The following is a 57331-nucleotide window of genomic DNA, read 5'->3' as shown; positions in this document are numbered from 1 at the left end:
GCCCATGGTTCTGGTCCAGCTTGCGCCATCAACTATCTGGTTTGGCCTTGCCAGCGGGTCAGCCGCCAGGTTGTTCACTTCCAGCAGGTTATCGCCGCCCAGCACCGTTTTTACGATGCGGTAATGCTGCGTCACAATAACCGCCTGATCCTGCGTCGCCCATTTCTGCTGGCCGTTTTCCGCGAAGGCCAGAACCACGAACAGCTGCGGGCCGCCGTTGAGCTGCACGTACTGGCTGGCGTAAGGCATATTCGCAATATCGTCATCGGTTAAGTGAACGCCGGGCGTGCCAAACATACTTTCCCACAGCGAGTGGCCCAGCCCTTTGGTGGTGGCTGAGCAGGCCTGAATCAGCAGGCAAATCAGAATAATTGCAGGTCGCTTCACGACTCTTCTCCAGAGGGGACGAAATAACCACACCGAAGTGTGGTTATGATTAAAGTACTCGTGGTTATTGAGTACTGGTGGTCGTGGTGGTGGTGGTTCCGGTATTGGAACCGTCGCCGCCGCCGGTTGCCGCCAGGGCAACACCCACCGCAGAGCTTACGGTGCTGACGCTGGTCGCTGAGGAGCTACCCGCAGAGACCGCCGTCGCCGCCGAGCCTGCCGCTTCACCGACCTGAACCGGTGCCGCTAAGGCAGACGTCGCCGCAAGCGCGGTGATGGCAAAAATGCCATACAGTGCTTTTTTCATATCAATTTCCCTTCAATGAATGAATGGAGATTTGCCTGAAATACACAGGCGAAGACGAGTATACACAACTAAAGCAGGCTATTTAGACAATGGGAAACGCAGCGGCGAGTTTTAAGAAAATTGGAAAAACGGCTAATATACGAAAGAGTTATTTAATTTAAAACACTGTTATTTCAATAGGTTGTTATTTGAGACATAACAGCGAAGTATACGTAACATCTGAAAATAACACTGATGAATTACCGGGGTTTACGTCTTTTTCGGAATTACCTCAGAGCGGTGAATTAATCATATGCCAGGGCAACGGGAATTATCTGATAAAAAAAGCCGATATTATTATCGGCTTTTTTATCTGTGGCTATTAACGCATTAACGCCAGGCTTTATAACGATTGATCAGCCCATTGGTTGAGCTGTCGTGAGAGGAAATTTCGCTCTCATCGTTCAGCTCCGGCAGGATGCGGTTAGCCAGCTGTTTGCCCAGCTCAACGCCCCACTGGTCGAAGGTGAAGATGTTGAGGATTACGCCCTGGGTAAAGATTTTGTGCTCATACAGCGCAATCAGCGCGCCCAGGCTGAACGGAGTGATTTCGCGCAGCAGAATAGAGTTGGTCGGGCGGTTGCCTTCGAACACTTTAAACGGCACTACATGCTCAAGCTGAGCCGGATCTTTACCCTGGGAGCGATACTCCTGCTCCACGACCTCGCGGGATTTACCGAACGCCAGCGCTTCGGTCTGGGCGAAGAAGTTAGAGAGCAGCTTCTGATGATGGTCAGAGAGCGCGTTATGGGTAATGGCCGGGGCGATAAAGTCGCAGGGAACCATTTTGGTACCCTGGTGAATCAGCTGGTAGAACGCGTGCTGGCCGTTGGTGCCCGGCTCGCCCCAGATGATTGGGCCAGTCTGGTAATCCACCGGGTTGCCGTTACGGTCGACGTATTTACCGTTGGACTCCATGTTGCCCTGCTGGAAGTAAGCGGCAAAGCGATGCATATACTGGTCGTATGGCAGAATCGCTTCGGTTTCTGCGCCGAAGAAGTTGTTGTACCAGATACCAATCAGCGCCAGCAGCACCGGCAGGTTTTTCTCAGCCGGGGTCGTCGAGAAGTGCTTGTCCATCGCGTGCGCGCCGGAGAGCAGCTCAACAAAGTTGTCGAAGCCGACGGAGAGGATGATAGAGAGACCAATCGCCGACCACAGAGAGTAACGACCGCCGACCCAGTCCCAGAACTCGAACATATTGGCGGTATCAATGCCGAACTCGCCCACCGCTTTCGCATTGGTAGAGAGCGCCGCGAAGTGTTTCGCCACGTGCTGCTCATCGCCAGCGGTTTTCAGGAACCAGTCGCGCGCGCTGTGGGCGTTGGTCATGGTTTCCTGGGTGGTGAAGGTTTTGGAAGCGACCAGGAACAGGGTCGTTTCCGGGTTCACTTTTTTCAGCACTTCGGCGATGTGGGTGCCATCAACGTTGGAGACGAAGTGCATATTAAGGTGGTTTTTATACGGACGCAGCGCTTCGGTCACCATGAACGGGCCAAGGTCAGAGCCGCCGATACCGATGTTTACCACGTCGGTAATCGCCTTGCCGGTATAGCCTTTCCAGCTTCCTGAAATGATCGCCTCAGAGAAAGATTTCATCTTCTCCAGCACCGCGTTCACTTCCGGCATGACATCTTTGCCGTCAACCATAATCGGGGTATTGCTGCGGTTGCGCAGGGCCACGTGCAGCACGGCGCGATCTTCGGTGCGGTTGATCTTCTCGCCGGAGAACATGGATTTGATGGCGTCTGCCAGTTCGGTCTCTTTGGCCAGATCCTGTAGCTTAGCCAGCGTCTCTTCGGTAATGCGGTTTTTAGAAAAATCCACCAGCATCAAATCGTCGAACGTAGCGGAAAACTTAGCAAAACGGTCGTTATCTTTCGCGAACAGCTCAGCGATCGTAACGTCCTTCATCTCTTCAAAGTGTTTCTGTAGCGCCTGCCAGGCAGAAGTCTGCGTCGGATTGATGTTTTTCATGAGCAATACTCTTCTGATTTGAGAATTGTGACTGGGATCGATTGTAACGCCAGACACAGAAAAGTGTGATGGGTTTTAATGCCGTTCCCTGCGCATCGATCAAACACGGGTAAAAAGTATAGCGTTTAACGCCAGCATATAAGCACCATTACTACCCCTGCTCCCAGCATGAAAAATCCGCATAATCCCGGCGTTGACAGTATCAGTCACACATTTTATTTATAAATACGGTATTTGCGCCTGCACCGGTTTCTTTTCTGCCCTTGTGCTCAGGTCGCGTTTTTCTTTCCCTGACACGAGGTCGTTATGACAGATGTAATCGTTGCAAAATTTGGCGGCACCAGCGTTGCCGATTTTGATGCCATGAACCGCAGCGCGGATGTCGTGCTTGCCGATCCGAACGTACGCCTGGTGGTGCTTTCCGCCTCGGCGGGCGTCACCAATCTGCTGGTCGCTCTGGCCGATGGTCTGGAGACCAGCGAACGCTTCGTGAAGCTCGACGCGATCCGTAAAATCCAGTTCGATATCCTGGAGCGCCTGCAAAACCCCAACGTCATTCGTGAAGAGATTGAACGCCTGCTGGAGAACATCACCACGCTGGCGGAGGCCGCCTCGCTCGCTACGTCTACGGCGCTGACGGATGAACTGGTCAGCCACGGCGAGCTGATGTCGACCCTGCTGTTTGTGGAGATCCTGCGCGAGCGCGACGTGATGGCGCAGTGGTTTGACGTGCGCAAGATCATGCGCACCAGCGATCGCTTTGGCCGCGCGGAGCCGGATGTCGCGGCGCTTTCCGAACTCGCCACGCAGCAGCTTAAACCGCGTCTGGCGGACGGCCTGGTCATTACCCAGGGCTTTATCGGCAGCGAGGCCAAAGGGCGCACCACCACGCTTGGCCGCGGCGGCAGCGACTACACCGCCGCACTGCTTGGCGAAGCGCTGCAGGCGGCCCGCGTTGATATCTGGACCGACGTGCCCGGCATCTACACCACCGATCCACGCGTGGTGCCTGCGGCAAAACGTATTGATGAGATCGCCTTCGAAGAGGCGGCGGAGATGGCCACGTTCGGCGCGAAAGTGCTACACCCCGCGACCCTGTTGCCCGCCGTACGCAGCGATATCCCGGTCTTTGTCGGCTCCAGTAAAGATCCCCAAGCCGGCGGCACGCTGGTGTGCAATAAGACGCACAACCCGCCGCTGTTCCGCGCGCTGGCGCTGCGCCGCAAGCAGACGCTGCTTACGCTCCATAGCCTGAACATGCTCCACTCGCGCGGCTTCCTCGCCGAAGTGTTCGGTATTCTGGCGCGGCATAATATTTCGGTGGATTTGATCACCACCTCGGAAGTGAGCGTGGCGCTGACGCTCGACACCACCGGTTCAACGTCAACCGGGGACACGCTGCTCACCCAGGCGCTGCTGACCGAGCTCTCTTCCCTCTGCCGTGTGGAGGTGGAAGAGAACCTGGCGCTGGTGGCGCTGATTGGCAACGATTTGTCAAAAGCCTGCGGCGTGGGTAAAGAGGTGTTCGGCGTGCTGGAGCCGTTTAATATCCGGATGATCTGCTACGGCGCATCGAGCTATAACCTCTGCTTCCTGGTGCCGGGCACCGAGGCCGAGCAGGTGGTGCAGAAGCTTCATCACAACCTGTTTGAATGAGAGAGCAGGGCCGTATAACAGCTATACGGCCCGTCAGATTTACAGCATCCGCCGCTGGTGCTGTTTCTCGGTATGCACCCGCTTCACAATTTTATAGATCCATTGCAGCGTCAATTTATACTTCCTTGCCAGCTCCGCATAGTTGCGGCCATTACACTCTTCATAAATCTGGTAATCCCGCTCGGAGGCCCGGCTTGAAACCCCTTTTGGAAAGTAGATGCTTTGCCCGCCCCAGTTGCGCATCATCCGATCCGCGATGGCATGGCCGACATTCTCTGCCGATGCGCTGTCGACATTCATGCTTTCAATAAGGATTTGCGACGCGTGAAAGGCCAGATCGCTGATGATCTCCGGCACCCGAACTGTTTCTTTTGATTTTTGAATCATAAGTTATCTCCATATATCCTGCACCCCGTGCTGCCCGGAATCGCCTGTATAAAGGGAGCGCGTAAAACAGGTGCGTTAACTAACCGCAAATACATTCATAATTCGAATAAATAACACTTCCCTGATGGAATAATTATTTCAGAGAAAAATGTTTAATACATTTCTAATTCACAATTTGAATATATTTTACAGGCAGAGCGGTCTCTTTCTGATGGCCCCATTTTACACATTACTGTATGCATATACAGTAATTTTTTACGCTTTTTTCTGCGCGCGATCAAAAAAGATCGTTGCCGTCACAGCGGTGAAATTCATTAAACAAACTTTAAAAATCAATCATATAAACACAGCCTCTTTTTTGCTCCTGCCCTCTTCGCCGCCTTCTTCCCCCAAACAGCACAGCCTGCTGGCAAGCCATCATCGCCGGTTGCTGTTCTCCTGTTTCGTCTTATCGCCTTGCGTTAGCGGGATACGGGGAAATACATTTTTTAAACTTATTTATTAAACCGTTTTTCGTTTTAACGATCGCGGCAAACCCCATACTCGTCTCCCGTTTATCAGGAGATACATATGAAAAAAACATGCTTCCCCCGCCTCTCCGGCTGGCTGGTCGCCTCGGCTATTCTTTTCACGCTTATTGGCTGGGTTTCGTCAGCGCAAATTCCGGTCGTCATCTATAAGCTCAGTCTGGTATCGCTGTCGGCAGTATTAGGCTACTGGCTCGATCGCAGCCTTTTTCCCTGGGCCCGTCCGGACTCTTTTTGCCCGTGGCAGGAGTCGGTATGCTGCGCCGCCGCGATGATCCGTCGCGCCGTCATTGTGGCCGCCGTCTGCCTTGCCGTCGCGCTGGGGCTGTAATGATGTGGCGTTCATGCATCTGTCTGCTGTGGATGTTAGCCCTGTCAGCCAACGCCGCCGAACCGCCGCGTGCAGCGTTAAAATGGCGCAATGAACTGATCCGTACCGCCCGCGAAATCTGGGGGATAAATGCCCCGGTGGCTGATTTTGCCGGGCAGTTACATCAGGAGTCGGGCTGGAACCCGGCGGCCCGTTCGCCGGTCGGCGCGCAGGGAATGGCGCAGTTTATGCCTGCAACAGCGCAATGGGTAAGCCAGCTCTATCCGCAGCTACGGGAAAACAAGCCGTTCAATCCGGTCTGGGCGATACGCGCGCTGGTGCAGTACGACCGTCAACTCTGGCGCGGCATCACGGCGAAAGACAGCTGTCAGCGTATGGCCTTTACCCTTAGCGCCTATAACGGCGGCCAGGGTTGGGTTAACCGCGATAAAAAGCTGGCAGCCGCCAAAGGGCTTGATTCAACAGTCTGGTTTGATCATGTGGAACGGGTCAACGCCGGGCGCAGCGCCGCCAACTGGCGGGAAAACCGTCACTATCCAAAAGTGATTTTATACCAGCACGCCGCCCGCTATTTGCAGTGGGGGCACGCCAGCTGCATTCAGTAATCAGAGGAGGCCAATGAAACTCAGCATCGATTTCTGGGAAATTATCTCCCTCTTGCTCTCCTTTGTTGGGCTGCTGTTTGCCGCCGGTAAACTGCTGCTGGCGCAAATAGAGAAGCGGTTGAGCGAACGCTTTGAAGCCCTGGAAATAGCCCGCCGGGAGTCAGAAATAGGCTGGTCAAGGCTGGAACGAGAATTTCTGGAATTCAGAGCCGATCTTCCGCTGCATTATGTTCGCCGGGAAGATTATTTACGCGGCCAGGCGGTAATAGAAGCCAAACTGGATGCGCTATATAGCAAGATAGAATTGATCCAACGTGGAGGTGCATAACCTAAATCCCCGTCATACTTCAAGTTGCATGAGCGTTGGCTTTCCTGCAACTCGAATTATTTAGGGTATAAATCCTCGTCGTAAATACGCCGGGGATTTTTTATTTCTTTTAACTTTTTTCTTTAAAGCAGATTAAAAGCATTCACCGCGCCATCACGCCAGAATACTCCCGAACTGTGACGGAGAGGAAATGTGATTCTCCGTGAAAGAGTAAGGAGAACACCAAATGGAAACCTCAGCTGTTATTACGGCGCTGATGGAATATCTGCGCGAATTAAATCCGGATATGGATGTATCTATTTCCACGCAAAGTGCAACGGATTATATCCCGCTTAATAACCGCCCGGCGGTACTCATTCATTACAGCGGCGCCGATTTTGCGGCAACCGAAAGCACAGACGCCGTGGTGCAGAGGCGGACTCTCCATTTCACCGCGACCGTCATCGCGCCGCAGGCTGATGCGCTTAACGCCCTGGATCGGACCCGCCAGACGCTGGGCGGTATCGCCCTTCCCGGCTGCGATCGCCTGCTGTGGATGAAGAGCGAAACGTTCATCGGCAATAACGCGGGCTTTGCCTGTTACGCCCTGGAAATGGCGTCCAGCGCCCTGTTTATCGCCAATCAGGAAAGCAAGGATCTCCCTCTGCTGACCATCGTTAACTATGAGGAAATTCAATGAAATATATCTATAGCGGCCCGGCAAGCGGCGTCACCCTTGCCGATGGCGAAGAGCTTTTATTGTGGACCGACAGCGAAGTCTCCCTGCCGGAGGACAACGAGTGGGTCATGACCATGATTGCTCGCGGTCATTTAACGCCGGTCATTACCGAAGCGGCAGAAATTACAGAAGAAGAAGAGGAAATTGTACATGGCAGCTAATTACCTGCACGGTGTAGAAACCATTGAAATTGAAACCGGCCCGCGTCCTATTAAAGCGGTAAAATCCGCCGTTATTGCCCTGATCGGCACCGCCCCAAGCGGCCCGGTTAACCAGCCGACGCTGTGCTTATCAGAAAGCGATGCGGCGCAGTTTGGCGCAAATGTTTCCAACTTCACCATTCCGCAAGCGCTGAAAGCCATTTACGATCACGGCGCAGGCACGGTCGTTGTTATTAACGTCCTCAGCCCTGTTCTCCATAAAGTCACCGCTAATATCAGTCTTCGCTTTGACGCGGACGGAAAAGCGAAGATTCAGCCGAATAATAAGGCTTATCAAACGGTAGTGATTAGCCGTGGCTCTAACGGCAGCTCGCCTTATGTGCTGGGCACGGATTACACCGTGGATATGCTCACTGGCGAAGTGACCTGCCTTAATGGCGCATTAACACCCAACTCGCAGGCTTACGCCAACGTTACCTATACCGACCCAACTAAAATTACCGCGTCGGAAATCATTGGCGCTATCAACGCCGCGGGCGATCGCACCGGGATGAAGCTCCTGCAGGATATCTATACCCAGTACGGTTTTTATCCCAAAATCCTGCTGGCGCCGGTCTTCTGTACGCAAAAAACCGTGGCGACTGAACTCATCACTCAGGCGGAAAAGCTGGGGGCCATTACCTATATTGACGCCCCTGTCGGCACCACCTTCCAGCAGGTGCTGGCGGGCCGCGGGTCGAAAGGCACGATCAACTTCAACACCAGTTCCGATCGCGCTCGCCTGTGCTATCCGCACGTGAAAGCGTTCAACAGCGAAACCAATAGCGAGGTGCTGGAGCCGCTCTCTTCCCGCGCTGCGGGCCTGCGCGCCAAAGTCGATATTGAAAAGGGATTCTGGTGGAGTAATTCCAATCAGGAGATCCAGGGTATTACCGGCGTTGAGCGTTCGCTGTCGGCGATGATTGACGATCCGCAAAGCGAAGTGAACCTGCTGAATGAGAATGGCATCACCACTGTTTTCAACAGCTACGGTTCCGGCTACCGCCTGTGGGGCAACCGCACCGCCGCCTGGCCGACCGTGACCCATATGCGTAACTTTGAAAACGTGCGGCGTACCGGCGATGTGATTAATGAATCCATCCGTTATTTCAGCCAGCAGTTTATGGATATGCCGATTAACCAGGCGCTGATCGACGCGCTGACGGAATCAGTGAACGGCTGGGGGCGCAAGCTTATTGCCGATGGCGCGCTGCTGGGCTTCGAATGCTGGTATGACCCGGCGCGAAATTCACAAACGGAGCTGGCGGCGGGTCATTTGTTGCTTAACTACAAATTTACGCCGCCGCCGCCGCTGGAACGTCTGACATTTGAAACTGAAATTACCTCTGAATATTTAGTCTCTCTGGAGAGCAATAGCTAATGGCCGGAAAAATTCAAATTAACCGTATTACCAACGCCAATATTTATCTTGATGGCAATAACCTGTTAGGGCGCGCCAGCGAAATTAAACTGCCGGATATTAGCCTGATTATGCAGGAGCATAAAGCGCTGGGGATGGTGGGTAAGATCGAGCTGCCCGCCGGGTTTGATAAGCTGGAAGGCGAAATCAAATGGAACGTGTTTTACCACGATGTCATGCGCAAAACCGCCAACCCGTGGCAGGCCGTGGCATTACAGTGCCGCTCAAACGTTGACTGCTATAACTCTCAGGGTCGGGCCGATCAGCTGGCGCTGGTCACCCATATGACCGTGATGTTTAAAAAGAATCCGCTGGGCACGTTTAAACAGAATGAAAACCCGGAATTCAGTAGCGCCTTCGGCTGCACCTATATCAAACAGGTTGTAGACGGCGAAACGCTGCTCGAACTGGATTATCTGGCGAATATCTTCCGCGTAAATGGCGAAGATCAATTAACGGCTTACCGTAACAATATCGGCGGCTAATTTATTCGGGGCTGCGGCCCCGAAATTAAAAGGATAATAAAATGAGCGAAAAATATACTCTGCAATTCCCGTTTACCTCTGCGGCGGGCGAACATATTGAAACCCTGACGCTGCGCCGCCTGAAAGTAAAAGACATGCGTAATGCGCGACGCGCCAGCGACAAGCCGGAGGAGTGGGACGAGCCGCTGATGGCGGCCATGACCGGCCTGGTACAGGAGGACCTGGCGGAAATGGATCTGCTTGATTATCAGGCGCTGCAAAAGCGATTTCAGGCCATGCTCGGTATGGCTACAGAATCCGCCGCAGCTATGGCAGGCAATGGCGCTGCTGGCGAGATGGTTTCGCTTTCCGCCCAGTGAGATCGATGCCCTGGCGGTTGAGGATTTCACCCGCTGGCTGGACGAAGCGAACACCCAGATAAAACACGAATACGATTCGCAGGCGTAACGCCTGCGGGTCTCCCAACCTTACGCCCGGTTTCCTGCCCCTTCTCTGCCATTTCAAGAAAGCCTGCCGCCGGGCCATCAAACGGAAGAATTTACTTTGGCCAACGACATTATGACCCAGCTACAGGCGCGTAATGAGACGTTGACGCAGGCAATTGCCCGTAACGGCTCACGTAACGCCCGCCAGTTACAATCGCTCAGCACTGAGCATGAAAAAATCACCAGACTTACACAGCAGCTAACGGCATCCGCCTTACGCCGGGAAGAAAACAGCAACCGTCGTGAAGCCTTGCTCACCGAAACCCGCACATTTATCAGTCAGATGGGCAAACTTTTGCTGGTAGAGCAGCCAGACTGGCGGCTGCCCTTCGAGTTTCAGGACGGCATGGTCAATATGGCCATCAAAAACGACATGGATGACGATACACGCGACGCTCTGAGCCTGAATCTGCGCGACTGGAGCCTCGATTTCAATCAGGATCAGTTGGCCCTGCAGGATGCCGCCACCACGATGATGGAAGGCGGAATCCGTTCCCTGCATGAGCTCAACCGCTATATGCCCGACATCGCCAAAGCCGCCACCGCCACCCGCGACAGCGCGCAAACCTGGGCGCAGGCGGCCATCTCGACCCGCAACCAGTTGCATATTGCTCCGCAAGCGTTCCACGTCGCGCAGACGATGCTGGCGGACGTCGCGAAGAACGGCGGCGTCTCCGTGGCCGATCAAACCCTGTGGATTGAACGCTTTGCCGCGCGGACAGGCGCGCAGGGAACAGAGGGGCTTGCGGAACTGGCGGCGACACAGCAAATCGCGATGCAAAACGCCCCCAGCGCTGCCGCTGCGGAGGATAATTTCGCCCATTTCCTGCACACCACCTTCTCCAGGAAGACGGATAACTGGTTTGCCAGCCAGGGGGTGGATCTGCGGGGCTCGCTGCTGGAGCACCAACAAAACGGCCTGGGCGTGGCGCAGGCCATGGCCCATATCGTCGAAATGCAGCTGCAGAAAATGAACCCGCTGATCCTCGACCAGTTTAAGCAGGCCATGAAAATTGACGATCTTAGCGCCCGGGCAGATGCGCTACAGGCTCTGGTCACGCAATTTAATCTCGGCGAGATGTTCGGCGACAGGCAAACGCTGGATTTCCTCGCGCCGATGCTGGCGAACAGCGGCGAATTTCAGCAGCTGAAAACGTCTAATATGCAGGCCGGGCAGAGCACCATGCTGGACAGCGATTTCACCACCAGGATGTCCTCTCCCCTTGAGCAGACCAAAGCGTTGCAGCTGGCGCTCAACGATCTGTGGCTCACCGTCGGCCTGCAGCTCATGCCGGCGATCGGCGATCTGGCGGTAAGCCTTACCCCGCTTATTCGCCAGTTCAGCGCCTGGCTGCGTGATAACCCGGCGCTGGTACAGGGCATCGCCAAATTTATCGGCGCAATCTGGCTGTTCAACGGCGCGCTCAGCGTCCTGAAGCTGGGAGCGAACCTTGTCGCCTCGCCAATTATTCGCCTGATCGATCTGTTCCTCAAATTAAAAGCCCGCCTGGCCCTGAGCGGCGCCATCGGGAAAGCATGGAACGCGCTGAAAGGGCTAGGCGGCGGTCTGTCGAGAGTGGGTGGCTGGCTGAAAGGGCTGGGCAGAGGCTTTCTGCAACTGGGAAGCAGACTAAAAGGGCTGGGCAGAGTTTTTATGACGCTGGGACGCTGGGTTCTCCGTTTCCTGCTCATGACGCCCCTGGGCCGCATTATCTCCGTCATCGTCGGCGCGGTATTGCTGATTTACCGCTATTTTGAGCCGATTAAAAAGTTCTTTCTGGGACTCTGGGAGCGCATCAAAGAGATCTTTGCTGGCGGTGTGTTGGGCATTACGGCGTTCATTCTCGACTGGTCGCCGCTGGGCATATTTTACAAAGCGTTCGCCGGTTTGATGAGCTGGCTCGGCATTGACCTGCCTGCCAGCTTTAGCGAATTCGGCGGCAAAATGATAAGTAGCCTGGTTAACAGCCTGGTGAAGGCATTCCCCGTTCTGGGGGAGGTGTTCAGCAAGATAAAAAGCTATATCCCGGACTGGTTGAAGAAAGTTATTGGCATCAGCGTTGAGCCACAGGGCGCTGCAATAATGCCGGGCGTCGCCGGAATGGCGCTGGCTGGCCCGGTTCCTCCGCCACTCGCGACAGGGGCGAAATCGCCTGTCACACCTTCCCCTCTTAGCGTACCGCCAAAAACCGCTGCGAAACCGTTGGTATTGCCGCCGCGCGCTCAGGGGAATGTACAGGTTCATTTTTCGCCGCAGGTCACCGTCCAGGGGAACGGCGCGAATGCCGCCGGAGAGGTCAACAAGGTGCTGGCGCTGAATAAACACCAGCTGGAAAAAATGATTAACGATGTGATGGCGCAGCAACAGCGCCGGGGGTACGCCTGATGTATGCCGTATTAGGAGAAATAGAGTTTGAGGTCGTTGCTTACTGGGACGGCTTCGAAAACACAATGGGCGTGGATTACGCCTCTCATGCCCGTATCGAAGGTAAACCAGGGGTGCAGTTTATCGGCGACAAGCTGGACAAAATTACGCTGCAGTTCAGTTTCCACAGCCAGTACTGTCAGCCGACAGCGGAGCTGAACCGCCTGCGGCAAGCCATGACCGCGCATCAGGCGATGGCGCTGGTGTTTGGCAACGGCGATTACCGCGGCTGGTTCGTGATAACCGACCTGACGGCTACCCACCAGCACACCGATCCTTACGGCAACGTGATTGCCCAGAGCGGTAGCCTGTCGCTGCAGGAGTACACCGGTAACCCGAAGAGCCCGCTGTTGCCGCCCGCAGTCTCAACGCAGGACCCAAATATTGATGAGCAGTGGCAGGATTTCCCGCGGCTTGGCGACAGCTGGTTCGATGACCTGATGAAGACCATCGAAGACGGAATGCGCGACGCCAGAGCGATGATGGACGATATAGCCGACGCCATTGAGGAGGCCAAAAAAATGGTCGCGCAGGCAAAAGATTTGATAAAGGAGGCGAAGGCGCTGAAAGAGAAGTGCATCAACACCATCAATACGCTGAAAAAAATCATCGACGCAACGGAGGCGCTTTTGCGCCAGCCGCTGGATTTACAAACGCTGGCGGCAATGCCTGCCGCGCTCTCCGCGCAAATCCAGGCGCTGATCGACAGCCTGCCGGGCATCCGTGACTGCGCCCACGACGCGACCACGCTGCTTGAACATGCCAAATCGCTGTTTGACACCTTCAAGCAAAGCGCGGCGGAAGCCCTCTTCAACGACGCCGCTTCGCAGGTCAACGAGGCGCGTAACAGCGTGCAAAAAACCACCACGGCGACCAGCCTTATCGCCGCCGCGATCGTCACGAGGAGGGTGTAATGCGCTACCTTGAACACATCACCACAGAGGGGGAGCGCTGGGACAACCTCGCCTGGCGCTACTATGGCGACGCCCTCGCCTATGAGCGGCTTATCGCCGCGAATCCTCATGTTGCCATCACGGCGGTGCTGCCGTCCGGCGTACGGTTAATCATCCCTGTCGTGCGCGCCACGCAGACCACAACGGAGCTGGCGCCATGGCTGAGATAACCCTGTCCGGCGGCGTCTGTGCCACGCTAACGCCCATTTTTACGCTCTGGTACGGGCATAAGGATATTACTTACGATATCGCCCCTTATGTCACTAGCATCAGCTACAGCGACAGCATCAAGAACGAGTCGGATGTTATCGCCATTACGCTGGAAGACAGCGAAGGCCGCTGGGTGAACGAATGGTATCCCGGCAAAGGCGATACCCTTGCCCTGCATCTGGGCTACCAGGGGGAGGAACTGCTGGATTGCGGCGTCTATATCATTGATAAAATTGATATCAGCGCGCCGCCGTCCACGGTGAATATTGACGGCATCGCCACCTCGGTCAGCAAAGCGCTGCGCACCAGAAACAGCGAGGGGTTTGAAGAGACCACCCTTGCCGCCATCGCCAGCCGTATTGCGCAAAAGCACGGCTTAAAGCTGGTGGGGCACATCGCTACCCTGAACATTGACCGGGTAACGCAGTACGCGGAAACCGATATTGCGTTTCTCAAGCGTCTGGCCAGTGAGTACGGCTACACCGTCAAGGTGACGGCGGCGGAGCTTGTCTTTTCACATCTGCCTTCGCTGCGCTGCCTTGCGCCGGTGAAAACCCTCGATCGGACGGATATCGGCCATTACACCTTTAACGATACCATCAACCGGATCTATAAGAACGCCACCGTACAACATCAAAACGGCAAGAAAAAGGAGCTGGTTATTTATACCCACGATAGCCAGCAAAAACCGTCGGCCAGGGGGGCGGCAACCAGCGCCGATACTCTCAAGCTCAACAGCCGCGCGCCCGATACCGGCGCGGCGCAGGCGAAAGCCAACGCCGCGCTGGACAGCCATAACGAGTATCAGCAGACCGGCACGCTGAGCCTGATGGGCTGCCCGCAGCTGACCGCGGGGAACAAAATCGAACTGACCGGCTTCGGCGTTCTGTCCGGCCAGTGGCTGATTGATAAATCAATGCATCGATTTACCCGCAGCGGCTATACCACCGAAATCGACATTTCACGCGGACCGGCGACCAGCCAGTAAGGAGACGACATGAAAGGCGTTACCCGCCAGACGGGAATTATCAGCGACATCGACGAGACCACGGTTCTCGTCAGGGTTACTCTGCCGGAGTGCGATAATCTGCAAAGCAACTGGCTGCCGGTTCTGCAGCGCAATACGCAGGACAACAAAGACTACTGGCTGCCGGATATGGGCGAACAGGTCGAGGTTCTGCTTGATGACAACGGTGAAGACGGCGTGGTGCTGGGGGCGGTTTACTCCACGGTTGACACCGCGCCGCTGGCCTCGCGCGACAAACGCTACGTGCATTTTTCCGACGGCGCGGCTTTTGAATACGATCGTCAATCGCACCAGCTCACCATCAACGGCGGTATCGAAAAGATAGTGATTGAGGTGAAAGAGAGTACCCGCCTCACCTCGCCGCTGGTGGAGGTAAAAGCGCAACAGGTAAATGTGACCTCGGAGACGGTCAGCGTGAAGGCCACTGACGTGAGCGTGGAGGCAAGCCAGGTGGCGGTACAGGCCGTTGATGTCAGCGTGGAGGCTGCCCGTACCGGCATTAAAGCGCTGGATGTAACGGTGGATGCGCCGATTAGCACCTTTACCGGCAATGTTACGGTGATGAAAAAACTGACCTGGCTTGGCGGCATGGCAGGCAGCAGCGGCGCTGGCAGCAGTGCGGTGATCACCGGCAACGTTAATATTCAGGGCAACCTAAAAGCCAGCGGTTCAGTTATGGACAGCGGCGGCAACTCAAACCACCACTCTCACTAACCCACCCGCCGCACGGCGTATCCGGGGTTCCCGGGTGCGCCTCCTGCCGCTAACTGTAGCCTGGATAAGCGAAGCGCATCCGGGACGCCCGATGCGGCGATTTTTCTCTCTTTAATCAACTCCTTTCCTAAAGCGCTTTAATATCGCGCCGCCTCCGTTGAGGTGAAAATAGCCGCATGAACACGAAAACACGACCCTCAACCCTGCACTGGCAACCTGCCCTGCAGCGCCCTGAAGAATATGTCTGCGGGCTGGACGATATTCATCAGGCAATACACATCATCCTGCGCACGCCGCGCGGCAGCGATCCTCACAGACCGCTGTTTGGCAGCAACCTGTGGCGCTATATCGACTATCCCGTCGAGCGAGCTATTCCGCACGTGGTACGGGAGTCGGTGGAGGCGATCCGCATGTGGGAGCCACGTTGCCGCCTGCTCAAGGTGACGCCGACGATTGACGGCGAACACCTGACGCTTCATGTGCAATGGCGCGCCGCAGACGGCGTTATTAACTCTACGGAGGTGTTATGGCGATAGCCGAACCCGATTTTATCGACCGCGACCCCGCGCAAATTACCAGCGAGATAATCGCGCAATATGAAAAGGCCAGCGGTAAAAAACTCTATCCGGCACAGGCGGAGCGGCTGCTTATCGACCTGATTGCCTATCGTGAAAACCTTGTCCGCATCGCCATTCAGGAGGCGGCGAAGCAAAACCTGGTGGCCTATTCCCGCGCCCCCATGCTGGATTATTTAGGCGAACTGGTTGGCGTTCACCGCCTGCCCGCTCAGCCAGCGAAGAGGATGTCAGGGTTCTGCCCAACAAGCCAGAGGCGGCTGTCACCGCCACCTGTCTTGTAACCGGTGAAGCGGGCAACGGCTGGGAACCTGCGCAAATCAGCGCCCTGATGGACAGGATCAGCAGCTATCCGGTGAAGGTAACCAACCTGACGACCTCGGCTGGCGGTTGCGATGAAGAGAGCGACGACGCGCTGCGGGAGCGTATCAGGCTGGCACCAGAAAGTTTCAGTAACGCAGGCAGCTACGGGGCATACCGTTTTCATACGCTTTCCGTCAGCCAGTCAATTATCGACGTGGCGATACTGGGGCCGGATGAAGGGTTGCCGGAAGGCTGCGTGGAGATCTATCCACTGACGCTGAACGGCATGCCGGGGACGGAACTGCTTGCCCAAATTCAGCAGGAAGTGGGCAAGGACAAAAAGCGCCCGCTGACCGATAAGGTCAGCGTCAAATTGCCGCCGCGGGTGCCTTATCAGATTCGCGCCCGGCTGACGCTCTTTACCCATGCCGATCAGGCGGCCACCCTTGCCGCCGCCCGCGCGGCAATTGAAGCATGGACCCAGCAGCGCCAGACGCGGCTCGGCCAGGATATTGTGCCGAATCAGATAATCAAAGTGCTGCAGGTGGATGGCGTTTACGACGTGGCGCTGGAACAGCCTGCCAAACGTGAACTGCTGGCGCATGTATGGGCGGAATGCATCATTATTGACGTGACGATTGCCGGAGTGAGCGATGGATAAATTGCATCTGCCGCCGCCGCTTGCCCGCGATGAGCGCTTTTCGCTTCTGGCGAACATCGCCGCCGAACGCTTCGCACAAATGGATCTGACGGCGCTGCTTATTTACCTGGTGGATCTGGTTGACGCCTCTGCGCTGCCTTCGCTGGCCGAACAGTTTCATGTGCAGGGACTGGAGGGCTGGTTATTCGCCCGCAATGAAAAGGAGAAGCGGGAATTAATCAAGCAGGCCATTGAGCTGCACAAATATAAAGGGACGCCCTGGGCCGTTCGTCGCGTGCTGGAGATATTATCGTTACCTGGCACTATTGCCGAATGGTTTGAATACGGTGGCAAAGCGTATTTTTTCAAAATTGAAATTGAGCTTATTAACAATGGCATCGATGAACCGCTTTTTAATCATCTGGTAGAGCTGATTCATGAATATAAAAATGTGCGTTCAAAGCTGGAAGCACTGATTATCTGGATTATTAACCAGAGCGCAATACCGGTACTGGGCTGCGCCCTTTTTGGCGGCGAAATTACCACTATTTCACCCTTCCAGGTACTGGAAGTTCAACAAACTAAGCCAGTTTATTTTGGCACAGGGCAATGGAGCCTTGAAATTACGTCTATTTACCCGGAGTAATTATGGATAATGAATTTTATACTCTCCTGACCAATAAGGGGATGGCGAAAATCGCCGCCGCGCTGGCGGAGAAAAAACAGCTGCATCTGCAAAAGATGGCGGTTGGCGACGGCGGCGGGCAATATTATGAGCCTGCCGTTAACCAGACGAAATTACGTCGCGAAGTCTGGCGCGGTGAGATGAATACCCTGACGGTCGCGCCCAATAACCCCAATTGGCTGATTGCCGAAGTAGTACTGCCGGAAAACATCGGCGGCTGGTACGTGCGCGAGGTGGGGGTATTCGACACCGACGGCGATCTGATCGCCATCGGCAAGTTCCCGGAGTCCTACAAGCCGCTGTTGCCCGGCGGCAGCGGCAAGCAGGTCTGCATTCGTCTGATTATGGAAGTGTCCAACACCACGGCGGTCACCCTGACCGTTGACCCCAGCGTGGTGCTGGCAACCCGCGACTATGTGGATTCGCTGCTGGATGAGCACGAGCACTCCACCAGACACCCGGACGCCACGCTCACGCAAAAAGGCTTTACGCAGCTCAGCAACGCCACCAACAGCGATGACGAAACCAAAGCCGCCACGCCGAAAGCGGTGAAAGCAGCGCTGGCCGAAGCGCGTAATCACACCCATACCTGGAGCCAGATAAGCGGCGTGCCGGACGGCACCCTGACCCAGAAAGGGATCGTGAAGCTGAACAACGCCACCAACAGCACCAGCACCACCGAAGCAGCAACGCCGAGCGCGGTGAAAGCAGCGATGGATAAAGCGAATGCCGCCGCACCGGCCAGCCACACTCACCCCTGGAATCAGGTCACCGGCGTACCGGACGGCACCCTGACCCAGAAAGGGGTGGTGAAGCTGAACAGCGCCACTAACAGCACCAGCACCACCGAAGCGGCGACGCCGAGCGCGGTGAAAGCGGCAATGGATAAGGCGAATGCGGCCGCACCGGCCAGCCACACCCACCCCTGGAATCAGGTCACCGGCGTACCGGATGGCACCCTGACCCAGAAAGGGGTGGTGAAGCTGAATAATGCCACTAACAGCACCAGCACCACCGAAGCGGCGACGCCGAGCGCGGTGAAAGCGGCGATGGACAAGGCGAATGCGGCGGCACCGGCGAATCATACTCATACTGCCGATCAAATTAAGGGGCTTTACCCTAAGGTAAATGGGGATGGCGCGTATTGTTTAGCTACTGTTCCATTTATAAAGAATACCCAATCAAGTCTTAATCAAATAGATGATATAAAGCAAGGCGAAATTAGAGCTGGCAGTACTTTATCCTCTTGCTGCTTTTTATCGGGGCCAGGCTTTTCCATGGGTAAAAACATGAATGCAACTGCCTATTTACCAGGAATTTGGTGGACATGCAATGCTGCACAGCATGATAAAACGGATGTGCTCCATCAATATTTGACTACAAACATGTTAATCCAACGAGTCCCTATAGGTAATACCTCTAGAGTAAAGAATATACGAAATCCTTACGCTAATTATAAAGATTTAAATGAGGGAACATATAACTCTATCAATTTCACCTGTGATATCGAAGGAATAGGTACAGAGATTTTATTTACCGCGTCAAAAGATGATCCTGAAGAATATGGAAGGCAGCTTTTCACTAATGCAGTCACTGGTATGTATGGAGAAATTCGCCCACAAGCCATTACTGTATAATAACAGGATAAATAAAATGGAATCATATTTAATCAAAAATCATTTTACGACTACACCCCAGGCTGGCAGCCATGAGTAACGCCACCGTCTGGCTCGCCTGCTATAAAGGGCGGGCGGAGCACCGGGGCATTGCCAGGGTTGCCGACTGGCTGACCCGCAAAATCACGCGTGGGATCTACTCCCACTGTGAACTGGCCGTGGCGCGCGGCGGAAATGAGTACCTCTGTTACTCGGCTTCGTTTCGCGATCGCGGCGTACGCGGCAAGCTGATGCCGTTGCCGGATGATAAGTGGGATAAGCTGCCATTGCAGACAAGTCTGCCGGAAGTGGAGGCGTTTTTCCGCCAGCATGACGGCAAACGCTACGACTGGCAGGGAGCGCTGGGGATTGTATTGGGCAACAAAGAGCATCGCAACAGGCTGTTTTGCAGCGAGTTTTGCGCGGCGTTTCTGGGGCTTAATGAGAGCTGGCGCTACTCACCGAACCACCTCTACGCGCTGGTCAGCAGTGGGCAATACCACCCTTAAAACCGAGCCGGGCTACAAAGAGTAGCCCGGATAAGGCTATGCCGCATCCGGGGACTGCGGGGCCATAACGGTCTGATACAGCAAACTATCCAGTTCGCTGCTATTTCCCTCCCTGCTGTCCGGCAATACGGGCGGGATCTCACCCCTGGCCAGTTCGGCATTCAGGAAAGCATGCAGCAGCGGGCGGCGCGGGCCATACTCCGCCTCTCCGGCGCGCTGTTTGCGAGCAAGCAGATCGTCGATTTCCCGGCGCAACGGCGCGTCCAGTTCACTACCTGCCAGCAGTTCGGCAAAACGCATCGGCGGGACGCCTTTACCCGCCTCTACCCAACGCACCGCCAGCAGAGGGCGCAGCACATAAAAGTACTTTTTCAGCCGCACCTCGTCACCCTGCAGATAGCTACGAAAGTTTTTGCGCGCCATCGAATAGTAGTGCCAGCGGGCGCGCACGGGGGAGAACCAGCGAGGCACCTGCGCTTTTAGCGCCGCCACGGTGGCGCCGTCCTGCTGATAAACCACCGGCGAGTCCAGCCACTCGATAAGCGTCGGGTTGGCCCCTTTCAACAGGCCGAGCGCCTTGCGCCACTCCCAGCCGCAGACGTCCAGCTCATCATCTATTGGCAGTTCGATAACGTCCCGCGCCGCCTCCACCCGCAGATACCACTCGGGCGGGTGAACATACAAAAAGCGCACGTCGTAATCGCTGTCCGGCGAGGCAAAACCCCACCCCCGGCTGCCGGACTCGCAGGCGTACAGTACCCGCACGCCAAAACGCTGCTCCACCTCTTTTAACTGCCGCATCACACGCTCGCGCATCGCGGCATCCACCGTGTTCATCATCTTTTTATCCTTTCACGCACACCACCTGACGCAGCGTATGCACAATTTCCACCAGCGAAGACTGGGCCGCCATTACGGCATCAATATCTTTGTAGGCCATCGGGATCTCATCGATCACCTCGCTGTCTTTACGGCACTCAACGTGAGCGGTGGCGCGGATCTGGTCCTCAACGGTAAAGCGCTTTTTCGCCGCCGTACGGCTCATGGTGCGTCCCGCGCCGTGGCTGCACGAACAGAAGCTCTCTTCGTTACCCAGCCCGCGCACGATAAAACTTTTCGCCCCCATCGAGCCGGGGATGATCCCCATCTGCCCCTTCTGCGCCGACACCGCGCCTTTGCGCGTCACCAGCACCTCTTCGTCAAAATGACGCTCTTTTTGTACGTAGTTATGGTGGCAGTTCACCGCCTCCTGCTGCGTCATAAAGGGCTTCGTCACGCTCTTCGACAGCGCCGCCAGCACGCGGGACATCATCACTTCCCGGTTATGACGGGCAAAATCCTGCGCCCACTCCACCGCCTCAATGTAATCCTCATAATGCTGGCTTCCCTCCTGGAAGTAGGCCAGATCACGATCCGGCAGGTTGGCGATATGCCGTTGCATATCCTGCTGCGCGAGGGTGATAAAGACATTACCGATGGCGTTACCGACCCCACGCGACCCGCTATGCAGCATCACCCACACCCGCTGCTGCTCATCCAGACAGATTTCAATAAAGTGGTTACCGGTCCCCAATGTTCCCAGATGCTGATGATTGTTAGTGTTCAGCAGGCGGGGATATTTATCGGTTAGCCGCTTAAAGCGCGCGGCCAACTGCCCCCAGTGAACATTCACTTCGTCCGGCGGCGTGTCCCATGCGCCAACGTCACGCTTACCGCGCCCTACGCTTCGCCCATGGGGAACGGCACGTTCAATGGCGCTGCGCAGCCCGCTTAAGTTATCCGGCAGATCGCTTGCCAGCAGCGACGTGCGCACGGCAATCATTCCGCAGCCGATATCCACCCCCACCGCGGCCGGGATGATCGCCCCTTTGGTGGGGATAACGCTGCCGATGGTCGAACCCTTACCCAGATGCACATCCGGCATGACGGCCAGGTGCTTAAAAATAAACGGCATTCTGGCGGTTTTAAGCAGCTGCGCCTGCGCCTCCGGCTCCACGGGCACGCCGTGGGTCCACATCTTCACCGGCGCGCTGTTCTGCGCCATTAACAGTTCAAAATCATTCTGCTGCATATCTCTTATCCTTTAATATTCACTAAGCCGTGCAGGACCTGGTCCAGACCGCCGAATACCGAAATTTTATCGATGCGCTCCGCGACTTTTTCGAGCGTTTCCAGCTCTTTTAAGCGCAGCGCCACCGGGTTGTTTTCCATGACTTTCGCCGTGTTCAATAACGAGCGTGTCGCGGCGGTCTCTTCACGACGGCGGATGACATTAGCCTGGGCCGATTTTTCCGCCTCAACCAGCCGGGAGAGGATGGTTTTCATATCGCCCGGCAGCACAATGTCTTTGACCCCCAGCGAGGCCACCTTAATGCCATACGGCATCATGCGGCTTTTGACCTGCGCGCTAACGACCTCATCGATGATCTGCTTATCTTCCAGCAGCTCATCCAGCGTACGTGTGCCTACCGCCTCGCGCAGGGCAAACTGCAATTCGCGGTAAAGATGATCCAGCGGTTTCGTCAGTTGACCAAAAGCCTGGAGTACATCGCTGTAGCGCCAGTTCGCCGCCAGGTTCAGGCGCAGGTTCACTTTGTCTTTAGTGAGAATTTCCTGACCGCTCACCTCCAGCACCTGCAGGCGGGTATCCACCACTTCTGCCTCGACCAGATGGTTAACTTTCCACCAGGCGGTAAGACCCGGCGGCAACAACGCCTGGGTTTCACCGTCGATTTTTAGCACCCCTACATGCCAGGCGGGAACCTGCACGGTCAGTATCGCTTCGCGCCCTTTTACCGCGCCGCCGCGACGCGGTTGCAGTACCGCATTCATGATGTCCGTGGGGACCTGCCGCTGGCGCGTGTCCAGCCGTACCAGTTTCAGCGCCTCATCGGCCAGCCAGTAAAGGCGACGTGTCGCCGGTGGCAAAATCTCCTGCAACACGCCGTTCATATACAGCGCGCCCGCCTCATGTTCCGTTAAATCCACCGTCAGGCAGTACTGGGCGGCCCATTCAGGCTGAAAGCGACGCAGGTATTCCGCCAGCGCAGGCGGAACTTCGCTCCCGTCGCGCTCAACGATCAGCACCTCCGGCTTGCTGAACCACGGCAGGCGGTGCTCGCCCGCTTCCAGCACCTGATAGTAGTCGCCCTCTTTTGCCAGCAGCCCCAGTTGGCCTTTTCGGATAGTCATTTTTTTGTCATTGTTCTTTCCTTAAATGATGAGACAGACGCGGGCGCAGAGGCGAAGCGACAGGGGAATTCCCTTTTGCCTGCGGCACGGCATCGTTACCGGCAGCCTGTTCTGGAGGTTGCCGACTGCTCAACGCTCCGTTTTTTTCCAGATTTAACAACCAGTTTCACTTAGCGAGTGAATTGGGAATCGAACCCTGGTTGCCACTTACTGACGGAACGCATGCGGAAAACGGCGTCTGCCGTTCCTTATGCGCCGGCGGGGCTACAATCCCCTGCGTGCTCAGTGCGATGGCAGGATAACTATTGCCAGAAGCGTGCCAGAATCAGCGCCACCCTAATTATTTTTTAATTGCTTGATTAATAAATATTTTAAATTTAACGCATTGCGATGAATTGTTATGGCGCGCTATCTTTTTTATCCTTACATATCAATGTTTATCTTTAAGGATAAGAGATGGCAAAGCGGCGAGTGGTGATAGGCGTACTGGGAACCGTGCTGGATAAGCGCGGCAAGCGGGCAAACAGGTTCCGAAAATGGCGGCCAACGGTGGGGCTGTGCCAGCAGCCTGATTTGCCAGTCGACCGGCTTGAACTGCTCCACCAGCCGCGGGATACGGGAATGGCGCAGCAGCTGGCGGAGGATGTCGCCCTGCTTTCCCCGCATACTCAGGTACGGGCGCATGCTATCAGCATCAATGACCCGTGGGATTTCGAAGAGGTCTACGCGGCCTTTCTGGATTTCGCCACCCGCTACGACTTCGATACCGAGAATGAAGAGTATCTGGTGCATATCACCACCGGCACCCACGTGGCGCAGATCTGCTGGTTTCTGCTCACCGAAGCCCGCTACCTTCCCGCCAGCCTGCTGCAAACCGGCCCGGCACCGAAAGGCTCGCCAGAAGAGGCGGTCGCCGCAGGAGTCTGCTCGGTTATCGATCTCGATTTAAGCCGTTATGCCACTCTTACCAGCCGTTTTCAGCGCGAACAGCAGCAGTCGGTCTCTTTTCTGAAAGCGGGCATTGATACCCGCAACGCCACCTTCAATCGGCTTATTGACCAGATAGAACGGGTAGCGCTGCGTTCACGCTCGCCGATGCTGCTCACCGGCCCGACCGGGGCGGGGAAATCCTTCCTTGCCCGGCGTATTTTTCAGCTTAAGCAGTCACGCCACCAGGTACAAGGCAAGCTGGTCGCGGTGAACTGCGCCACGCTGCGCGGCGATAACGCGATGTCGACGCTGTTCGGCCACGTTAAAGGCGCGTTCACCGGCGCGTTAACGCCCCGCGCCGGGTTGCTGCGCGAAGCCGATGGCGGCGTGCTTTTTCTGGATGAAATCGCCGAGCTGGGGCTGGATGAGCAGGCGATGCTATTAAAAGCGATAGAAGAGAAAACCTTCTTCCCGTTTGGCGCGGATAAAGAGGTGCGCAGCGATTTTCAACTCATCGCCGGAACCCACCGCGATATGCCCCAGTGGGTGGCTGAGGGGCATTTTCGTGAAGATCTCTACGCGCGCATTAATATGTGGAGCTTTGCGCTGCCGGGGCTGGCCGAGCGGCGGGAAGACATCGCGCCAAACGTTGAATTTGAGCTGCAACGCTTCGCCGATAGCGAACAGACGCAGGTTCGTTTCGATAAAGAGGCCCGCGATCGCTATCTGGCGTTTGCCTGCTCGCCGCAGGCGCTGTGGCGCGGCAATTTCCGCGAGCTGAGCGCGTCGGTGTTCCGCATGGCGACGCTTGCCGAGCAGGGGCGTATTACGCTGGCGCTTGTTGAGGAGGAGATTACGCGTTTACGCCATAGCTGGCGCATCGCGCCCGCCCACCCTGCGCTGGTTGAAGAGATCGATCTGTTTGACCAGCGGCAGCTGGAAACGGTAGTTGAAGTTTGTCGGCGTAGCCAGTCGCTCTCCGAAGCGGGCCGCGAGCTGTTCGCCGTCTCCCGGCGTAAAAAAGCGAACCCCAACGATGCCGATCGGCTGCGAAAATATCTGGCGCGCTTCGGGCTGAGCTGGGAGAGCCTGCGCGACGCAACATGAAGCGTTATCACCATAATTTTATTGAATTAGCTTTCCTCACACGATAAACAATAGCTATGGCCGGGCTCGATCCCGGCCAGCCTATAAAAAAACACAACACGCACTCGAGGAAAACAACATGCTCGCCACTTTGACACGGCTGTTCCCGTTATGGGCGCTGCTGCTCTCTGTTATTGCGTATTACACGCCCACGACCTTTACCCCTGTCGGCCCGTGGGTCGCCACGCTGCTGATGCTGATTATGTTTGGCATGGGCGTTCATTTAAAGCTTGATGACTTTAAGCGCGTGCTGGCGCGACCGGCCCCCGTCGCCGCGGGCATCTTTCTGCACTATCTGATTATGCCCCTCGCCGCCTGGCTGCTGGCGAAGCTCTTTAATATGCCGCCGGAACTCTCCGCCGGGATGGTGCTGGTGGGCAGCGTGGCAAGCGGCACCGCGTCCAACGTGATGATCTATCTCGCAAAAGGGGATGTGGCGCTGTCGGTCACTATCTCTGCCGTCTCAACGCTGGTGGGCGTTGTCGCCACGCCGCTGCTTACTCGTCTCTACGTGGATGCCCATATTCAGGTCGACGTGATGGGCATGCTGGTGAGCATTATGCAGATTGTGGTGATCCCGATTGGCCTTGGTTTAATCGTGCACCATCTCTTCCCCCGGGTGGTGAAAGCGGTGGAGCCGTATCTGCCCGCCTTCTCGATGGTGTGCATTCTGGCGATCATCAGCGCCGTGGTGGCAGGCTCTGCCGCTAACATTGCGTCGGTAGGGCTGGTGGTGATTGTTGCGGTGATTTTGCATAACGGCATTGGCCTGCTTACCGGCTACTGGGGCGGGCGTCTGTTTGGGTTTGACGAGTCCACCTGCCGCACGCTGGCCATTGAGGTGGGAATGCAGAACTCCGGGCTGGCCGCCGCGCTGGGGAAAATCTATTTCGGCCCGCTTGCCGCCCTGCCCGGCGCGCTCTTCTCCGTCTGGCACAATCTTTCCGGCTCGCTGCTGGCAGGCTACTGGTCCGGTAAACCTGTCGCAAATAAAACCAGAACGCCCCGCTAATACTCATCTGAATGGATGGCGTTGAGCCATCCATTTCTTCTCTTCCGGCTTTTGAAGCCCGTCACAAATCCACAAACAACAACACAAAACAAAATAACCATTTAATTTAGTAAATTCATTAAGTTAATTTAGATAATACTATCAACACCTGTTTCAATGACTGATTTAAATGTTGATCTATTTTGTTTTGGTTGGGAATATACGCTCATTACAACACAGATAACCCTCTTACCCTATTTGAGGCCGCTATGAAAAAAATTGCGATTATTGGAAGCAGTGGAGGCAACCTCTACAACCTGGGTGGCGCAGAGCCTGAAAAGCTACTCCAGGAGATTTATCAGCAGTGCGACGCCGCAGATGTACAGGTAGCCGCCGTACAGTTTATCGCGGCAGACGCCTCGATGGATGTCGCGAAGGCGGATACCCCAGCCTCTGTGTATGCATTAACGCCTGAAAACCCGCTAAAACCGCAACGCATCTTCCAGGGCAAACTTTCCGAAGTTAACGCCTCGGTGGTGGAGAGCGATAACCGAATCGCGCAGATGATCCGCAACGGCGAGATCGACGGGATCGTGGTGATGAGCGCCGATCCCCAGAAGGCGAACCAGGCCGTTTTTGCCGCTGCGGTTGAGATGAAAACGCCCATCGTCGGCACTGGCGGGACATCTATGGCGCTGGTGGCGGCAAAAGGAGCAAACGTCGTCGCCACCTCCGGGACAACCGGCACCACCAGCCGCACCCGCGCCGTCTCGTTTGTGGCGTCGTTGTGTAAACACTGGGGCATTAAGTACAAACCGCAGCTGGGCAGCGCGTCGCCGTCGCAGGGCGGCTCCGGAAAGAGCCTGCTTAAGCGCTTTAATATCCGCAGCATCATGATCCCTGCCCTGCCGGGCTTTATCGCGATGGCGATAGTGCTCGCCATGAGCCACATTCCGGGGCTGGAAAAGCTTAACGACATCTTTGAAATTCTGCTGAAAGGCCTGCCGGTGTTAGTCGCCGTGCTGGCGGCAAAGCAGATCTCCGAGCTGGACGAAGTCTCGATTGTTGCCGGGGTCGTCGCCGGGGTGCTCTCGGTTGAAGGCGGCCTGATTGGCGGCATCCTCGGCGGCGTGATGGCCGGCGTGCTGGTTCGCTGGCTGTTTGAACTGTGCCTGAACTGGCGCTTCCCGATGACCACCGTCAACATCGTGGCCGGTGGGATCTCGGGCCTCGCCGCCGGGCTAATCATGCACTACCTGCTCAGCCCGCTGGCGCTGTCGGCGGGGAACTACATCAAGCTGGCGATTGAAAGCACGCTGGCGTTCAGCCCGGTTCTTGCCGGACTGCTGGCAGGGCTGGTTATCTGGCCGGCCATTCTCGGCGGCGTCTACCACGCGGTTATTCTGCCGCTGGTGCTGCTGGAGATGGAAAAATCCGGCGTCAGCTTCCTCGGCGCGGTTGATATGGTTGGCCTGGTGATGGTCGCCGCGGGCATTAACCTTGCTAACGTCATCGCCCCGCGCGAAAAAAGCGAAGCGGCGGTCGCCACGCCAGGACTGCTTATCAATATGGGCTTTGGAACCTTTGTTGAATCAGCCTATCCCTTTATGTTCGCCAACAAGATTGTCTTCGGCTCCGCCATCTTCTGGGCCGGAATGGGCGGCATGATGCTGGGCTTCTTTAACATCAAAGGGGTAGCCTATGTCCCCGCTTTCGCCTCACCGTTCTTATCGAGCAACGCGCTGCAGATGGCGCTGGTGATGTTCGCCGTAATGGCAATGACCTGTATCACCACCATTATTGCTAACCGTTTCAGGGCCGTCGTGCAGAAAGAACCTGCCGCGCAAGCCCGTTAATTCACGCACCAACACCAGAGGTATTTATGTTTAAAGGCGATATGAATAAAAAACGCGCCAAAGCGTTACAGAAAGTGAAAGACGCCATTGCGCTGCACGGCGGGCAAACCATCCTCAGTACCGGGATCACCGGCGACGATGCGCGGCTGGCGAAAGCGGTGTGTGAGGCGGGCGTTAAGCTGCTGGAGCCGAACCACCCTGCGCTGGCGCTGGCGCGCGGGCATAAAGGCGTGAGCAATATGCACGCGGCAGAGCAGATCCGCCATGAAATCACCAACGGGCAGATGGCCGAAGCGGTACACGGCGTACGCAACGTGGTGCCTGACGATATCTTTATTACCGTCGGTATCGCGGGCGGCTTTACCGAGACGCTGCCGGTTCCCCTCAGCGAAACGGAGATTCTGGAGATTGCCCGCGCCGGAGCCGATGGCCTGCACACCCACAAATCCGACTGGGACGACCTGCAGGACATCGTCAATCTCGCCCATCAATATGGCCTGACCGTGGATGCCTACATTGGTCATCCGGATGACCTGCATACCTTCGGCATTCCGGCCCGCACGCCGGAAGAGGTGGCCAGCGTGGCGAAAAGGATGCAGGAGATTGGCGTCGATATGATTGGCCTGATGACCGGCATGAGTTATGAAGGCGTGGCGGCAGGCGACATCCCCCAGGTCATTAAAGATCGCCTGCGGGCGCTGGTTGACGCGGTAGAGGTGCCAACGCTGGCGGAAGGCGGCATCAACCTGGCCAACGCCAGGGCGTTTAAGGATACCGGCGTCAATATTCTGGTCGTGGGCACGGCCATCGACAACATGGTCTGCAACGCCGCCAAAGAAGCCGTTACGCCGTTTATTACGCATTAAGGAAACAGAGATGCTGTTGGTTACCGATTTGGATGGAACATTACTGACGTCGCAAAAGACAATCAGCCCGCCTACGCGCCAGGCGCTGATTGCATTCCGTCAGCGCGGCGGCCTGCTGGCAGCCTGTTCCGCCAGACCGGTCTCCTCAATGACGCGCCTGCTGCAACAGCAGCAGGTTGCCACGCTGTTCGGCTGGTGCGCCGGTTTTAACGGCGGACAGATTATCGCCATGTCGCCGCAGCAGGTTATTCATACCGCTGCGCTATCCGGCATGGATTTGCGGGATATTGACCGGCATATTTCCCTTGCGTGCTACGACCACCATTTTTTTAGCGCGGATGCTATTTATCACCGTTACGACAGGCCTGTCGCCCCGTGGACACGCTATGAAGCCCAATTATTCGCTGTGCCGCTCATCGCCGCCACGCCTGTCGAGATAGTTAACCGCCGCGATATTTATAAGATAACGCTGGTGGGCGCGCAGGAAAATATTGACGCGCTGTGTGCGGAGGTCACCTGTAAACTTCCTTATGGCTATACGGCGACAATCACCGGCGGGAATTATATTGATATTCAGCGCAGTGAAATAAATAAAGGCTACGCGGTAACGAAATTAAGCCAGCAGTTAAATATTCCCTGCTCGCAGGTTGTCGCTATCGGCGACCGGCAGAATGATATTAGCATGTTTGCGGCAGCCGGCACGGGGATAGCGATGGGTAATGCGCCGGAGGTCGTCAAACAGCAGGCCCGCTTTATAACGACCGCGAACGATGATGAGGGTATCGTCCATGCGCTTGAGTGGTTGCGTTGCTCTGCGCATCCAGTTACCATTCGCCAAAGCTCGACACTGGCGGAAAATAATGAACCCGATTAAAAGAAGAAAACATATTCTTGATGAATTAAACAAATTCGGTGAAGTTACCGTTATTAAATTATCGGAAACGCTAAACGTTACCTCAGAAACTATTCGCCGCGATCTCTCCCTGCTGGAAACCGAAGGGCAAATCACCAAGATTCACGGCGGGGCGGTAAAAAAACAGGTTGTGCAGGAAGATACCTTTGGCGCTCGAATAAATGCCCATCGTGAAGAAAAAATGGCAATTGGCAAACTTGCCGCGGGCATGGTGAGCGAACGTGATACGCTGTTTATTGACTCCTGTACCACCAATCTTATTCTTGCCGAACAGCTTCCCCCCCTCGCCTTTTCCGTTATTACTAACTCCGCCTTGATTGCCGATAAAATTAAAGAGCACAATTTGCAGGCCCGTGTCTATGTATTAGGCGGCGAATATGATTACCATTTTCGCGCTAATCTTGGCGTCTCGGTTTGTCAGCAAATAAATGCTATCCACGCTGATATCTGCTTTATTGGCGCAGGGGGTATCTCCCCGCAGCACGGGGTGCTGGTAAAAAGCTTTGAGGAAGCGTACGTCGCTAAGGCGATGATTGCCATGAGCAAAAAAGCAGTGATCCTCGCCGACCATACCAAATTTGGTCAGGATGGGGTGATGTGCATCGCAACCCTGAAAGAAGTCGATGGCATCATCACGGATAAAGGCTTTAAAACAACCCGTTATACACAGCAGGATTTCGCCGGGAAACTGCGTATCGCACAGTGACGCTATCCGCCCGCGGCGTATTGCCGTAGACTGGCATGGAGCCTGACTTTACTGGCTAACAGAGGGCACTCCGATGGCACTTCCCCGTATTACCCAAAAAGAGATGACCGAGCGCGAACAGCGTGAGTTAAAAACGCTGCTCGATCGCGCCCGCATAGCGCATGGCCGTCCGCTGACCAATGCAGAGACCAACAGCGTAAAGAAAGAGTACATCGATAAGTTAATGGCGCAGCGCGAAGCCGAAGCCAAAAAAGCCCGCCAGTTGAAAAAACAGCAGGCGTATAAACCGGATACCGAGGCCTCTTTTTCCTGGTCGGCGAATACGCCGACGCGCGGCAGACGTTAACGCCCTTTCTTCTTACGCCCCGGCGAGGTGAAGCGCTTGCCATTTCCTGCCGGGCGCGCTTTCTCGCTGCTTTTTTCGATTTTCACCACCGGGCGCTTAATGCCTGCGGCTTTCGGCTTCGCTTTGGCCTTAGGTTTTGCCTCTGACGAGGAGTTTTCGATCAGTTTAAACAGCGCAATCAGCTCGTCGTCCGTCAGGTCGCGCCATTCACCAAGCGGCAGGCCTGCCAGGCTGACGTTCATAATTCGCGTGCGCTCAAGCTTCGTCACTTCATAACCAAAGTGTTCGCACATGCGACGGATCTGGCGGTTCAGCCCCTGAATCAGGGTGATGCGAAAAACAAAGGGGGCCTCTTTTTTGACCTTACATTTTTTCGTCAAGGTTCCGAGGATAGGCACACCCGCCCCCATGCCACGAATAAAGTCGTCCGTAACGGGTTTATCCACCGTGACCAGATACTCTTTTTCGTGATCGTTGCCGGCCCGTAGAATTTTATTGACCAGGTCGCCGTGGTTGGTCAGGAAAATCAGCCCCTGTGAATCTTTATCAAGGCGGCCAATGGGAAACACCCGTTTGCTGTGGTTGACGAAATCCACGATGTTGTCCCGTTCGCTGTCTTCGGTGGTGCTGACAATGCCCACGGGTTTGTTCAGGGCGATAAATACCAGATCTTCCGCTTCGCGCGGCTCAATCAACTGACCATTCACTTTTACCACATCGCCAGGCTTTACCTGATCGCCAATCGTGGCGCGTTTTCCATTCAGAAAAACGTTACCCTGTTCAATGTAACGGTCGGCTTCGCGGCGTGAGCAAATTCCACTTTCGCTGATGTATTTGTTTAATCGGATTGATGAGTCGGGCAGCATAAGTTCTCCTGTAAAAGCGAAATATATCTCACCTTAAGACAGATAAAAAATGCCTGTTGCACGGTCTGTGGAAGTAAGGCGTGATTTTGCTGGTAAATGTACTGATGGACAGCGCCGGGAGCCATACTCAGTCAAGGTTAAAAAGGGTCAATAACCATTAATCAGAAAGTCGATAGCATCCCGTAATCTCGCTCTTTCGACTGACAAATCCGCAACTCGCTCGCCCAGCTCTTTTTCAGGTATGCCTGACATCATGTGGGTCATCACAACGAACGTTTTGCTGCCAATTGCAATGAGCGGACAAATTTTGGCAGGAGGCTCAATACCGTCCAGGCGTTGCAACTCAACTGCGGGAGCAACAAGAACATGCTTTAGGATGTTGGCGACAGGATGTTGAAGATTAATAAGTAACGGATAAAGATGTTTCCCTCTGCCACAGTTTTCATAGGCGCAAAACTGCTCCATCAGAAAGCTCGCTGAAAGTCACTAAACGAACCATTTTCCTCCACCCATTGATTCAGTGCGTCAATAGCATCTTTATTGCTTTTTAACCACGCCTCATGAGCACGCCCGGGTAATTGTTCGGGTGGCATTTGTGGGGAAAGCAAAATGCTGAAAGCTCTTTTCTGGCCTGCATAAATGTACATAAATTCTCCTTCTCTATGAGCATAACGTTCTGCAATACATCCTGTCCTTCGCCGGGATAATAATCACGACGGCTCAATCTGTCGCGCCTCACATAAAGTTTTTGCGAGGCGCTTTCCAGTTAATACTCATCCCGCTCGTCATCGTGATCCGGCTGCTCCAGCACGCTGTACGCTACCGAGCAAAACAGCGAGTTCAGGCGTTTCATATCGCCCAGCAGCCCCAGATGAAGGGAGCTGGTTTCAATGCTTTGCACATTTTGCTGATGCAGGCGGTCAACGTGCGCATGGGCGTAGCGCCGGTTAAGGATACGAAAACGGTGCTTGCTGCGACGCAGGCGGCGCGCGCTGGCGACATCGCCAGAGAAAAAGACCGACATGGCGAGCTTGAGGTTGTTCAGCAGCTGCTCGTGCAGCGCGTCCAGTTCGGCCAGCCCCTCCACGGAGAATGCCCGCCGGGCCGCCAGTGATTTATCGGCAATCTCGCTGCCCATACGCTCGACAATATCCGACGCCTGTTCAAGGTTAAGCGACATCTCGATAACCTCAGCCCAGCGCTTTGACTCCTCCTCTGCCAGTTCATCTTTCGGCATGCGCGCAAGATAGAGCTTAATGGCGGTATAGAGCACGTTAATATCATCGGCGAGTTTACGCAGCGCCTTCTCTTCCCGCGGCTCGCCATGAATCACCTTGTGCAGCCCTTCCAGCATCTGCTCCATAGTATCGCCCATCCGCAGGGTCTCCCGCGCGGCATTAGCCAGCGCGAGCGTGGGGGTGTCCAGCGCCGAGCTGTCGAGATGCTTCGGTTTAAGCCGCGAATCCAGCTCGGGTTCATCACGAATAATACGCTCGCAGAAGCGGGCCATCACGCCTGCAAACGGCACCATCAACAGGCAGCGCAGCAGGTTATAAAAGACGTGGAAATAGATAACCAGTTCCGATTCGGGCAGCGACAGGTTATCCATCGCCTCCGCCAGCAAATGTACAAACGGCAAAATCATCAGGCTGCCCACCAGCTTAAACAGCAGGCTGCCCAGCGCCACTCTTCGTGCGGCGGCATTGGCGGCGCTGTTGTTGAGCATCGCCAGTAGGCCAGAACCGAGGTTAGCGCCAATCACCAGACACAGGGCGACCGGGAATGCGATAACCCCTGCCGCAGTTAGGGTCGCGGTCAATAATACCGCCGCCAGGCTGGAGTAGCTGACGATGGCGAACACCGCGCCGATCAGCGCATCAAGCATGATGTCGCCCGTCAGGGAGGCAAAGATCACCTGTACGCCATTGGCCTGGGTGATGGGCGTTACCGCCTGCACAATCAGCTCCAGCGCCAGCAGAATCAGGCCAAGCCCGATGCTGACGCGCCCAAGCTGCCCGGCGCGGGTCTGTTTACGCCCTAAAAAGAAAATCACGCCGACAAAAATCAGCAGTGGCGACAGCCAGGAGAGGTCGAAGGTCAGCACCCTCGCCATTAATGCGGTACCCACGTCTGCGCCCAGTACAATCACCAGCGCGGGCGTCAGCGCCACCAGATCCTGGGCGACGAAGGAGGTGACCAGCATCGTCGTAGCATTACTGCTTTGAACCAGCGCGGTCACGCCAATCCCTGCGCTAAAGGCGAGGGATTTTTTCTCGATACTGCGGCTCAGCACGGTGCGCAGCCGCGCGCCGAAAACGCGCATCACGCCGGTGCGAACAATGTGCGTGCCCCATACCAGCAGGGCGACAGAAGAGAGCAGGTGAAGCAGAATTAACACGGATTGTTGTTCTCCTTATTGTTGTGGCTCCTTTTTCACAATGATGTCGGGGGAAGCGGGAAGCCTCATTAAGTATAAGAGATCAAAAAATTTAAGAGACTTTCTCACCCTCCTCCCTCTTCCGCTTTGTGGAAAGAAGGGAAGCCACCTTGAGGGTTTCGGAAATCAAAAAGAGCGCCAGGTTGACCATTGGCCCGGAAGAAACGAAATGCAAAATGAGCGGAAAAAGCGCCAGCGAGCAGGTGAGCGAAAAAATACGCATCGTTTCCTGCAGGGCAAGCCACAAGACGCTCATTTTTTTATGCGCCAGGAAAGCCCATGCGGAAACAGGCAGCGATAACAACAAGGCCAGATGGATGAAAAAAAGGCCCTGCAGCAAAATGGCGTATCCGCCTCCCGCTTCGTGCTGTTCCAGCCCGGCATAAAAGTGGGTGATGTCTGACCAGAAAGGAACCTCTCCCCGCATAAGCGAGAAAAACAGATAGCTGCCAAGCGTAAGCAGGTCCATCACTCCCCAGAACAGAAAAACTTTACCTTTATAACTCATGCTATTACCTCTTCCTTGTGTAATTTTACCCTCCGGCACATGAAAGCCTACCGGCGCAAATCTCTTTAAATTGTTACATAAAAGATAAATAAAAGGGCTTTTTATTTTTCTAACGCCAGCAGGAAAAAGAGTTAACGGGCTCATTAATTTTATGATGGTAAAAATGACTCTTGTCTTATACCGTCAACTATCCCGTTCATTGTATTGGATTTAAATTTTATCAGCAGACACCGTTGTGGTTTGCTTAAAAATTTAGTGCCGTGGCCTTCGCAAAATATAAATTATCCGCTTTATTTGTAAGCGTTTATGTTAAATAATTCGCCCCGACTTATGTAGCAGCAGAGGTAGTAAAATGCGTTTCAGTACCATGTCCGACAGCGAAATAATTGCTGAGCTATGCCGCAGAATTAAAGAGACGCGTATGCAGCTCGGGCTGTCACAAATTGAACTGGCTGAACGTGCGCAGGTTGGCGCCGCCACCATCAAACGCGTGGAATTAGGCGAGTCGGTCACGCTGAGCACGTTAATTGGCATTTTGCGCGGGCTGGACCGGCTGCATCAACTGGAGTCCATTTTGTATGACTCCCATATTCGCGCCTTCAATGCCCAACTGGTGTCCGCTTCGCCATCACGTATCCGTATTCGGAAAAAACAGGCGAATCAGCCAAAAGAGAAACGGCAGGCGGCCGTACCGGAAGCGGCGGCGGATGCTGCCATTAATGAGTGGTATACCTCGTCGGCATCCCGCAGCGTGGTGTGGTCATTTATGCCTGCGGAGGCAGAGAAGAAGTGACGGATAACCGCCTGCGCAGGCAGGCGGTTCAGGGCATCAGGATTCACATACCGCCACTTTGATGGCCAGGCCCCCACGGGCAGTTTCCCGGTACTTCGCGTTCATATCCTTGCCGGTTTCAAACATCGTTTCGATAACCTTATCCAGCGAAACTTTCGGGTCGCTGGTGCGGTACATCGCCATGCTGGCCGAGTTGATCGCTTTCACCGCCGCGATGGCGTTACGTTCAATACAGGGCACCTGCACCTGCCCGGCGACCGGGTCGCAGGTCAACCCAAGGTTGTGCTCCATGCCAATTTCCGCGGCGATGCAGACTTTTTCCGGGCTGGCACCCAGCAGCTCCGCCAGCCCCGCAGACGCCATGGAGCAGGCAACGCCCACTTCCCCCTGGCAGCCCACTTCCGCGCCGGAGATAGAAGCATTCATCTTATAAAGAATGCCGATGGCACCAGCGGTCAGGTAGTAACGCATATAGATTTCCGGCGTCACCGCTTTGATAAAGCGGTCATAGTAGGCGAGCACCGCCGGGATAATACCGCAGGCCCCGTTAGTCGGTGCGGTGACTACACGCCCACCGGCGGCGTTCTCTTCCCCAACCGCCATGGCAAACATGTTCACCCAGTCCATCGCGCTCAGCGGCGTGATGGTGTTACTTTGCGGTGCCAGGACGCGATGCAGCGCGGATGCGCGACGCGGTACTTTCAATGGGCCTGGCAGTATGCCTTCGGTATTCATACCGCGATTGATGGCGTTTTTCATGGTTTCCCAGATCTTCGCCATATGCTGTTCCACTTCGCTGCGGCCATGCCGGGCAATCTCGTTTTTCATCATCACGGCGGAGATGGACAGGCAGTTATCGTGGCAGTGGGCCAGCAAATTGCGGGCGGAATAGAAGGGAAACGGGATATCAATGTCCGCATCCTGGCTTTTGCCGAAGTTCTCTTCGGTAACGATAAAGCCGCCGCCAATAGAGTAATAGGTCTGGAAATGGGCGATTTTTCCGTCGCAAAAAGCGGTAATGCTCATTCCATTTTCATGCAGCGGTAAAAATTCGTTATGAAAACGCATGCACTCCGCGACCGGGAATTCGATCTCCCGCTGCCCCTCTTCGATAAAAAGACGATGATGGGCGTTAACGTCATGAATAATCGCCGGAATGGCGTCGATATCGACGGTATCCGGCAGATAGCCGGATAACCCCAGAATAATGGCGATATCGGTATGGTGACCTTTCCCCGTTAAGGAGAGGGAGCCATAGACATCCACGACCAGGCGGGTGACGCGATGTAACAGGCCTTTTTCCTGCAGGGTATCGACAAAATGTTTGCCTGCTTTCATCGGCCCGACGGTATGGGAGCTCGACGGCCCAATACTGATTTTGAAAATATCGAAAACGCTAATCATGTGGCACCCACGCGAGTTAGGTAAAACGGATGCGCCGCCCGCTATGGGCGGCGCTGAAACTTAGCTAAACAGCGAGAAGAAGATGGCGGAGATGGCGATAAGCCCCATCACAACCACAAACAGGTTGCTGATATGCCCGCTGTACTTGCGCATGGCCGGTACTTTATTGATGGCGTACATCGGCATCAGGAACAGAATCATCGCAATAATCGGGCCGCCGAGGGTTTCGATCATGCCGAGGATGCTTGGGTTCAGGGTAGCGACAATCCAGGTCGTAACCAGCATAAACAGCGCGGTGATTTTATTCAGTCTGTTGATTTCAATGGATTTACCTTTGCCACGCAGCGACTTGATAACCATACCGTTGAAGCCTTCACGCGCGCCCAGGTAGTGGCCGAGGAAGGACTTGGTGATGGCAATCATCGCGATAATCGGCGCCATCCAGGCGATAACCGGCGCGTTAAAGTGGTTCGCCAGATAAGACAGAATCGAGATATTTTGCGCTTTCGCTTCCGCCAGGTTTTCCGGGGTGAGGCTCAGCACGCAGCTAAAGACGAAGAACATCACGGTCAGCACCATCATGATGTGCGCATAACCCAGAATACGTGAACATTTACGCTCGGCGTCCTGGCCGTACTCTTCACGTTTCGCCACGGCAAACGAGGAGATAATCGGCGAGTGGTTAAAGGAGAACACCATTACCGGAATAGCCAGCCAGAGGGTCATCCACAGGCCATTGCCGGACTGCGCGGTACTGCTCAGGGAGAGGGTCTCCAGCGCAGCGCCATTCCACTGCGGAATAAGATAGAGCGCCAGCATCATCAGCGCGGCGACAAACGGGAATACCAGCACGCTCATCGCTTTAACGATCATCTTTTCGCCAAAGCGGACAATCGCCATCATGCCGATAATCAGAATTAACGACAGAACGGCGCGCGGCGGGGAGACCAGACCGAGCTGATGGGTAATAAAGCTATCTACCGTATTGGTAATCGCCACGCTATATACCAGCAGGATAGGATAAATAGCGAAGAAATAAAGCAGGGTAATCAGCTTACCCGCGCCGACGCCAAAATGCTCTTCCACCACTTCGGTAATATCTTCGCCGGGGTTTTTACCTGACAGAACAAAACGGGTTAAGCCGCGGTGGGCAAAAAAGGTCATCGGAAAAGCCAGCACCGCCATGATCATCAACGGGATCATCCCGCCCACGCCAGCGTTGATCGGCAGGAACAGCACGCCAGCACCGATAGCTGTACCGTACAGGCCCAGCATCCAGACGGTATCACTTTTTCTCCAGCCACTGGCTTCACGCGTGACGAGAGTATTTTGAACGGTATCCATAATATGGCCTCTATAATAGAAATATGATCCTGATTAACAGGTTCGTTTTCAGGTAATATGTGATGTGAACTTTATTGTGCTATTTTAAGAAAGATAGCCACGCCGGGTTATTTACGGCGATCACATAACCTGATTTATAAAGGCGTTTTTAAGGTATCAAAAATAATACTGCCGATGGGCTATTTTTTAAGGTATCACTTTTAATACGTTATTTTCTATTATGGAGTTGTAAATGCCCTGCATATAGCAAGTCACGGACTCAATGCTGGCTCAGCATATAATTTATAGCGAAACTATTTGTGTGTCATTTTATTTTCCCGGTTAATGCCCGATCACGCTTCCTGCACCCGTCCACAGCTGGCGAACACAGGCATTCGGTAGAGGCACACGAAATGGACCGCTGTTCAGAGCCCCCGGCAGGCCGAGACCCACGGATGGGCCAGGTTATTGTCAACGGGCATGCAACTTGACGTATGACGGGGATAATCAACGAATGGCCCGCTACCAAACGCATACCAGTTTTTCATAACCTTAAGTAAAAAGGGGATGCTCTTAATGTTCATTTTGCGTAACGCTTTTACCTGACTATAGCTCAGCGCCTGCTCACTGAGATGCATTTTTTGCGCAATCTCTTTTCTTTCCCGACCCGCCAGATAAGATTCACAGATTAAGCCCTCTCTTTCTGTTAAGGGTTTTACATGAAAAGGGATCCGGGCATTGTTTGCCATTAAGTTAAGCACATAAAGATATTCCGCTACCGGCGCTTTTTTTCTCAGGGAGTAGCAGCGTGTTTCAATAAAGTGGGTTAATGTATCTGCTAAACCCGGACGATGAAATTCCGCAGCCCTTGTTATATAAATATCCTCACCTCCGGGATCAATTACTGCAATATCATGCATAAAGTTAATCCCGGAAAAGGCCAGCGCATTTCTTATACCGGCTATAAAATAGGTGTCATTAGAATAGACGTACATCATATTCTCATTATTCATCATATGCATATAAAACGTTATCAGTTGTAGGTGACCCAGACGTTAACCTTGCCTGAAACTGGCCCGGTATAGTTATTGCCTCCGACGGTGATAGGCCCGTTCTGGATATAATTGGCGGTAAACATGGCCTGCCCGGCGGCTATATAGGTCGGCGCAAGCCCGCTATTATCATGTGCCTGGCCACGCGCCCCCGTACTGGTCTGGGTGACGCCATCGATGTTGACCCGGCTGCCGTTATACTTCATCTGAATTTCAAGTCCGTTAACCTTGTTCCCTCCGCCATCATAGAGGGTGACGTTTTTCTGTGCAGCCGTTGAAGGTGCGCTGCCGGTATCCTCAAACCTGAACTGAACATCAGCTGGCCGACCCATACACTCCAGGTCCAGCCCCACGGGTTGGGCTGGGCCGCTTGCCGGCGTGCCGGTATGGTTAATCGTGTCTGCCGCCCATGTACCCATGCTGATGTTGTAATTGGTGGTACGGAGTCTGCATGCCGGCGACACTACAGTAATGGCGTTACCGCTTAGTAGGTCGGTCGGCAATGCTGTGCTTATTCCGTCTGTTTCCCAAGCTGTTACAGGATTACCGGCCAGCCCCAGGTTACCGTACTGCACTGTGTCCGCCGTTTTTATCAACTCTGCTTTAATAGAGAAGCCAGCTTCCTTATCCGTCATAATAAAACCGTCAGCAAGGTCGGCCCTAAAAAAACTATCAACACCGGGGCTGCCATATCCCCACACATAAGCGTTACCCCGTACAGGCGAACTGATAACTCCGAGACCTCCAGCATAGAGAAACTCCTGCCACAAACTTTCACTATTATCATCTGTGTCTGCCCTAACATATAAACGTATCCCGATGCCTGATAGCGTCGTGGCATAAGTGGGAATGCTATTGTTTTTCGGCTCACTGATTGTCAGGCCTCGTAAGAAAAGTTCCCAACGATTTATGTTGGCAACCTCTATGCCGTCTATAACCATACTGCCATGTCCATAAGTATTAATACCAGTGCCTGTACACCGCGACATGAACCCCGGTAAGAAACTGTTAAAATCCCACGAGTACAATACAGCACCAATTGGGGCTGCGCTGTCTACTACCAGGGTCTTTGGCACTTGTAGCGGCCGGATATCAGGAACAGTAAGGGTACAATTTGCTGCCGGAAGGCCAGCATTCAGGCCACCATGCCAGGTATAGTTGTATGACCATGTCGCCGCCTGAGTCGGTATCACAGCCAGCCCCGAGACCAGCGCCGCGGCCACTCCCCATATTCTGCTCACGGCCTCACCTCCTGGCTGTGCTCTTCGCCCGCGCCGCCCCAGTCGTTCATCGCGCTCCAGGTGACATTCATGGCACCCGTCCCGGCCTGAGTCGGCAGGCTATAACGCTGGCTCCCCTGCGGCGGCACCATGGTGTTTTTGTTTTCCGGCGTCACTTTTTTGCAGCTTCCGCAGCCTGCTGTCAGGCGCCCGAAGCTGATGTAATAAGGCGTGGGGTTGGTGGCCATCAGCCACGTCTGGCTACCTTCACGCTGCAGGCTCCAGCGCAGCGCGCCTGCCGACGCCCTGGCCCCCTCCGACGTCAGCCCTGCCGGGCGCACGAATACCTTTATCCGGCTTCTCACCGCCACCACCAGACGGTTAGCCGTGTCCTTCGCCTTCGGGGGGATTTCCTGTAGCGACAGCCAGTACACCGACTCCCTGTCCTGCGGGATTTCCCCGCGCATCACCATCAGACGAAGTTTTCCTTCGCTCTTCCCCTCCATCTTCATCACCGGCGGCGTCAGCACCAGCGGTATTCCGCTATCCCGGCCCTGTAAGTCCTCCAGCCACGACTGCAGCATGTAGGTGCTATCGCTGTCATTGATCACCCCAACCGTCGTTTCTTTATCCTCCGCGTAGGCCACCGCCCTTGTCAGCTGGGGCCGAACGGCGGCATCCGCCATAGAAGAGAGCAATCCGGCCGCAAGGAGGCCTGCGCATATCTGTTTGAATGTCATTTTCTGTTCCGTCTGTTTCGTTTAACTACGACTGCCGCTAACGGCAGTTCACGATAATCTTCTTGTGCCAGTTGTCTGGCTTCAGCTGCTCCGGCGTGGCCGCCGGCAGCGTGAACCGGCACTGTGAACCCGGATCGTCTCCCCAGACGACCCGCAGGCGCGCATCGTGGCGCGCATCCAGACCGCTCAGGTAGGTCACCCCGCGGTTGCCGACAATGCCGACTTCCTCGCGCGATGCCTCGTTTTCTTCGTCGGCGTACACCATTGCCCCTAAGGGGATAGTGCTGGCGCCGTGCAGTTCCACCATCGCGCGCCGCCCGACCCGCGAGGCAAATTTCAGCAGAACTGCCGCGCCTTCGCTCGGCACCACTTTGCGCGTGGTCTCTTTCAGTTCCACGTTGTCCACGCCCGAGTGATCCAGATTTATCTCGTTGTACCGGTACGGCGTCAGCCAGGTCACCACGGCGTGGCCAAAGATGTCGGTTTTCGCATTGCCCGTCCCCGTGACGTCAATACCCTGAGCACCCGTGGTATCCACAATCGCCACCGTGTCGCCCAGCACCGGCGACAGCACTACGCCGCCGCTGTACAGGGTCACGCCGCCGCTCATCCCTGCCGATATCTGATTGGTGTTTTTGCTGTGGCTCAGGCCTCCGCTGATCGTCGCCATGCTGCCGTTATAGCCCAGGGTGCCGGACTGGCTGTATTCCCCCTGCACATCACGGAGTACGTTCGCCGAATAGGTAACCGTGTTATCCAGTGCGCTGCCGGAGTAGCCCAGCGACTGACTGAACTGGTTGTCCTGGTCACGCACCAGGCCATAGTTCAGTGAGCCGTAATTACGGTGTTGGTGGCGGTCGCTTCCCGCGCTGAGGGGGATGCTGACTGACAGGCTGACCTGCCGGTCTGAACGCTCATCATCCCGGGAGTCCGTCAGCGAGAGCGAGACCGTACTGCTGCCAATGTTTGTGCCCATGCCTCCGGTAACAGAGGTGCTTTTTTTACTGGTGCCGTAATAGCGTTCCTGGCTGACCGTCATGTAGAGACTGCCTATATCCGACACGGTCTGGTTAATGGTCATCTCAACGCGGTTACGCTTGCGCCGCTCATAGCGAGCGTATGTGTCGTCATCGTCAGGACGCGGAGAGTAGCTGTCACGCATCAGGAACTCCTGGAACTCCAGAAAGTCCTCTGAGCGATACTGGTAGCCCAGAATCTGTAGCGAGGTGTCTGACGCCTCAAAATGTCGGGCGTACTGGACACGCACCGCGGAGCCATCGCGGGTGTGGTGATCGTTTTCAGGGTTACGATAACGGGCGTGCGCGATCTCGGCAGAGAATGCGCCGATGTTCCCGGCATTCCACGAAGCGCCTGCTGATAAAGTCTGGTAGCGATCCGATGCCAGCAGTGAACTCCCGAGGGTAAAGCGTTCAAAACCGCGCTCCAGCCCGCCGGATAACACCACCGGTGCCTTTATATCCCGGCCCTGACGTCGGTACTGACCGGCGGAGACGTTGTAGCGCACCGCGCCCGGGCGAATCATGTCCGGCAACGCCGTATAGGGCACCCGGAACACCTGCCGCTGCCCGTCAGACTCCTCAACGGTGGCTTCAAGGTCCGCCCCTACATGCGCGCTATACAAGTCATCAATGGCAAACGGCCCCGGCGTCAGGGTGGTGCTGTAAATCACTCGCCCCCGCTGGCGCACGGTCAGACGGGCGTTGGTGCGCGCCACCCCGCGGATGACTGGCGCAAAAGTAAACTGATTATCCAGTGATATTTTCTCATTGGTTGCCAGCGAAACGCCGTGCAGTGGGACGGAGCCTGACATATACCCTGACCCGCGCGTGTAGATCTCCCCGACCTGTAGCTGGCTGCGTAGCGCGGCAATATCCCGGGCCAAATAGCTGCGATCGTGTTCTGACTCCCAGCCGCGCTGGTTGCTTTTATAGAAGGAATCGATACTGTACAGACGCCAGGCGCCCAACGAGCCCACCGTGTTAAAGTTCATATAGGCGCTGCTGTAGGTGTCCCTGCCGGACGAGTCCTGCCCATCCGTACTGTGGCCGGTTTTGATGCGCGAAGAATAGTAGTAGCCGTTGTAGCTGGTACGCAGGCTGGGCACGCCGTGATCCCACTCCTCAGGGGAAATCATGGTGAAATGTTGTTTATCTACAGCCTCCTGGGGGACCGTAATATACAATCGCTGCTGGCTGCTTTTGTAATACAGTTCTGAGGAGGGAATCTGCTTTTTCAGGTCGTAACACTGCGCGGTATTCTCCGACGCATCGTTTTCATAGAGCTCGGTTTTTATACCCAGCATCTTAAGCATGGCGGCACTCAGACACGGCGAAGCTTCATTATTGCCTGTACTCACGAAATCCACGTCGTTTTTTCCGGCCAGATGCTCATTCACGATGATCTCAATGTTCTTAATGCCCGGGGTCAACGCATCTTTATAGATAAAAACATCCGGCGATGCGCCGTTTTTATCCCGGTGCAGATAAGCCTCTTCGAAATGGGATTCAGCGGATGATTTACCGGCTATCAGGCCGCAGCAAATAAAGCCTGCAACCATAGCTTTTATTCCGTCCGCTTTGCCCGGAATAAAATGGCCAGATAGCGACAGTAATACCGGCATGAATAAAGCCTCTATTTACAAGTAAAAATAAATATTGCGATAAACAGCGCAGTGTTGAGCGCTGTTTATCGTCAGGCGAATATTTGTCTGCGTTGGTGAAAGCTACCGTGCAGACAAAATATTCGCGGAAACAGTAACGCGTATCAGAAATAGGAAATGATATATTCCGCAGTACCGGCGACCGCCCCCGCCGTCACGCCCGTGGTCAGCGACTTATAGGCAGCCTGATAGTTTAACGTCACAGGACCTGATGATGCTGGCAGAGCCAGCCCCGTATCCGTGTTCGGGCCCCCGTTAAGGTCAATCTGAGATCCACCAGAACTGAGAATCGCGACAGCAACGTTTTGCGCACCTCCTGCGGCGGTGTTACCCATCACGAAGTTATCCCCCGACGCCGGTGAAGGCGTTGTGAAAATCGCACGGACGTTCTGTAACGCAGCGGTAGCTTCACAGCCGGTAAGGGAAATAGAGAACGGCGTATGGCCCGCGTAAGTCCCGACGGCAGCATTCAGCGTTGTATCCGTCACGTTTGGCAGCGCAACCGTTGCAGGGTTACTCATTGCGCCCCCGGTGGGGCCTGCTCCTACAATGGTGGTACATGCACTTGTGGTGACATTGCCGGTGAAGTTAATGGTGCCATCTGCTGCTGCCGCATCTAAACTGAACAGCGTCATACATAACGACGCGGCTAACAAACTTTTATTTACTACCATTTTGCTATGCATGATAGATTCCTTTTTCGCATATATAGATACTCCAATAAATTGGAGTCATCATTTAAAAAGCATGATTCATTCACAACAAAAACAAAGGGTGTTTCTGTTGACTGAATTATTGCAAGCGGCATTGGGAATTGTCATTTTAAATAAGATCAAATAGTTTTAAGGGTTCTTAAACGATCTTAAATGAAAAATATCGATAACAGAAATGAAACACCGAAAAACGTAACACCCTGATTAAAAACTGCTTTTAATTTTCCGTTTTTTGCGTAAAATATTTGTTAAAAATTTATTTTATTTCTGCTACAGCTTTACTGGCATTAATTGAAAAGTAATTTATAAAAATAGTTCAACAACAGTTTCACAAAGTAATTCGCCTACTATATACAAATTGTTGAAGCGCGCTTTTTTTAGAAGACAGCGATAAAGAATAACCCTATAAATATAAAGGTCAAAAACGTCATGCTAATATTACAAAGCATCAAATAAAGAGAGAGGCTGCTGGTGGGAATAACGGCCATTATCCGGATGCGGCGCGCGCCTTTACAAGGCTCCTCTTTTCCTTTCCCCTTTATGAAAAAGAGTAGAGAAAGAATATACAAACGCTCCGGCTTACCAAATGCGTTGCGCATACTCCAGAGCAATATAAAAACGGCCTGGATTAACAGGCCGTTTTTATTCAGTCGGGAGGCTTAATCCGCGTCATACCCCAGGTTAGCTGCCAGCCAGCGTTCTACTTCCGCTACGCTCATGCCTTTACGGAAGGCATAATCTTCAACCTGGTCACGCTGAATCTGCGCCACCGCGAAATACTTGCTGTCCGGGTGGCTGAAATACCAGCCCGACACCGACGCGCCCGGCCACATGGCGAAGGATTCGGTAAGCTTCATGCCGGTGTGCTTTTCAACATCCAGCAGCTGCCAGATGGTTCCCTTCTCGGTATGTTCCGGGCAGGCCGGATAGCCCGGCGCAGGACGAATGCCCTGGTAGTTTTCGCGGATCAGTTCCTCATTACTGAGATTCTCGTTAGCCGCATAGCCCCAGTGCACTTTGCGCACCCGCTCATGCAGATATTCCGCGAACGCTTCCGCCAGACGGTCGGCAATCGCTTTCACCATGATTTTGTTGTAGTCATCATGCTGTGCGTCAAATGCCTCGGCCAGCGCGTCCTCTTCCAGCCCGCCGGTCACCGCGAAGGCACCGATATAGTCGGCTTTACCGGAGAGCTTCGGCGCGACAAAATCGGCCAGGCAGTAGTTGGCGAAGCCGACTTTTTCGGTCTGCTGGCGCAGATGATGGCTGACCGCCAGCACATGGGTGCGGGTTTCATCGCGGTAGATTTCGATGTCGTCGCCGATGCGGTTTGCCGGGAACAGACCGACCACACCGCGGGGGTTGAGAGTTTTCTCCGCGCTCAGTTTATCCAGCATGTCGTTGGCATCTTTGAACAGGCGCTTCGCCTCCTCGCCCACCACCTCATCCTCCAGGATGCGCGGATATTTCCCCGCCAGCGACCAGGTCATAAAGAACGGCGTCCAGTCGATGTAGTTACGCAGCGTTTCAATGCTCGCTTCCACCTCCTGTACGCCCAGACGATGCGCCACTGGCGGCGTATAGCTTGCCCAGTCGAAGGCCAGATCGTTATCGCGCGCCGCTTCCAGACTCACCGGCGGCGTGCGCGGTTTTTTACGTCCGTGCTGAATACGCACCGTTTCATACTCTTTGCGGGTGCGGGCGACAAAGTCATCGCGCTGGGTGTCCGACAGCAGCGCCGCCACCACGCCCACCGTGCGCGAGGCGTTCTGCACGTACACCGTCGGGCCGCTGTAGTTCTGCTCGATCTTCACCGCCGTGTGCGCTTTCGAGGTGGTCGCGCCGCCAATCAGCAGCGGAATGGTAAAGCCCTGGCGCTCCATCTCTTTCGCCACGTTAACCATTTCGTCCAGCGACGGGGTGATCAGGCCGGAAAGGCCGATCAGATCGGCATTGACCTCTTTCGCGGTTTTCAGGATTTTCTCTGCTGGCACCATTACGCCGAGATCGACGATTTCATAGTTATTGCACTGCAACACCACGCCGACGATGTTTTTGCCAATGTCATGCACGTCGCCCTTCACCGTGGCGATCACCATCTTGCCGTTGCTCGAACCTTTTTCTTACTGGCTTCGATAAACGGCTCCAGATACGCCACCGCCTGCTTCATTACGCGGGCGGATTTCACCACCTGCGGCAGGAACATTTTGCCTTCGCCGAACAGGTCTCCGACCACGTTCATGCCGTCCATCAGCGGCCCTTCAATCACCTCAATCGGTCGGGCGGCCTGCTGACGGGCCTCTTCGGTATCCTGTTCAATAAATTCGGTGATGCCTTTTACCAGCGAATATTCGAGGCGCTTTTTCACTTCCCAGCTGCGCCACTCCGCCTGCTGGGCGTTGGCGGAATCATCGGCCTTGCTGCCGCGATATTTCTCCGCCAGCTCCAGTAGCCGCTCGGTGCCGTCGTCGCGGCGGTTGAGGATCACATCTTCAACCGCATCACGCAGCTCCGTCGGCAGATCGTCGTAAATCGCCAGCTGTCCGGCGTTGACGATGCCCATGTCCATCCCGTTGCGGATGGCGTAGTAGAGGAATACCGCGTGGATGGCCTCGCGCACCGGATCGTTGCCGCGAAACGAGAACGACACGTTAGAGACGCCGCCGGAGATCAGCGCGTGCGGCAGCTCGCGTTTGATGTCTTCGCAGGCGCCGATAAAGTCCTGGGCGTAGTTGTTGTGCTCTTCAATACCCGTCGCCACGGCGAAGATATTCGGGTCAAAAATGATGTCTTCCGGCGGGAAGCCCACCTCTTCGGTGAGAATTTTATAGGCGCGGCGACAAATCTCGATTTTACGCGCCCGGGTGTCGGCCTGGCCCTGCTCATCGAACGCCATTACCACCACCGCCGCGCCGTAACGACGCAGCAGCTTCGCGTGATGGATAAAGGCTTCAACCCCCTCTTTCATTGAGATGGAGTTGACGATGCCTTTGCCCTGAATGCACTTCAGCCCTTTTTCGATGACCTCCCACTTCGAGGAGTCAATCATGATCGGCACGCGGGCGATATCCGGCTCCCCGGCGATCAGGTTGAGGAAACGCACCATCGCCGCTTCGGCGTCGAGCATCCCTTCGTCCATGTTGATATCGATAATCTGCGCGCCGCTTTCCACCTGCTGGCGGGCAACATCCAGCGCCTCGCTGTATTTTTCTTCTTTAATCAGCCGCTTAAATTTCGCCGAGCCGGTCACGTTGGTGCGCTCGCCGACGTTGACGAACAGGCTGTCGTCGCCGATGTTCAGCGGCTCCAGGCCGGAAAGGCGGCAGGCGACGGGGATTTCCGGCAGCTTGCGCGGCGGCAGGCCTGCGACCGCGCGGCTCATGGCGGCGATATGTTCCGGCGTGGTGCCGCAGCAGCCGCCAACGATATTCAGGAAGCCCGCTTCCGCCCATTCGCGGATCTGACCTGCCATGGTGTCAGCGTCGAGATCGTACTCGCCAAAGGCGTTGGGTAGCCCGGCGTTCGGGTGGGCGGTGACGTAACATTCGGCAATGCGCGACAGCTCCTGCACGTACTGGCGCAGTTCATCCGGCCCCAGCGCGCAGTTAAGCCCAAAGGTGAGCGCTTCGGCGTGGCGCAGCGAGTTGTAAAACGCTTCGGTGGTCTGGCCGGAGAGCGTACGCCCGGAGGCGTCGGTGATGGTGCCAGAAATCATGATCGGCAACGCTACGCCCAGCGCCTCAAGTTCTGCTTTGACGGCAAATACCGCCGCTTTGGCGTTCAGCGTATCGAATACCGTCTCGATCAGGATCAGGTCCGCGCCCCCTTCCACCAGCGCTTTGGTGGATTCGCGGTAGGCTGCCACCAGCTGATCGAAGGTGATATTGCGGAACGCCGGGTCGTTCACGTCCGGCGAGATGGAGGCCGTGCGGTTGGTCGGGCCAAGCACCCCCGCCACATAGCGCGGTTTTTCCGGCGTGCGCGCGGTCCACTCATCGGCGCAGGCGCGGGCCAGCTTCGCCGCGGCAAAGTTGATCTCCGCCGACAGCGATTCCATCTGGTAATCCGCCATCGCAATGGTCGTCGAGTTGAAGGTGTTGGTTTCGATGATATCCGCGCCCGCCTCAAAGTAGGCGTTGTGAATAGCGCTGATGACCTCCGGCTTGCTGAGCACAAGCAGGTCGTTGTTGCCCTTCAGGTCACAAGGCCAGTCGGCAAAGCGGTCGCCGCGAAAATCGGCTTCACCCAGACGATAGCTCTGAATCATGGTGCCCATACCGCCGTCCAGCACCAGAATACGTTCATTTAACTGCCCACGCAGTTGTTCAACTTTGCTGCTCACACTTGCTCCCGACAACGCTCAACGTAACGAGCCATAGTGGCACAAAGCGTGCTGGTGGAAAAGAGAACAGCGGGCAACATGAGACAAGTTCAGCTTCACTCATCGGATCAGTATGTGAATGCTTGCATTATAATCAGATAAAACGAAAATGATTTCCACGATACAGAAAAGGAGCCGTTTATGGTCGCTACCGTTCCCGCTAAGCGTGGCAGAAAACCGTCTGCCGCCGCAGCCACTCAGACTACCGGACAGGTGCAGTCACTGACGCGCGGCCTGAAACTGCTGGAATTTATTGCTGAATCTCACGGTAGCGTGCCGCTCACTGAACTGGCGCAGCAGGCGGGCCTGCCTAACTCTACCACTCACCGCTTGCTTACAACGATGCAGCAGCAGGGTTTTGTGCGTCAGGTAGGGGAACTGGGCCACTGGGCGGTGGGCGCGCACGCGTTTATCGTCGGCAGCAGCTTTCTACAAAGCCGTAACCTGCTGGCGATCGTCCACCCGATTCTGCGCAAGCTGATGGAGGATTCGGGTGAAACGGTCAATCTGGCGGTGCTGGACCAGAGCGACCACCAGGCGATAATTATCGACCAGGTGCAGTGTACCCAGCTGATGCGCATGTCTGCGCCTATCGGCGGAAAATTGCCGATGCACGCCTCCGGGGCGGGTAAAGCCTTTCTGTCGCAGCTAAGCGAAGAGCAGGTCACCGGCCTGCTACACCGCAAAGGGCTGCACGCGTATACCCACGCCACGCTGGTGTCGCCGGTACATCTGAAAGACGATCTCGCCCAGACGCGCAAACGCGGCTATTCGTTTGACGATGAAGAGCACGCGCTCGGCCTGCGCTGCGTGGCGGCGTGCATTTATGATGAGCATCGCGAACCGTTCGCTGCGATTTCTATTTCCGGGCCGATTTCTCGCATCACCGATGACCGCGTGACCGAGTTTGGCGCGATGGTGATCAAGGCGGCGAAGGAAGTGACGCTGGCGTACGGCGGGATACGATAAATGAGCGATCTGAAAGCATACTGGCAGGACAAATACCCCTCTGCATTTTGCTGGTCATTTGGCGATTCGCCAGAGCTGGCTGACGAACTGGCGGCCCTGGTTGTCACCGGCAAAAAGCGCGGCACCTGCGGCTCGCTTGCCAGCTATCAGCAAGAGCAGCCGCCCGTGACGCCGGGGGCCTATCACATTGTGCTGGACGGCAAAGGCAAAGCGGTATGCGTGATTCGCACCGTTGCGCTAAGGCTGGTGCGTTTTGATGAGATGACCGGCGAACTTGCCGCGCAGGAAGGCGAAGGCGACCTCAGCCTCGCTTACTGGCAAGCGGCGCATCGGGCCTTCTTTGAACGCGAAGGCAGCTGGGCGCCAGATATGGAACTTGTGTATGAGGAATTTGCCGTTATTGTAACGGCCTGAGCCAGGCTGCTGCAGGCTAAATTTTTGACGGTGACAGGTGGATGTGAGGATCCTGTTTTTCATGTAGTACAGCCAGAACGATAATGCCATCAGCCGCTTCGCGGTAATAGATAACATGTCGTTCTACAGGAAAGCTCCGTATCCCCGGAAACAGATCATCGCTGCGATCGCGGCCTGGAGAGGGATGGTGATTAAGAAGCTCCATGATTGTGGCGCGTAACACACCGGCATAAGCCTCTGCGACGTCCTTGCCCCACTGATGCACGGAATAAACCCTGATGGCGCGAATATGCTCTTTCGCTTTGCTCGTAAATCTGACGCTCATCCTTTAGCCTTCCTGGACCACTACTTTTCCGTCAGCGGGCCGAAGACATCATCAATATTATGCAGATCGCCGCTGTCGGCCTGAGCCATTGATTCAGCCAGAACGGCTTTAAGCTGCTGTAACTTTAACTGCGTAAAATGATCGTATTCTTCAGGTGAAATCACGACCGCCACACGCTTCCCGTGCTTGCTGATTTCTACTGGTTCACGCTGGACTTTCATCAGCAAATCTCCGAATTGATTCTTCGCTTGCTGCGCAGGAATGACATGCATGCGTCCTCCTTCCGTCTAAAATGGCTTTAATGTCTAATATGGACATATTAGAAATGCGCTCCTCTTATCGCCAGTAAAACTTTCAGTAAGCTTCGTATGTGCTCTGGCTTGATATTAAATCGCAGATAAAACGATGACTAACTGCCTGTTTTCGTATTGGAAAGAGGCTCGCAAAAAAGAGGCTCGACGGTTGCGTAGCGCACGCAAAACCGCTGCTTGCGGCGGTAAGCATAGACATCCTCCACGTGCCCTTCCCGAATACGCGTCTGTAACGCCCGCCAGTAGTCGGCGCGAAACAGGTCGGCGTGCATCTCCTCAAACAGCGGCCCGATGCGCGGATCGGCGCACAGCCAGTGGCGAAACTCTTCGGGAAAAACATCGCCGGGAGAGACGCTGTACCAGGGCTCGGCGCTCAGCTCGTCCTCCGGATACCGCGCTTTCGGGATATCGCGGAAGTTCACCTCCGTCATGTAGCAAATCTCATCGTAATCGTAGAACACCACGCGACCGTGGCGGGTGACGCCAAAGTTCTTAAACAGCATATCGCCGGGAAAGATATTGGCAGCGGCAAGCTGGCGAATGGCGTTGCCGTACTCCTCTATGGCGTCGCGCAATGGCTGGCCCTCCACCTGCTCCAGCCAGATATTCAAGGGCACCATTCGCCTTTCAATATAAAGGTGGCTGATAACAATACGATCGCCGAGGTCGGTAATTTTCGCGCCGGCTTCCGCCAGCAGCAACGTCATTAGCGCCGGGTCGATTTGCCGCTTCTCCAGCACGAAGTTTTCAAACTCCTGGGTGTCCGCCATTCGCCCCACGCGATCGTGCTCTTTCACCAGCTGATAGCAGGCGCGCACGTGGGCGGCAGACATCTCTTTCTGCGGGGCAAATTTATCTTTAATGATTTTGAAAACCCGGTCGAATCCCGGCAGGGTAAATACCAGCATCACCATGCCGCGAATGCCTGGCGCTTCGATAAACGGCTCGTCGCAGCTGCGCAGATACAGCAAATACTCGCGATAGCTCTCGGTCTTGGCGTGCTTCTGGCAGCCAATCGCCATATACAGCTCGGCGGTGGTTTTTCCCGGCAGGATCTCCCGCAGCCACTCAACCAGCGCAGCGGGCAGCGGCGCGTATACCATAAAATAGGAGCGGGCAAAGCCAAACACGATGCTGGCTTCCGCCGTGGTGGTCAGGCAGGTATCGATGAATAGCTCACCTTCCTCAGTACGATGAACCGGCAGCAGGAACGGCAGCGTACCTCCGGGCGTAACCAGCTTCCCCACCAGCCAGGCGGCCTTATTGCGGTAAAAGAGTTCGTTCGCTACCTGCAAATGGCTGCGGGATAGCGCCTCCGCGCCGAAAACCTCCGTCAGGTGCAGGATGATGTAGTGAACATCACGGCCTTTATTTTGCCACGGCAGACGCAGCGGCAGGTCGCTGAGCACGCGCGTGAGCAGCGGCTCCCAGCCCTGATCGGGGTAAAATTCTTTCGCCAGCGGGCGCGGAATAGTGCGAAAACGGCGCGCCGGTTGGGAGCTGAAAATAAAAAGCCGCTCGGGAGTCAGCGAGCGGTGGTCAAATAACCGACAGTAGACGGAGTTAAAAAAGCTTTCCGCAATCTCGAAGCGAGGGTAATCCGGCAGAAGCCGGGTGTAATGCTCTTTTACGCGCAGCAGAAAGTCGGCGTCCGTGCTTTTACCGTTGGTAATGCAGCGCAACTGCTCCACCACCAGGCCCACATGGTGGTCGTAAAGGTGGATACGATTTTTCATCGCCTGCTGTACGGCGTGCCAGTCGGCCTGTTCAAAGCGCTGCTGCGCGCCGGAGGTCACTTCCAGAAAACGGCCATACTGGGCGTCAAAGCCCTGCAGGATAGTTTGTGCAATCAGTAACTCCAGGCCACGCGACATCGCCTCTCCTTACGTTGCCCCGCTCCGGGCAGAGGGGGCCAACGATTATCAGAACTGCGACTCTTCCGTCGAACCGGTCAGTGCGGTTACCGAAGAGGCGCCGCCCTGAATGATGGTGGTGACTTTGTCGAAGTAACCGGTGCCCACTTCCTGCTGGTGGGAAACGAAGGTATAGTCCTCTTTTCCGGCGGCAAACTCTGGCTGCTGCACCTTCTCGACATAGTGCTTCATCCCCTCGCCCTGCGCGTAGGCGTGCGCCAGGTCGAACATGTTGAACCACATGCTGTGAATGCCCGCCAGGGTAATGAACTGGTATTTGTAGCCCATATCCGCCAGCTGCTGCTGGAAGCTGGCGATGGTGCTGTCGTCCAGATTTTTCTGCCAGTTAAACGACGGCGAACAGTTGTAGGCCAGCAGTTTGCCCGGATATTTTGCGTGGATGGCATCGGCAAAGCGCTTCGCCAGCGCCAGATCAGGCGTTGAGGTTTCGCACCACACCAGATCGGCATACGGGGCGTAGGCCAGACCACGGCTGATGGCCTGCTCAATGCCTGCACGGGTACGGTAAAACCCTTCGCTGGTGCGCTCGCCGGTAATAAACTCGCTGTCGTAGGGGTCACAGTCGGAGGTGATCAGATCCGCCGCGTCGGCGTCAGTACGGGCAATCACCAGCGTCGGCACGCCCATCACATCAGCCGCCAGACGGGCCGCCACCAGTTTCTGAATCGCTTCCTGTGTAGGGACCAGCACTTTGCCGCCCATGTGGCCGCATTTCTTCACCGAGGCCAGTTGATCTTCGAAATGAACCGCCGCTGCACCGGCTTCGATCATCGATTTCATCAGTTCAAAGGCATTTAACACGCCGCCGAAGCCCGCTTCCGCATCGGCGACGATCGGCAAAAAGTAGTCCACATAGCGCGGATCGTTTGGCTCAATGCCGCTGGACCACTGGATCTGATCCGCGCGACGAAACGTATTGTTGATCCGATCCACTACCGCCGGGACGGAGTTTGCCGGGTAAAGCGATTGATCCGGATACATGCTGGAGGCCAGGTTAGCGTCCGCCGCCACCTGCCAGCCTGACAGATAGACCGCTTCGATACCGGCTTTCGCCTGTTGCAGCGCCTGGCCACCCGTCAGCGCGCCAAGGCTGTTGATGTAGCCTTTTTTGGATTCGCCATGCAGCAGACGCCACATTTTCGCCGCGCCCAGCTGCGCCAGCGTGCATTCCGGATTCACCGAGCCGCGTAATTTCACCACTTCCTCCGCGCTATAGGGACGACGAATGCCTTCCCAGCGCGGTTGGGTCCACTCTTTTTGTAATTCTTCGATTTGTTGGGTACGGGTTTTCATGTGCAGATGCTCCATATTGTTATGTGGTGGATTACGCCAGCAGGCGATAGCCTGGCAGAGTCAGGAAGTCGATCAGTTCGTCAGAGGTGGTGATTTGCTCCATCAGGCGCGCGGCGTCATCGAAACGACCGCTGCTGTAGCGGTGCTCGCCCAGCTCGTCCTGAATCACCCGCATCTCTTCTGCCAGCATCTGGCGGAACAGCGCTTTGGTCACCGGCTTGCCGTTGCTCAGGGTCTTTTCGTGGTGGATCCACTGCCAGATGGAGGTGCGGGAAATTTCTGCCGTCGCCGCATCCTCCATCAGGCCGTAAATCGGTACGCAGCCGTTACCTGAGATCCACGCCTCGATGTACTGCACCGCCACGCGAATGTTGGCGCGCATCCCCTCTTCGGTGCGTTCGCCTTCACACGGGGCCAGTAGCTGTTCGGCGGTGATCGGCGCGTCGTCTTCGCGGGTGACGAAAAGCTGGTTTTTATTTTCGCCCAGCACCGCGTTGAACACCGCCATGGCGGTATCCGCCAGCCCCGGATGGGCAATCCAGGTGCCATCGTGGCCGTTGTTGGCCTCCAGGGCTTTATCCGCTTTCACCTTCGCCAGCACCTGATTATTGCGTTCGGCATCTTTGCTCGGAATAAACGCCGCCATGCCGCCCATCGCAAACGCACCGCGCTTATGGCAGGTTTTGATCAGCAGACGGGAATAGGCGCTGAGGAAAGGTTTATCCATCGTCACCACCTGGCGGTCTGGCAGAACGCGATCCGGATGGTTTTTCAACGTTTTGATATAGCTAAAGATGTAATCCCAGCGGCCGCAGTTCAGTCCGACGATATGGTCGCGCAGCGCGTGGAGAATCTCATCCATCTGGAAAACGGCTGGCAGGGTTTCAATCAGCAGAGTGGCTTTAATGGTGCCGCGCGGCAGGTTAAAACGATCTTCGGCATAGCTGAACACGTCGCTCCACCAGGCCGCTTCCTGCCAGGCCTGGGTTTTCGGCAGGTAGAAATAGGGGCCGCTGCCTTTGGCCAGCAACGCTTTATGGTTGTGGAAGAAATAAAGGGCAAAGTCAAACAGGCTGCCCGGGATCGCCTCCCCGCGCCAGGTGACATGTTTTTCCGGCAGATGCAGGCCACGCACGCGGCAAATCAGTAAGGCCGGGTCCGGCTTAAGCTGATAAATTTTACCGGCTTCATTGGTGTAACTGATGGTGCCATTCACCGCATCGCGCAGGTTGATTTGACCCTCAATGACTTTGTCCCACTCGGGTGCAAGTGAATCCTCGAAGTCAGCCATAAACACTTTCACATTGGCGTTCAGGGCGTTGATCACCATTTTGCGTTCAACCGGCCCGGTAATCTCTACCCGCCGATCCTGTAAGTCCTCAGGAATACCGCGAATTTTCCAGTCGCCATTACGAATGGAAGCCGTTTCCGAAATAAAATCAGGCAGCTTGCCGTTGTCGATATCCTGCTGTTGCTGAATACGGGCAGCAAGTAACTTGTTACGCTGGGGAGTAAAACGGCTCACCAGCTCCGTCAGAAATTCGACCGCTTCTGAGGTGAGAATTTGCTTTTCCTGCTCGCCATGCGGCCTGTTAAAGGCCAGTTCATCGGTTGTCGCTGCCTGTTGAGTCATTTTAGCTCCTCGTCATTGATCCAAAAATTTCCCCCAATGCGAACGAAGGATCGCTGTGCGCTTTTCGTTCAGCACAGTTAAGACTATCCAATTAAAATGCAAAATCAAAAACAATTTCCATTTTTAATTTAATTATTTATTAACCAATTGATAACATTGATAAAAAATTACGTAGGATAGTGAGGCCAATTTCGGAAATAAAAAAGGCACCCGAAGGTGCCTGATTTAGCGAGCTGAAACGCTTTAGGATCGTCAATCCCAGACGATTAATCCAATGTCGGATTCATATGGCGCAGATCGTAAGGCGTAATCTGGTAGACGTAATAGTTGAGCCAGTTGGTGAACAGCAAATTACCGTGGCTGCGCCAGGTCGCCCGAGGTTTGTTCTGCGGATCGTTTTTCGGGAAATAGTTATACGGCACGTCCGGATTCAGCCCCGCTTCAACATCACGGAAGTATTCACCGGCAAGAGTATGCGCATCGTATTCCGGGTGGCCGGTGACAAAGGCAATGCGTTTATCTTTACTGGCGAACAGGTAGGCGTCGCCATCCTCAGTTTCAGCGAGGATCTCAAGATCGGTGTAGTCACGAATCAGCGCCGCCGGGAAATCAGCGTAGCGCGAGTGCGGCGCAAGGAAGGAATCATCAAAACCGCGCGTCAGCAGGGCGTGAGGATGGAGAATGTGGTGCTCATAGACACCGGACAGTTTGTCGGAGCGGGTTTGCTTGGGAATACCGTAGAGGATGTTGAGCGCTGCCTGCACCGCCCAACAGACAAATAGCGTGGAGGTAACGTGATCTTTTGCCCACTCAAGCACCTGTTTGATCTGCGGCCAGTAAGCAACATCGTTGAACTCCACCAGGCCCAGCGGCGCACCGGTGACAATTAACCCGTCGAAGTTCTGATCGCAGACATCCTCAAAGTTACAGTAAAAGTTATTCAGATGCTCGGCAGGGGTGTTGCGCGACTCACGAGAATCGATACGTAACAGCTGAATATCAACCTGCAACGGTGAGTTAGAGAGCAGGCGTAAAAACTGGTTTTCCGTTTCAATCTTTTTTGGCATCAGGTTGAGGATAAGCACCTTCAGCGGACGAATTTCCTGGCCAGTAGCACGGGAAGCCGTCATCACAAAGACGTTTTCCTCACGCAAAAAGTTAACGGCGGGTAGCTCATCCTGCACGCGAATCGGCATAACTTATATCCTCACTGCATACGTTTAAACGTTTAGACATCCAGACAGCTGACAATACCCAGGAATAGCCGGGTTGTCGAGTCTGCATGTTCAAGGTGAGAAAGTTTCACGAAAAGGTTTGGGTTAGAATATAAGGGCGCATAAAAGGAGAGAATATGGTTATTAGCATACGTCGTTCACGACCCGAAGAAGGAGAGAGGCTGGTTTCTCTCTGGTGCCGCTCGGTCGATGCCACGCACGATTTTCTGTCTATAGGGTATCGGGCAGAGCTGGAGGAGCAAGTCAGTTCATTTTTACCGGTAGCGCCGCTGTGGGTTGCCGCCAATGAACAGGATGAACCAGTAGGGTTTATGCTGCTTACCGAAGGGCATATGGATGCGCTATTTATTGATCCTGTTGCTCGTGGCAGCGGTGTGGGAAAACGACTGGTAGAGCACGCCCTGGCGCTGGCCCCCGACTTAACCACCGACGTTAATGAGCAGAACGAGCAGGCCGTTGGGTTTTACCTCAAGTTGGGCTTCGTGGTCACCGGACGAAGCGAAAACGATGATGCAGGCAAGCCCTATCCACTGCTACATTTGCGTTATAAGGAGTGATGCGTAAAAACGCAAAAAGCCCATCCGTCAGGATGGGCTTCTTACTTAT

General features: G+C 55.1%; 54 protein-coding genes and 2 pseudogenes (1 of these 56 cut by a window edge). 30 read left to right on the top strand and 26 right to left on the bottom strand.

The window, feature by feature from the left end:
- From ENTHG_RS14405 to pgi, 3 genes are all read right to left on the bottom strand, one after another.
- Positions 1-387, bottom strand: partial view of a YjbF family lipoprotein gene (locus ENTHG_RS14405; protein ID WP_044180964.1) — the 5' portion only. The gene continues 252 nt to the left of window position 1, outside the view; 387 of the gene's 639 nt are visible here — the first part of the coding sequence; it begins with the start codon at positions 385-387; its stop codon lies beyond the left edge, outside the window.
- Positions 388-451: 64 nt separating this feature from the next.
- Complete coding sequence (gene yjbE / locus ENTHG_RS14400; RefSeq protein ID WP_044180962.1) at positions 452-694, bottom strand: exopolysaccharide production protein YjbE; 243 nt, start codon at positions 692-694, stop codon at positions 452-454.
- Positions 695-1063: 369 nt separating this feature from the next.
- Positions 1064-2710, bottom strand: a complete 1647-nt coding sequence (gene pgi / locus ENTHG_RS14395; RefSeq protein WP_044180959.1) for a glucose-6-phosphate isomerase — start codon at positions 2708-2710, stop codon at positions 1064-1066.
- A 306-nt stretch (positions 2711-3016) separates the two neighbouring features.
- Between pgi and lysC the strand changes: the two genes are divergently transcribed.
- Complete coding sequence (lysC, locus tag ENTHG_RS14390) at positions 3017-4366, top strand: lysine-sensitive aspartokinase 3 (RefSeq protein ID WP_044180957.1); 1350 nt, start codon at positions 3017-3019, stop codon at positions 4364-4366.
- Positions 4367-4405: 39 nt separating this feature from the next.
- Here lysC and ENTHG_RS14385 read toward each other — a convergent pair whose 3' ends face one another.
- Positions 4406-4753, bottom strand: coding sequence for a Mor transcription activator family protein (locus ENTHG_RS14385; protein WP_044180954.1), 348 nt, complete (start codon positions 4751-4753; stop codon positions 4406-4408).
- Positions 4754-5323: 570 nt separating this feature from the next.
- Between ENTHG_RS14385 and ENTHG_RS14380 the strand changes: the two genes are divergently transcribed.
- The 18 genes and pseudogenes from ENTHG_RS14380 to ENTHG_RS14295 all read left to right on the top strand — a co-directional run bounded on the left by ENTHG_RS14380 (position 5324) and on the right by ENTHG_RS14295 (position 19548).
- The gene (locus ENTHG_RS14380; RefSeq protein ID WP_044180951.1) at positions 5324-5611 is read left to right on the top strand and encodes a putative holin; all 288 of its coding nucleotides are present in this window, start codon (positions 5324-5326) and stop codon (positions 5609-5611) included.
- Positions 5611-6216: a transglycosylase SLT domain-containing protein gene (locus ENTHG_RS14375; RefSeq protein WP_106403278.1), complete on the top strand. Its 606-nt coding sequence runs from the start codon at positions 5611-5613 to the stop codon at positions 6214-6216. Before ENTHG_RS14380 ends, ENTHG_RS14375 begins: the two co-directional genes overlap by 1 nt.
- Positions 6217-6229: 13 nt before the next feature.
- Entirely contained in the window at positions 6230-6544 is a 315-nt protein-coding gene (locus ENTHG_RS14370) for a hypothetical protein (protein WP_044180948.1), read from the top strand.
- Between the two features lie 226 nt (positions 6545-6770).
- Positions 6771-7223, top strand: coding sequence for a Gp37 family protein (locus ENTHG_RS14365; protein WP_044180945.1), 453 nt, complete (start codon positions 6771-6773; stop codon positions 7221-7223).
- Positions 7220-7423 (top strand): hypothetical protein, encoded by a 204-nt coding sequence (locus ENTHG_RS14360; RefSeq protein ID WP_044180942.1) that lies wholly within the window; start codon positions 7220-7222, stop codon positions 7421-7423. The genes ENTHG_RS14365 and ENTHG_RS14360 overlap by 4 nt, the downstream gene beginning before the upstream one ends.
- Positions 7413-8843: a phage tail sheath subtilisin-like domain-containing protein gene (locus ENTHG_RS14355; RefSeq protein WP_044180940.1), complete on the top strand. Its 1431-nt coding sequence runs from the start codon at positions 7413-7415 to the stop codon at positions 8841-8843. The genes ENTHG_RS14360 and ENTHG_RS14355 overlap by 11 nt, the downstream gene beginning before the upstream one ends.
- The gene (locus tag ENTHG_RS14350) at positions 8843-9367 is read left to right on the top strand and encodes a phage major tail tube protein (protein WP_044180938.1); all 525 of its coding nucleotides are present in this window, start codon (positions 8843-8845) and stop codon (positions 9365-9367) included. Before ENTHG_RS14355 ends, ENTHG_RS14350 begins: the two co-directional genes overlap by 1 nt.
- A 41-nt stretch (positions 9368-9408) precedes the next feature.
- Positions 9409-9726 carry a phage tail assembly protein gene (locus tag ENTHG_RS14345; protein ID WP_044180937.1) on the top strand — a complete coding sequence of 106 codons (318 nt, stop codon included), beginning with the start codon at positions 9409-9411 and terminating at the stop codon, positions 9724-9726.
- A gap of 184 nt (positions 9727-9910) precedes the next feature.
- A complete protein-coding gene (locus tag ENTHG_RS14340) occupies positions 9911-12238 on the top strand; it encodes a phage tail tape measure protein (protein ID WP_044180935.1) in 2328 nt (775 codons plus the stop codon).
- Positions 12238-13191 (top strand): phage tail protein, encoded by a 954-nt coding sequence (locus ENTHG_RS14335; RefSeq protein ID WP_044180933.1) that lies wholly within the window; start codon positions 12238-12240, stop codon positions 13189-13191. Before ENTHG_RS14340 ends, ENTHG_RS14335 begins: the two co-directional genes overlap by 1 nt.
- Entirely contained in the window at positions 13191-13400 is a 210-nt protein-coding gene (locus ENTHG_RS14330) for a tail protein X (RefSeq protein WP_044180930.1), read from the top strand. Before ENTHG_RS14335 ends, ENTHG_RS14330 begins: the two co-directional genes overlap by 1 nt.
- The gene (locus ENTHG_RS14325; RefSeq protein WP_044180927.1) at positions 13388-14428 is read left to right on the top strand and encodes a phage late control D family protein; all 1041 of its coding nucleotides are present in this window, start codon (positions 13388-13390) and stop codon (positions 14426-14428) included. Before ENTHG_RS14330 ends, ENTHG_RS14325 begins: the two co-directional genes overlap by 13 nt.
- A 9-nt stretch (positions 14429-14437) precedes the next feature.
- On the top strand, positions 14438-15181 hold the full coding sequence (locus ENTHG_RS14320) for a phage baseplate assembly protein V (RefSeq protein WP_044180924.1): 744 nt from the start codon (positions 14438-14440) through the stop codon (positions 15179-15181).
- Positions 15182-15357: 176 nt separating this feature from the next.
- Positions 15358-15717, top strand: a complete 360-nt coding sequence (locus ENTHG_RS14315) for a GPW/gp25 family protein (protein ID WP_044180921.1) — start codon at positions 15358-15360, stop codon at positions 15715-15717.
- Positions 15708-16720: pseudogene (locus tag ENTHG_RS14310) on the top strand (baseplate assembly protein). The gene ENTHG_RS14315 and the pseudogene ENTHG_RS14310 overlap by 10 nt, the downstream one beginning before the upstream one ends.
- Positions 16713-17345 (top strand): phage tail protein I, encoded by a 633-nt coding sequence (locus ENTHG_RS14305; protein ID WP_044180918.1) that lies wholly within the window; start codon positions 16713-16715, stop codon positions 17343-17345. Before ENTHG_RS14310 ends, ENTHG_RS14305 begins: the two are co-directional and overlap by 8 nt.
- Positions 17346-17347: 2 nt before the next feature.
- Complete coding sequence (locus ENTHG_RS14300; protein WP_044180915.1) at positions 17348-19021, top strand: tail fiber protein; 1674 nt, start codon at positions 17348-17350, stop codon at positions 19019-19021.
- A 71-nt stretch (positions 19022-19092) separates the two neighbouring features.
- The gene (locus ENTHG_RS14295) at positions 19093-19548 is read left to right on the top strand and encodes a hypothetical protein (protein WP_044180913.1); all 456 of its coding nucleotides are present in this window, start codon (positions 19093-19095) and stop codon (positions 19546-19548) included.
- Between the two features lie 36 nt (positions 19549-19584).
- Here ENTHG_RS14295 and ENTHG_RS14290 read toward each other — a convergent pair whose 3' ends face one another.
- Genes ENTHG_RS14290 through ENTHG_RS14280 form a run of 3 tightly spaced genes read right to left on the bottom strand, consistent with a single transcriptional unit; the run spans position 19585 to position 22740 of the window.
- On the bottom strand, positions 19585-20388 hold the full coding sequence (locus ENTHG_RS14290) for a nucleotidyltransferase domain-containing protein (protein WP_044180910.1): 804 nt from the start codon (positions 20386-20388) through the stop codon (positions 19585-19587).
- A gap of 4 nt (positions 20389-20392) precedes the next feature.
- Positions 20393-21619, bottom strand: coding sequence for an RtcB family protein (locus ENTHG_RS14285; protein WP_044180907.1), 1227 nt, complete (start codon positions 21617-21619; stop codon positions 20393-20395).
- 5 nt (positions 21620-21624) lie between these two features.
- A complete protein-coding gene (locus ENTHG_RS14280; RefSeq protein WP_044180904.1) occupies positions 21625-22740 on the bottom strand; it encodes a slipin family protein in 1116 nt (371 codons plus the stop codon).
- Positions 22741-23196: 456 nt separating this feature from the next.
- Between ENTHG_RS14280 and rtcR the strand changes: the two genes are divergently transcribed.
- The 7 genes from rtcR to ENTHG_RS14245 all read left to right on the top strand — a co-directional run bounded on the left by rtcR (position 23197) and on the right by ENTHG_RS14245 (position 30494).
- Positions 23197-24777, top strand: a complete 1581-nt coding sequence (gene rtcR, locus ENTHG_RS14275; RefSeq protein ID WP_044180901.1) for an RNA repair transcriptional activator RtcR — start codon at positions 23197-23199, stop codon at positions 24775-24777.
- Positions 24778-24895: 118 nt separating this feature from the next.
- On the top strand, positions 24896-25828 hold the full coding sequence (gene panS / locus ENTHG_RS14270; RefSeq protein ID WP_044180898.1) for a ketopantoate/pantoate/pantothenate transporter PanS: 933 nt from the start codon (positions 24896-24898) through the stop codon (positions 25826-25828).
- 248 nt (positions 25829-26076) lie between these two features.
- Complete coding sequence (locus ENTHG_RS14265; protein ID WP_044180896.1) at positions 26077-27663, top strand: PTS sugar transporter; 1587 nt, start codon at positions 26077-26079, stop codon at positions 27661-27663.
- 26 nt (positions 27664-27689) lie between these two features.
- A complete protein-coding gene (locus ENTHG_RS14260) occupies positions 27690-28529 on the top strand; it encodes a beta/alpha barrel domain-containing protein (protein WP_044180893.1) in 840 nt (279 codons plus the stop codon).
- Positions 28530-28539: 10 nt separating this feature from the next.
- Positions 28540-29403 carry a Cof-type HAD-IIB family hydrolase gene (locus tag ENTHG_RS14255; RefSeq protein ID WP_044180891.1) on the top strand — a complete coding sequence of 288 codons (864 nt, stop codon included), beginning with the start codon at positions 28540-28542 and terminating at the stop codon, positions 29401-29403.
- Entirely contained in the window at positions 29390-30148 is a 759-nt protein-coding gene (locus ENTHG_RS14250) for a DeoR/GlpR family DNA-binding transcription regulator (RefSeq protein WP_044180888.1), read from the top strand. The genes ENTHG_RS14255 and ENTHG_RS14250 overlap by 14 nt, the downstream gene beginning before the upstream one ends.
- Positions 30149-30221: 73 nt before the next feature.
- Positions 30222-30494: a YjbD family protein gene (locus tag ENTHG_RS14245; RefSeq protein ID WP_044180884.1), complete on the top strand. Its 273-nt coding sequence runs from the start codon at positions 30222-30224 to the stop codon at positions 30492-30494.
- Here the strand turns inward: ENTHG_RS14245 and rluF are convergent.
- From rluF to ENTHG_RS14220, 5 genes are all read right to left on the bottom strand, one after another.
- On the bottom strand, positions 30491-31360 hold the full coding sequence (gene rluF / locus ENTHG_RS14240; protein ID WP_044180881.1) for a 23S rRNA pseudouridine(2604) synthase RluF: 870 nt from the start codon (positions 31358-31360) through the stop codon (positions 30491-30493). The two genes, ENTHG_RS14245 and rluF, sit on opposite strands and share 4 nt — an antisense overlap.
- 147 nt (positions 31361-31507) lie before the next feature.
- Positions 31508-31825 carry a CcdB family protein gene (locus tag ENTHG_RS14235; RefSeq protein ID WP_044180879.1) on the bottom strand — a complete coding sequence of 106 codons (318 nt, stop codon included), beginning with the start codon at positions 31823-31825 and terminating at the stop codon, positions 31508-31510.
- A complete protein-coding gene (locus tag ENTHG_RS26440; RefSeq protein WP_081653632.1) occupies positions 31825-32007 on the bottom strand; it encodes a type II toxin-antitoxin system CcdA family antitoxin in 183 nt (60 codons plus the stop codon). Before ENTHG_RS26440 ends, ENTHG_RS14235 begins: the two co-directional genes overlap by 1 nt.
- Before the next feature lie 119 nt (positions 32008-32126).
- A complete protein-coding gene (locus ENTHG_RS14225) occupies positions 32127-33758 on the bottom strand; it encodes a Na/Pi cotransporter family protein (RefSeq protein WP_044180877.1) in 1632 nt (543 codons plus the stop codon).
- Between the two features lie 91 nt (positions 33759-33849).
- Complete coding sequence (locus tag ENTHG_RS14220; protein ID WP_145973673.1) at positions 33850-34449, bottom strand: hypothetical protein; 600 nt, start codon at positions 34447-34449, stop codon at positions 33850-33852.
- Positions 34450-34657: 208 nt separating this feature from the next.
- Between ENTHG_RS14220 and ENTHG_RS14215 the strand changes: the two genes are divergently transcribed.
- Positions 34658-35098: a helix-turn-helix domain-containing protein gene (locus ENTHG_RS14215; RefSeq protein ID WP_044180870.1), complete on the top strand. Its 441-nt coding sequence runs from the start codon at positions 34658-34660 to the stop codon at positions 35096-35098.
- Positions 35099-35134: 36 nt separating this feature from the next.
- Here the strand turns inward: ENTHG_RS14215 and ENTHG_RS14210 are convergent, their stop codons facing one another.
- From ENTHG_RS14210 to metH, 8 genes and pseudogenes are all read right to left on the bottom strand, one after another.
- Positions 35135-36502: an L-serine ammonia-lyase gene (locus tag ENTHG_RS14210; protein WP_044180867.1), complete on the bottom strand. Its 1368-nt coding sequence runs from the start codon at positions 36500-36502 to the stop codon at positions 35135-35137.
- A 60-nt stretch (positions 36503-36562) separates the two neighbouring features.
- The gene (locus ENTHG_RS14205; protein WP_044180864.1) at positions 36563-37846 is read right to left on the bottom strand and encodes an HAAAP family serine/threonine permease; all 1284 of its coding nucleotides are present in this window, start codon (positions 37844-37846) and stop codon (positions 36563-36565) included.
- A gap of 404 nt (positions 37847-38250) precedes the next feature.
- The gene (locus ENTHG_RS14200; RefSeq protein ID WP_161624532.1) at positions 38251-38823 is read right to left on the bottom strand and encodes a LuxR C-terminal-related transcriptional regulator; all 573 of its coding nucleotides are present in this window, start codon (positions 38821-38823) and stop codon (positions 38251-38253) included.
- 35 nt (positions 38824-38858) lie between these two features.
- A complete protein-coding gene (locus tag ENTHG_RS14195) occupies positions 38859-40118 on the bottom strand; it encodes a hypothetical protein (protein WP_044180858.1) in 1260 nt (419 codons plus the stop codon).
- On the bottom strand, positions 40115-40837 hold the full coding sequence (locus ENTHG_RS14190; RefSeq protein ID WP_044180857.1) for a fimbrial biogenesis chaperone: 723 nt from the start codon (positions 40835-40837) through the stop codon (positions 40115-40117). Before ENTHG_RS14190 ends, ENTHG_RS14195 begins: the two co-directional genes overlap by 4 nt.
- Before the next feature lie 37 nt (positions 40838-40874).
- On the bottom strand, positions 40875-43478 hold the full coding sequence (locus tag ENTHG_RS14185) for a fimbria/pilus outer membrane usher protein (RefSeq protein WP_044180852.1): 2604 nt from the start codon (positions 43476-43478) through the stop codon (positions 40875-40877).
- 143 nt (positions 43479-43621) lie between these two features.
- Entirely contained in the window at positions 43622-44203 is a 582-nt protein-coding gene (locus ENTHG_RS23750; protein WP_052332715.1) for a fimbrial protein, read from the bottom strand.
- 686 nt (positions 44204-44889) lie between these two features.
- Positions 44890-48572: pseudogene (metH, locus tag ENTHG_RS14170) on the bottom strand (methionine synthase).
- A gap of 180 nt (positions 48573-48752) precedes the next feature.
- Between metH and iclR the strand changes: the two are divergent.
- Together iclR and ENTHG_RS14160 are read left to right on the top strand one after the other, a co-directional pair.
- Positions 48753-49580, top strand: a complete 828-nt coding sequence (gene iclR / locus ENTHG_RS14165) for a glyoxylate bypass operon transcriptional repressor IclR (RefSeq protein ID WP_044180846.1) — start codon at positions 48753-48755, stop codon at positions 49578-49580.
- Positions 49581-49589: 9 nt separating this feature from the next.
- Positions 49590-49994: an ASCH domain-containing protein gene (locus ENTHG_RS14160; protein WP_106403298.1), complete on the top strand. Its 405-nt coding sequence runs from the start codon at positions 49590-49592 to the stop codon at positions 49992-49994.
- Positions 49995-50010: 16 nt separating this feature from the next.
- Here ENTHG_RS14160 and ENTHG_RS14155 read toward each other — a convergent pair whose 3' ends face one another.
- The 6 genes from ENTHG_RS14155 to metA form a co-directional block, all read right to left on the bottom strand.
- Positions 50011-50319, bottom strand: a complete 309-nt coding sequence (locus ENTHG_RS14155) for a type II toxin-antitoxin system RelE/ParE family toxin (protein WP_044180841.1) — start codon at positions 50317-50319, stop codon at positions 50011-50013.
- 20 nt (positions 50320-50339) lie between these two features.
- Positions 50340-50591: a type II toxin-antitoxin system Phd/YefM family antitoxin gene (locus ENTHG_RS14150; RefSeq protein WP_044180839.1), complete on the bottom strand. Its 252-nt coding sequence runs from the start codon at positions 50589-50591 to the stop codon at positions 50340-50342.
- Positions 50592-50728: 137 nt separating this feature from the next.
- Positions 50729-52504, bottom strand: coding sequence for a bifunctional isocitrate dehydrogenase kinase/phosphatase (gene aceK, locus ENTHG_RS14145; RefSeq protein ID WP_044180837.1), 1776 nt, complete (start codon positions 52502-52504; stop codon positions 50729-50731).
- A 48-nt stretch (positions 52505-52552) separates the two neighbouring features.
- Positions 52553-53857 (bottom strand): isocitrate lyase, encoded by a 1305-nt coding sequence (gene aceA / locus ENTHG_RS14140; RefSeq protein WP_044180834.1) that lies wholly within the window; start codon positions 53855-53857, stop codon positions 52553-52555.
- 31 nt (positions 53858-53888) lie between these two features.
- A complete protein-coding gene (aceB, locus tag ENTHG_RS14135) occupies positions 53889-55490 on the bottom strand; it encodes a malate synthase A (protein ID WP_044180831.1) in 1602 nt (533 codons plus the stop codon).
- Positions 55491-55756: 266 nt separating this feature from the next.
- A complete protein-coding gene (gene metA, locus ENTHG_RS14130; RefSeq protein ID WP_044180829.1) occupies positions 55757-56686 on the bottom strand; it encodes a homoserine O-acetyltransferase MetA in 930 nt (309 codons plus the stop codon).
- A gap of 155 nt (positions 56687-56841) precedes the next feature.
- On the opposite strand from metA, the gene ENTHG_RS14125 reads away from it, so the two are divergent.
- On the top strand, positions 56842-57282 hold the full coding sequence (locus ENTHG_RS14125) for an acetyltransferase (RefSeq protein WP_044180826.1): 441 nt from the start codon (positions 56842-56844) through the stop codon (positions 57280-57282).
- The last annotated feature ends 49 nt before the right edge of the window (positions 57283-57331 follow it).

The organism is Phytobacter massiliensis JC163, from assembly GCF_000321045.1.
GTDB classification, from domain to species: Bacteria; Pseudomonadota; Gammaproteobacteria; order Enterobacterales; family Enterobacteriaceae; genus Phytobacter_A; species Phytobacter_A massiliensis.
Note: the sequence above shows the minus strand (reverse complement) of the source record. Positions and strands in the feature narration are given on the sequence as shown.

Excerpts from the sequence above, each read along its gene's own strand:
- yjbE (WP_044180962.1), bottom strand. The coding sequence starts at position 694 with ATGAAAAAAGCACTGTATGGCATTTTTGCCATCACCGCGCTTGCGGCG.
- pgi (WP_044180959.1), bottom strand. The coding sequence starts at position 2,710 with ATGAAAAACATCAATCCGACGCAGACTTCTGCCTGGCAGGCGCTACAG.
- lysC (WP_044180957.1), top strand. The coding sequence starts at position 3,017 with ATGACAGATGTAATCGTTGCAAAATTTGGCGGCACCAGCGTTGCCGAT.
- ENTHG_RS14385 (WP_044180954.1), bottom strand. The coding sequence starts at position 4,753 with ATGATTCAAAAATCAAAAGAAACAGTTCGGGTGCCGGAGATCATCAGC.
- ENTHG_RS14380 (WP_044180951.1), top strand. The coding sequence starts at position 5,324 with ATGAAAAAAACATGCTTCCCCCGCCTCTCCGGCTGGCTGGTCGCCTCG.
- ENTHG_RS14375 (WP_106403278.1), top strand. The coding sequence starts at position 5,611 with ATGATGTGGCGTTCATGCATCTGTCTGCTGTGGATGTTAGCCCTGTCA.
- ENTHG_RS14370 (WP_044180948.1), top strand. The coding sequence starts at position 6,230 with ATGAAACTCAGCATCGATTTCTGGGAAATTATCTCCCTCTTGCTCTCC.
- ENTHG_RS14365 (WP_044180945.1), top strand. The coding sequence starts at position 6,771 with ATGGAAACCTCAGCTGTTATTACGGCGCTGATGGAATATCTGCGCGAA.
- ENTHG_RS14360 (WP_044180942.1), top strand. The coding sequence starts at position 7,220 with ATGAAATATATCTATAGCGGCCCGGCAAGCGGCGTCACCCTTGCCGAT.
- ENTHG_RS14355 (WP_044180940.1), top strand. The coding sequence starts at position 7,413 with ATGGCAGCTAATTACCTGCACGGTGTAGAAACCATTGAAATTGAAACC.
- ENTHG_RS14350 (WP_044180938.1), top strand. The coding sequence starts at position 8,843 with ATGGCCGGAAAAATTCAAATTAACCGTATTACCAACGCCAATATTTAT.
- ENTHG_RS14345 (WP_044180937.1), top strand. The coding sequence starts at position 9,409 with ATGAGCGAAAAATATACTCTGCAATTCCCGTTTACCTCTGCGGCGGGC.
- ENTHG_RS14335 (WP_044180933.1), top strand. The coding sequence starts at position 12,238 with ATGTATGCCGTATTAGGAGAAATAGAGTTTGAGGTCGTTGCTTACTGG.
- ENTHG_RS14330 (WP_044180930.1), top strand. The coding sequence starts at position 13,191 with ATGCGCTACCTTGAACACATCACCACAGAGGGGGAGCGCTGGGACAAC.
- ENTHG_RS14325 (WP_044180927.1), top strand. The coding sequence starts at position 13,388 with ATGGCTGAGATAACCCTGTCCGGCGGCGTCTGTGCCACGCTAACGCCC.
- ENTHG_RS14320 (WP_044180924.1), top strand. The coding sequence starts at position 14,438 with ATGAAAGGCGTTACCCGCCAGACGGGAATTATCAGCGACATCGACGAG.
- ENTHG_RS14315 (WP_044180921.1), top strand. The coding sequence starts at position 15,358 with ATGAACACGAAAACACGACCCTCAACCCTGCACTGGCAACCTGCCCTG.
- ENTHG_RS14305 (WP_044180918.1), top strand. The coding sequence starts at position 16,713 with ATGGATAAATTGCATCTGCCGCCGCCGCTTGCCCGCGATGAGCGCTTT.
- ENTHG_RS14300 (WP_044180915.1), top strand. The coding sequence starts at position 17,348 with ATGGATAATGAATTTTATACTCTCCTGACCAATAAGGGGATGGCGAAA.
- ENTHG_RS14295 (WP_044180913.1), top strand. The coding sequence starts at position 19,093 with ATGAGTAACGCCACCGTCTGGCTCGCCTGCTATAAAGGGCGGGCGGAG.
- ENTHG_RS14290 (WP_044180910.1), bottom strand. The coding sequence starts at position 20,388 with ATGATGAACACGGTGGATGCCGCGATGCGCGAGCGTGTGATGCGGCAG.
- ENTHG_RS14285 (WP_044180907.1), bottom strand. The coding sequence starts at position 21,619 with ATGCAGCAGAATGATTTTGAACTGTTAATGGCGCAGAACAGCGCGCCG.
- ENTHG_RS14280 (WP_044180904.1), bottom strand. The coding sequence starts at position 22,740 with ATGACTATCCGAAAAGGCCAACTGGGGCTGCTGGCAAAAGAGGGCGAC.
- rtcR (WP_044180901.1), top strand. The coding sequence starts at position 23,197 with ATGGCAAAGCGGCGAGTGGTGATAGGCGTACTGGGAACCGTGCTGGAT.
- panS (WP_044180898.1), top strand. The coding sequence starts at position 24,896 with ATGCTCGCCACTTTGACACGGCTGTTCCCGTTATGGGCGCTGCTGCTC.
- ENTHG_RS14265 (WP_044180896.1), top strand. The coding sequence starts at position 26,077 with ATGAAAAAAATTGCGATTATTGGAAGCAGTGGAGGCAACCTCTACAAC.
- ENTHG_RS14260 (WP_044180893.1), top strand. The coding sequence starts at position 27,690 with ATGTTTAAAGGCGATATGAATAAAAAACGCGCCAAAGCGTTACAGAAA.
- ENTHG_RS14255 (WP_044180891.1), top strand. The coding sequence starts at position 28,540 with ATGCTGTTGGTTACCGATTTGGATGGAACATTACTGACGTCGCAAAAG.
- ENTHG_RS14250 (WP_044180888.1), top strand. The coding sequence starts at position 29,390 with ATGAACCCGATTAAAAGAAGAAAACATATTCTTGATGAATTAAACAAA.
- ENTHG_RS14245 (WP_044180884.1), top strand. The coding sequence starts at position 30,222 with ATGGCACTTCCCCGTATTACCCAAAAAGAGATGACCGAGCGCGAACAG.
- rluF (WP_044180881.1), bottom strand. The coding sequence starts at position 31,360 with ATGCTGCCCGACTCATCAATCCGATTAAACAAATACATCAGCGAAAGT.
- ENTHG_RS14235 (WP_044180879.1), bottom strand. The coding sequence starts at position 31,825 with ATGGAGCAGTTTTGCGCCTATGAAAACTGTGGCAGAGGGAAACATCTT.
- ENTHG_RS26440 (WP_081653632.1), bottom strand. The coding sequence starts at position 32,007 with ATGTACATTTATGCAGGCCAGAAAAGAGCTTTCAGCATTTTGCTTTCC.
- ENTHG_RS14220 (WP_145973673.1), bottom strand. The coding sequence starts at position 34,449 with ATGAGCCCGTTAACTCTTTTTCCTGCTGGCGTTAGAAAAATAAAAAGC.
- ENTHG_RS14215 (WP_044180870.1), top strand. The coding sequence starts at position 34,658 with ATGCGTTTCAGTACCATGTCCGACAGCGAAATAATTGCTGAGCTATGC.
- ENTHG_RS14210 (WP_044180867.1), bottom strand. The coding sequence starts at position 36,502 with ATGATTAGCGTTTTCGATATTTTCAAAATCAGTATTGGGCCGTCGAGC.
- ENTHG_RS14205 (WP_044180864.1), bottom strand. The coding sequence starts at position 37,846 with ATGGATACCGTTCAAAATACTCTCGTCACGCGTGAAGCCAGTGGCTGG.
- ENTHG_RS14200 (WP_161624532.1), bottom strand. The coding sequence starts at position 38,823 with ATGATGTACGTCTATTCTAATGACACCTATTTTATAGCCGGTATAAGA.
- ENTHG_RS14190 (WP_044180857.1), bottom strand. The coding sequence starts at position 40,837 with ATGACATTCAAACAGATATGCGCAGGCCTCCTTGCGGCCGGATTGCTC.
- ENTHG_RS14185 (WP_044180852.1), bottom strand. The coding sequence starts at position 43,478 with ATGCCGGTATTACTGTCGCTATCTGGCCATTTTATTCCGGGCAAAGCG.
- ENTHG_RS23750 (WP_052332715.1), bottom strand. The coding sequence starts at position 44,203 with ATGCATAGCAAAATGGTAGTAAATAAAAGTTTGTTAGCCGCGTCGTTA.
- iclR (WP_044180846.1), top strand. The coding sequence starts at position 48,753 with ATGGTCGCTACCGTTCCCGCTAAGCGTGGCAGAAAACCGTCTGCCGCC.
- ENTHG_RS14155 (WP_044180841.1), bottom strand. The coding sequence starts at position 50,319 with ATGAGCGTCAGATTTACGAGCAAAGCGAAAGAGCATATTCGCGCCATC.
- ENTHG_RS14150 (WP_044180839.1), bottom strand. The coding sequence starts at position 50,591 with ATGCATGTCATTCCTGCGCAGCAAGCGAAGAATCAATTCGGAGATTTG.
- aceK (WP_044180837.1), bottom strand. The coding sequence starts at position 52,504 with ATGTCGCGTGGCCTGGAGTTACTGATTGCACAAACTATCCTGCAGGGC.
- aceA (WP_044180834.1), bottom strand. The coding sequence starts at position 53,857 with ATGAAAACCCGTACCCAACAAATCGAAGAATTACAAAAAGAGTGGACC.
- aceB (WP_044180831.1), bottom strand. The coding sequence starts at position 55,490 with ATGACTCAACAGGCAGCGACAACCGATGAACTGGCCTTTAACAGGCCG.
- metA (WP_044180829.1), bottom strand. The coding sequence starts at position 56,686 with ATGCCGATTCGCGTGCAGGATGAGCTACCCGCCGTTAACTTTTTGCGT.
- ENTHG_RS14125 (WP_044180826.1), top strand. The coding sequence starts at position 56,842 with ATGGTTATTAGCATACGTCGTTCACGACCCGAAGAAGGAGAGAGGCTG.